We start from the raw sequence: 57,671 nt of genomic DNA, 5'->3' as shown, positions 1-57,671 counted from the left end.
CAGGTATGTACGACCCTAGTCTTCTGGGAAGTTCATCCAGCGCCGCAATTGATGTCGCTTTGTTTGTTCTGGTCATTGGTGGTTTCCTGATGGTTGTCACCAAGACAGGAGCTATCGACGCCGGTATCGGTTGGTTGCTGCACAGGTTGGCTGGGCGGGAAATCCTGATGATCCCAATCCTGATGATCGCCTTTGCCTTTGGCGGGACAAGCTATGGCATGGCGGAAGAATCCCTCGCGTTCTACGCTCTGATTATTCCGGTCTTTATTCGGGCAGGGTATGACTCCTTGACCGGGGTCGCGGTGATCATGCTTGGCGCAGGCATTGGGACCCTGGGCTCAACCTTCAACGCATTTGCGACAGTTGTTGCCTCGCAAGGTGCGGGTATTCCGTTCACGAACGGGATAGTTCTGAGGTTCATTATCCTTGTCCTTTGTCTTGCTGCAGGCATCGCATTCGTCATGCGATACGCATCACGCGTGAAAGCCGACCCGTCATTGTCCGTGGTGGCCGATCAGGCCGAGGAAAACCGGGCGCATTTCCTAAAGGGTTCGGAAGGCGATGATACGTTCCCCGAGATGACCAAGACGCGTTCGATCATTCTGATTCTTTTCGGGATTACCTTCGCCATTATGATCTATGGTGTTGTGGTACTGGGGTGGTGGATGGCCGAAATGTCCGGTCTCTTCCTAGTGATGTCCATCATCGTTTGGTGGGTCGGGAAAACGGATGAAGGGTCCAGAATGGACGAAGGGACCTTTGTGGAAACCTTCGTTGATGGCGCGCGCGATTTGCTGGGCGTTGCCCTGATCATTGGCGTCGCGCGCGGTGTTGTCGTCATTATGGACGCGGGCAAAATTACCGACACGATCCTTGCTGCAGCCGAGGGGTTTGTCTCGGGGCTGAGCGAGTTTGCCTTTATCAACGCGATGTTTGGTATTCAGATCTTGATGTCATTCCTGGTGCCGTCCTCGTCAGGGCTGGCCACGCTTTCGATGCCGATCATGGCGCCACTGGCAGACTTTGCGGGCGTCGGTCGTGACCTTGTGGTTACAGCGTACCAGTCGGCAAACGGATGGGTGAACCTGTTCAACCCGACATTTGCCGTCGTCATGGGTGGGCTAGCCATTGGCCGCGTGTCATACGACAGGTGGCTACGTTTTGTTTTCCCGCTGCTCGTAATTCTGGCCGTGATCATCTGCGCGGCACTCACCGTTGGGGCCATCACTGATCCGGGGATCGACGGGCCCACAACCGAGACTTCAGACACAACATCGAACTGAGCCGTCGCAATGACCGATCGCTCCGCCACAAAGACAACATCGACATCCGGTGCCCTAGGGCTGACGGCTTGTATCGCTCTGGTCGTTGGAAACATGATCGGGTCAGGTGTGTTTTTACTGCCGGCATCGCTTGCACCGTTTGGACCAGTTGCAATTGGCGGCTGGGTTTTAACGTCGGCTGGGGCGTTGGTTCTCGCGATCATTTTCGGACGCTTGTCGCGGGTCGTTTCAAAACCTGGTGGCCCCTACGCCTATTCGCAGGAAGCATTCGGAGACTTTGCAGGCTTCATTATTGCCTGGGGGTACTGGATCGCGCTTTGGACCGGGAACGCCGCCGTCGCTGTCGCGTTGGTGGGATATCTGGGATTCCTGTTCCCGATTATCATCGAAGTGCCAATGTACGGCCTCTCGACTGCGTTGGTTGCAATCTGGACGCTCACCTTGGTTAACATCCGAGGGGTCGAAGGCGCTGGTTTGGTTCAGATCGTGACCACCGTGCTCAAACTCGCGCCGCTTATATTGATTGGCACATTGGGTATCTTCTGGATCAACACCGAGAACTATGTTCCGGTCAACCAAAGCGGCACCACGGCGTTTACGGCGATTTCTGCCGCGGCTGCTCTGACGCTTTGGGCCTACCTGGGCCTTGAATCTGCGACGGTTCCCTCTGGCGATGTTATCGAGCCGGAAAAGACCATCCCGCGCGCCACCGTGATCGGCGTGATTATCGCCGCAAGCGTCTATATCTCGGTAACCGCCGTTTCGATGGGCGTCATTCCTGCCGAGCTGCTTGCTGTTTCCGCCGCACCTCTGGCAGCCGTCGGTGAGGTGATGTTTGGTCCCGTTGGCGGCGTCCTTGTTGCTGTGGGCGCGGTGATTTCGACCTTTGGCACTTTGAACGGCTTTACGCTGCTCAGTGGCCAGGTCCCTTACGGTGCCGCTTTGGATCGCGTCTTCCCCGCAGCCTTGGGCCAAAAATCCAAATTTGGAACGCCTGCTAATGCGTTAATCCTGTCGAACGCGTTGGCCTCGGTTTTGATTATCATGAACTATGCGCAAGGGCTGGTCGCCGCATTCAACTTTGTCATTTTGCTCGCCGTTGTCGCCAGCCTGTTGCCCTATGCCATCTGCTCTGTGGCGGAGATTATGATCCGGCTGAAAGGCGGGCAGGTCCTGCATGGCCCGGAATTGGCCAAGGTCGTCGTTCTGGGCGCGCTTGGGTTCATTTATTCGGTCTGGGCCTTCATCGGCTCCGGCGCTGAAACCGTTTTGGTTGGCTCCGTCCTGTTGCTTATGGGCGTGCCAATCCATGTCTGGGTCCGCTGGAGTCAGGCCAATGATATTGAAGACATTCAGAAAACAGATAGTTCGAAAGGAGAGTTGCAATGAAGCTCGGTGTTCATTCCGAGATCGGAAAGCTCAACAAGGTGATCGTCTCGCGCCCTTCTCTGGCGCATGATCGTCTGACGCCACGAAACTGCGAAGAGCTTTTGTTCGATGACGTGATCTGGGTCGAGCAGGCCCGCAAGGACCACGCAGAATTCTGTTCCCTGATGCGGGAACGCAGGGTCGAGGTCTACGACATTCAGGATCTGCTCGCCCAAGCTATCGCAGACGACCCCGCAGCGCGCGCCTTCCTGTTGGACCGTCTGATCACGCCCAACATGGTCGGCCTGGGCTTTTCCGTGGAAATGCGTGCCTGGTTGGACGAGATGGATGCCAAGCTGCTTGCTCGCCATATGCTCGGCGGCATCATCTTTGCAGACCTGCCCAAGGGTATGATCGACGAACAGTTCGGTGATCTGGTTTCTCTGGGCGACTTCATTCTTCCCGCGATCCCCAATGCGCAGTTCCAGCGCGACCCCTCCTGCTGGATTTTCGATGGCGTGACGACGAACCCGATGTTCTGGCCTGCTCGTAAGCCGGAAACCCTGATCATGCGTACGGTGTATCGCCACCATAAGATGTTCAAGGACGCCGAGTTCGAGTTCTGGTGGGGCGATAGCGACGATGATTTCGGCCTAGCCTCGGTCGAGGGTGGCGACGTTCAACCTGTGGGCAACGGCACAGTCTTCATTGGAATGGGCGAACGCACTACCCGGCAAGCCGTCGCTCAGGTGGCGGAAGCGCTGTTCAGGAAGGGCGGTGCCGAGCGTGTCGTCGCCTGTGCGATGCCCAAAAGCCGCGCAGCCATGCATCTGGATACGGTGTTCACTTGTCTTGACCACGACAAGGTCACTGCATTCTCGGAAGTCGCGGACCAGATCACCTGTATCTCGATCCGCCCGGGTGACCGCGGGGACTTGGATATCCACGTGGAAAAAGGGCACCTTTTCGACGTCTACAAAGAAGCGCTGGGGCTGAACTCGCTGGAGGTCATCTCGACCGGTGGCAACGAGTTCCAGGCCGAGCGCGAACAGTGGGATGACGGGAATAACGTCGTGGCCCTCTCGCCCGGTGTGGTCGTCGGTTATGCGCGCAACACGTTTACGAATGGCAAGATGCGCGCAGCCGGCGTCGAGGTGATCGAAATCTCGGGTCAGGAACTGGGGCGTGGTCGCGGTGGTGGCCACTGCATGACCTGCCCGATCGACCGCGACCCCGCCTATTGAATTTACCATGGGTGCAGTTCCGCCCTGCGCCCTTTGATATTTGTTAGGGAGAGACAAAATGGCATTCAATCTAAAAGGCCGTAGCTATCTGAAAATCGCCGATTTCAGCCAGCGTGAAATGCTGTACCTGCTGGATCTGGCCCGCGATCTGAAACGCGCCAAATACGCCCGCGCCGAACAGCCCTCGCTGACCGGAAAGAACATCTGCCTGATCTTCGAGAAGACCTCGACGCGTACTCGTTGCGCCTTTGAAGTGGCGGCCTACGATCAGGGTGCGAACATTACGTATCTCGATCCATCGGGCTCGCAGATCGGGCACAAGGAGTCGATGAAAGACACGGCGCGCGTTTTGGGCCGCATGTTCGACGGGATTGAATTCCGCGGTGCCGGTCAGGACATGGTTGAAACGTTGTCAGAATATGCCGGTGTTCCGGTCTATAACGGCCTGACCGACGACTGGCATCCGACCCAGATGCTTGCCGATATGCAGACCATGATCGAGCACGCTGACAAGCCTCGCAAGGACATTGTCTATGCCTATTCGGGCGACTGTCGGTCGAACATGGGCAACTCGCTACTGATGTTGGGCGCGATCATGGGCTGCGACGTCCGGATGATTTCTCCGAAAGAAACCCAGCCCCATGACGATGTGCGCGACTTGGCGATGGAGCGGGCTGAAAAGACCGGCGCACGTGTGACCATCACCGACGATACCTCGGCCGTAGAGGGCGCGGACTTCATTCATACCGATGTCTGGGTGTCGATGGGTGAGCCTAAAGAAGTCTGGGCTGAGCGGATCAAGCTGCTGAGCCCTTACCAGGTCAACATGGATCTGATGAAGAAAACCGGTAATCCAGCCGTCAAGTTCATGCACTGCCTGCCCGCCTTCCACAATCTGGAGACTAAGGTCGGTCAGGACATTCACGAACAGTTCGGCATCACCGAGATGGAAGTGACCGAGGAAGTGTTCGAAAGCGACATGAACATAGCGTTCGAGCAAGCCGAAAACCGGATGCACACCATCAAGGCGATCCTCGTCGCCACATTGGGAGCCTGAACCATGGGACGCGTTGTTGTAGCACTCGGCGGCAACGCGCTTCTCAAACGGGGTGAGGCGATGACAGCGGACAATCAGCGCAAGAACGCGAAGATTGCCGCAGAAGCCCTCGCCCCGCTCTGCGAAGCGCACGAAACCGTCATCACTCATGGCAATGGCCCGCAAGTCGGAATGCTGGCTCTGCAAGAGATCATGTATACGGATGTCGAGGAGTACCCGCTGGACGTTTTGGTCGGCGAAACGATGGGCATGATCGGCTATATGATCGAGCAGGAGCTTGGGAATATCCTGCCCTTCGAGCATCACATCGCCACCCTGTTGACCATGATCGAGGTTGACCCAAGCGACCCGGCCTTTGACAACCCGACCAAGTTCATCGGTCAGGTTTATTCCGAAGCGGACGCCAAGAAAGAGGCGGCTGACAAGGGCTGGACGGTGAAACCGGATGGCGAGTACTGGCGACGCGTTGTGCCGTCGCCCCGCCCGAAACGTATCTTTCAGGTCGAACCTATCCGTTGGATTCTGGAAAAGGGCGCGACCGTGATCGCTGCTGGCGGTGGTGGCATCCCGACGATGTACGAGGCAGGTGCTGAACGGAAACTGGTCGGGGTCGAAGCCGTCATCGACAAGGACTTTGCCTCGTGCCTTCTGGCGCAGAACCTTGGAGCAGATTTCTTTGTTATCGCTACAGATGCAGAAGCCGTGTTCCTGAACTGGGGAACGCCTGAACAAACAGGTATTAGATCGATCACTCCGGATTCATTGGATGAGTACGATTTCCCCGCCGGGTCAATGGGCCCCAAGGTCCAGGCTGCACAAGACTTTGTGCGATCCTCGGGCGGTCGCGCCATCATTTGCGCCCTAGCAGATGTTCCTGCAGCCGTTCGCGGTGAAAAAGGGACAACCGTATCGATGGAGGCGGGGAAAACACAGTTTCACTAGGCCCCAAGAATAGGCCCTGTTCATTATGATGTCCTCTATGGGACGCGAGGGACGACGCTGCACGCTGCGCGACACGAGATCGCGCATAGGGGGTGTCAGGCCACTAATTTTTACTGTCTCTGAAGTTCTTGTGAGCGGAATGCTGGCCAGGCAAGATGCTGACCCTCTGCCAAGATATCGTTGCGGCTACAGCGCGGAACTCGGCAGACTTTATGATTTTGGTCCTAAATTTTTGACGCTTCGCAGGCAGTTAGTTTCTCAGTTGCTTATGTTGCGAAACGAATAACAGGCGCTAAGCCTACTATTGAGCAAAAGGGGTTTAATTGTCGCGCAATCTTGAAGCCACCAGAATGGAGCCCTAAGCGCGGAATCGGTGGCCTCTGGGAATAGCCTTCGGCCAAAATTTGAACATATATTTTCTAAAAAGCACCATACGGTAGGAAGCGCAGTTCTGTTGAAATTTCGAAAGTTGGCAAAGTAGTAAATCTAATTTGAAGACCAGCTGCTTTGTCCGCGCTGTAGGCATTCGTTGAATTCTGTCGAACGATCGCGTTGCGCCTAAAGCAGACGTTTTGGCACGCTTTCCTTGCCAAGGCTTATGGCAGTCAACGAAGGGTTGGCGTGGTTCGATAAGAGCCTTCAGCACACTGTCCTTGCCGTTCCAGTTACGGGCTCATCGTTTGGCGGGAAGGGCAAGTTATAACCCGATTTGGAGAAAACGAACTTTGGGAAATACATTAATAAACATTTATGTTTAGGTGAAATTTGCGAGCAAATTGACGTAAGGTAAGTTATTGTAATGCATTAACAAATTGAACTCTTTTTGGTCGTTAAAACAACCACTTCAGAAATGTGCGACAAAGTCTTAGGCCATCTAGAGACGTTTAATTTTGCGCCAAGACCTCCAACTAGCCACCAGCCTTTGAATTTCAACCGTGCCTGCGCGGGCGTGAGCTTCGTCCGTATGGCCCCTACTCAAACAGGATGGTCCCAATGAATTTTATTCTGCGTGGTAGCCTGGTTACCCAAATCACCATCGGCCTAGTCGCGGGTGTTCTGCTTTCCACCTTTTGGCCCGCTGCCGGGTCAGCCGTCGGCTTGCTTGGCGATTTCTTCGTCGACGCATTAAAAGCCGTTGCACCCGTTCTGGTGCTGATCTTGGTTTGCGCTGCGATCACCAACCACAAAAAGGGCAGCGATGCCCTTATGGGCCCCGTGGTACTCTTATACCTAATCGGAACCTTCGCAGCTGCTCTGGTTGCGGTTACAGCGAGCTACATGTTTCCGGTTACTTTGCATCTGACCGGCACGCCCGAGCTTTTGGATGCGCCGGGCGGTCTTGCCGAGGTAGTTAAGAATATCTTGCTTAAAATCGTGGACAATCCAGTAAATGCTCTGGCAACCGCAAACTACATCGGCATTCTAGCTTGGGCCGTTGGTCTAGGACTTGTTTTCCGTCACGCCAGTGACACAACCAAGACCCTGATGTCGGATCTGGACGGCGCGATCACCAAGATCGTCGCAGCAATTATCCGGCTGGCTCCAATCGGTATCTTCGGTATCGTGGCTTCGACGATTGCTGAAACCGGCTTTGAAACACTTGCAAGTTATGGCCAACTTCTGGCGTTGCTGCTTGGCTGCATGATTTTCATGGCGCTGGTTGTCAACCCGCTGATCGTGTTCCTGCGCATCCGCAAAAACCCATATCCGTTGGTTTTCACATGCCTGAAAGAGTCCGGTATTACCGCGTTCTTCATGCGCAGTTCGGCGGCCAATATTCCTGTGAACATGGAGCTTTGCCGCCGTATGGATTTGGATGAAGAGACTTACTCGGTCACGATTCCAATCGGTGCTACGATCAACATGGCTGGCGCTGCGATCACCATAACTGTCATGACGCTGGCAACCGTTCACACAATGGGTATTCAGGTTGATTTCATCTCGGCCGTGTTCCTCAGCATCATTGCCTCGATTGCTGCCACCGGGGCTTCGGGCGTAGCAGGAGGATCACTGTTGCTGATCCCAATGGCCGCCAGCTTGTTCGGCATCGACAATGCAACGGCCATGCAAGTGGTGAGCATCGGCTTCATTATCGGCGTGTTGCAAGACTCTGCGGAGACCGGTTTGAACTCATCGACCGACGTTCTGTTCACCGCGGCGGGATCGTATAAACAAGGAGATCCTTACCCACGAAAGTTGGCCGAGGCTCAACTGCCCGCTTAGGAATTGAGTGAAACACTTCAACCGCTGGCACTGGTCGGCGGTTGAAGAACGGATCGGTACGCAAGACAGGCATCGGGTGCAAGTCACTGAACAATCGCATCGAGCCCAAACCTTAGTTTCGGCTTATTTTAGAATTTTTTGTTCAATTGTCGGTTTAGACGCACGCATACTTTGGTCGAGGAGTTACGCTTGATGATCAGAGACGCTAAGATTGCAGTTAACCAAACAGGCAGGTTAACGTTATGCGCAGTGCTATCTTCCTACATTTATTTACATTCTTCCTGGGCGCTATGGTTGTTTCTGAGTCCGCATCGGCAGCTTCTCTCGGACAATACGAGGTTTTTGGCGTTGAAGACGGAGACATGCTGAAATTGCGTGCAGGACCGGGAATAGGGTTCAACGTGATAGCGGGCTTTCCAAATGGAACCGTTTTACGAGTTCACAGTTGCGAGCAGACCGGCGGCACCCGTTGGTGCCGGGTCTCCTTGAAACGTGCGCGTGGTTTAAAGGGATTTGTATCTTGGGCATATTTGCGAAAACTATGATTTTGGCTTTGCAGGGTGCCACCTTAGATATCCAGGTCTTGTCAAAAGAACCAAAATTGAAGCGGTTAGGATGTTTCCCTAACTTCGGCATATTTTGTACGACAGGTAGCGATTGAACTGGAGTGCAGTGACTGTCATCTATTGGCGCAGTTTCGTTCCGGCGACCCAGAACTCATTCCGCCTCGATTGGACACTTGCAGCCAAGAAATCTACGAATAGTCTGACCCGGGCCGTGTTCTTCAAGTCGCGATGTAGCAGTAACCAGATGCTTCTTTAGGGCATGGGTTTCTGAAACGGTGCTCTGATAAGGTTTGGGTGCCGGTCTCCCAGATTGCACGCAAGGTAAGCCATGCCAAGCCCGGATGCGGCCAGCGTGATCAATGGGACAAGTTCAGATACTCGATGTTTAAGCGTGGCTTTTGGGTAGTAGCTGTTCTTAACCCAGTTCGCCGTGGTCGCCTCTTCTGGCTCGTGCCAGCCAATTAGGTGGAGCCCCTCACCACCGTTATCGGAGATCCGCTGAGCATATTCTCGTGTGCAATAGGCAGCCTGCGACATTTGCACGAGCTTTCGGCCCACGACATCATCCGTCACCTCACTTGCAACTCGGAGCGATACGTCCGCTTCCCGTCGCGTCAAATCACGAACGTCATTTGTGAAGTTCATGTTCAGGGTGATGTTTGGGTAGAGATCGGCGAAAGTGGCGAAATCGTCCATCAGAGAGGTCATTGCCAGACCATGGGGCAATGTGATGTAGACCGTGCCAGAAGGTTGAGCATCGCGGCCGACAATTATTCGAGACGCCGCTGTCATTTCCGCCTCAACGCGTTCGGCGTGAGGCATTAGGTCTTCCCCAAGCTGGGTCAGCGCCAAGCCTTGCTTTGAGCGATCAAAGAGGCGGCTTCCGACCCGTTCCTCCAAAACCGATAACCTCCGGGTCAGGGTCGTATGGTTGACCTGAATGCTATCGGCGGCGCCCCGCAATGTCCCAGTTCTTGCAACAGCAAGAAAATACTTCAGATCATCCCAGTTGAGAGAGTGGCTTTCCTTGATCGACATGGCTCTTGTGTTTCATTTTTGAAGCAACGTGCCCAGAAATACCTATCTACAGATCAATTTTCGGGCGGAATACCTTGGGCTAATCAAACGCAAACTCAAGGACTATGACAGATGAACCATATACAATCTGTGTTGATCACCGGCGCAAATGCCGGATTGGGTCGCGAGGCAGCCCGGCAGCTTGCGCTTCAGAAAGGTATATCCAAAGTCTATCTGGCTTGTCGTAACCCAATCAAAGCGGAAGGCGCAAAATTAGCGCTGGAACGTGAGACCGGGCGCAAGATCTTTGAAGTTGTCCTGATGGAGGTGACAAGCCCGGCTTCGGTTCGCGCCGCTGTAGCCGCACTTTCCGCCCCAATCGACGCGGTAATCCTGAATGCAGGAGGCACGGGCGGGCGGCACCCAAACAGCATTACCAGCGATGGCGTGGCAAATATCTTCGCAACAAATGTTCTGGGCCATGTGGTGTTGGTGGACGCATTGTTAGAGCGCCAGTTGGTGACGTCTACAATTCTATATGCCGGGTCCGAGGCTGCTCGTGGTATTCCCAAAATGGGTATGTACCGCCCAAGCCTGTCCGATGGGACGGTGGACGAGTTCAAGTCAATCGCCGATGGTACCAAATTCGGCCCCGACGGTGATCCGATGCAGACCTATGGCTATGCCAAGCTTACCGCGACCCTCTGGATGGGGGCGATGGCGCGTCAAAACCCTCATATTCGCTTTGTAACCATGAGCCCAGGCGGCACGGCCGGAACGGCTGGCTTTGATGACCTGCCATTTATGAAACGCATTGTCTTCAAACATGTGGGCGGTGTGCTGATGCCTCTGTTAGGCATGATGCACAGCGTTGAAGCCGGAGCAAAACGGTATCTGGACGGGTTGCTCGACCCGGAGTTCAAAACCGGCCATTTCTACGCCAGCCAAGCCGGTTATCCCACTGGGCCGGTCGTGGATCAAGCCGGCATCGATGGGGCTCTGTCGGACATCACCACCCAGGACAACGCGATCAAGGCATTGCGCCAATTCGCCTAGAAAACAGGAGTAATGAAATGGAAACCACACTGAACATCCTCGTTATCCTCGCAACCCTCATGATGTCTGGTCTTGGCATCATGTCGATGTTTGCACCCCGGCGCATGGTTGCTAACTTTGCAATCGAGCCGGTTGGCACAGCCGGGGCTGAGCACAATCCGTTCGGTGATCGGCGGGCTGTTTCTGGCCTCAGTGACTTCTCTAGTGATCGCACTGACCACCGGGCAGACCCTGGGCTATGCGGCTGTCGCGGTCCTGATGGCGGTTGTAGCTGCCGGGCGTATTGTCGGAAGTTTAGCGGACGGGTTTGACAAGGCAGTTGTGCCACCCTCGGTCGCTGAACTGATGATCATCGGAGTGTTGGTCACCGCGTATTACCAGCTTTCCGCGTAGCCGGGTTTGCTTCAATCGGACGGCGGCGAAGTTGGAATAGCCGCCTTCCGATCAACCAAGCACAAACTCTATGAGTTAACACTCTCGCAATATCCGCTTTGTCCGCATAGCGGTCATTCAGACAGATCGCAGCGTACGACCGCACCGAGCCCTAAGCAGCCTTCAGAGCAACCGTCGCCAATGCGTGTTATTCTACTCTGCATTGCCCTTGGTCATTCGAAAAACCTCAACCGGTTCGCGGATGCCCTTGAGCGTGACCTCTCCTGCTGAGACCGACGGGAATTCGTTTTCCACAGCGATCGCTGCGCGGGTGCTGAGTAGTATCTCGCCGTCCTCAGCCATATCGCAGAGACGAGCCGCTAAATTGATCGCAGTGCCCGAGGCGGTGTAGTCTGATCGATCTTCATACCCGACTATGCCTACGGTCGCATATCCGAGTGACACGCCCACGCCAAATCCAAGTCTATGACCAAGCCGCTTCCATTTCTTGGACAACGCAACCATTTTCGCGCGCATCGCAACCGCGAGCCGAACCGCGTCTCTGGCAGGGTCTTCGCAGGGCAACGGATCGTTGAACAGCACCATGATCCCATCGCCCATACGATGGTCTACGCCCGCTTCATGCGCGTTGATCAGCTTCCCCATTTCCTCGTGATAGGTCTGCAACACCTCGATGGTTTCTTCGGGTTCCGCAGTTTCGCAAAATGCCGTGAACCCACGAATGTCACAAAAAATAACACCCAAAAGGGAGCGATGGCTTTTCAACAAGGCCTCAGAGCCTGAGGAGATCACCGTGTCGGCGACAGCGTTGGGAAGAAAGCGTTTAAGGCGGCTCATTCGCTCAATCTCGCCTACCTGTTCCTCGACGCGGTCTCCAAGTTCTGCATTTAGCTTTTCCAAGGCTCTAAACTGTCGCGCGTTTTCGATGGCGATGACGGCTTCGGTGGCAAAGTTATCGACCAAAAGCAGGTCGTCAGGTGCGAATTTGCCGACCTCTCGTCGCAACAGAACCAGATTGCCAAGAGATTTCCCCTGCGAAACAAGCGGGACGAACACACGCGACAGGATACCATCGACGTCCACCAATTTTATCGCATCCGCATGCCTGGATTTGTAGAACTCCGTCTCGCGTATATCAGGTTCTTCGACGATCCGACGCGTTTTGACGCTTTTGTAAGGTGCAAATTCTCGGCCGACTTGAAAGACGTTGCCGACCTTCATCATAGTAGTCGCTTCCCCCGTGGCAGCAGCTATTTTCCATTCGGTATGGTCCTCATTGATCAAAACCACAAAGGTCATCGGAGCACTACACAACCGCGCTGCGTTTTTTACGATTGTATGAAAAACTGGCGTCTCATCGTCGCGGCTTTGGCTTATGACAGTCAGGATTTCCCGCGTCGCGGCCTCACGGTCACGCGCTCGAACAAGTTCGGCTCGAAGGGTTTGTTTATAGGCGTTGTCCTGTGAGTCCGGCACAATTTGCCCTCGGTTCCTGATCACATTTCAACATGGATATCACACAGGGCTTGCGAGACCAGAGAATTGCAGAGCGGACGCCAGGCGGAGGCAGCTTTGTCCGCAGAGTAGCCATTCAAAGAAGTAGCAGCCAACTTTCGCTTTGCGGACAAAGCGGTGGTTCAGACTCAGCCGCGAGAAAACCTCCGCACACATATGGCAAACTGGCTCGATGCCGTGATCAGAACCTGACCCTAAACACCAGCCCAACCAACGGCGCAGTGTCATAGCTTTGCCGACTGATTTCTGCTCCATTCGCATCATCTAAAGTCAGGCGGCCATCAAATTCTGCGCCCGCAAATACGCTCAATGAAACTCCAGGATTCGGATTGTACCGAAGAGAAAGAACTACAGGGATACTCTTATCTTCACCCACCCCATCCGGGGCGAGGCCATCCCCATCCAACCTGAAACGAATTCTCTCTGATCGTGCGGTTAACGAAAGGTCGATAGCCTCATTTAGAGCGTAGCTCAGCGACAACCCGGGACCTTGCGTTGCTCCGACACCAGAGCCAGTGTTCAAATTCCAGCGTTCATTTATGTCCCAGTCGATAAGCAGAGCCGGAAAAAAATCAGTACCGCTTTCGTCTAATTCGGAAAACGCACCAAAGGCTGGGCCTATCGTTAGGCGCTCGTTCAGTTGCCATGCAATACCTGCAAAAACACCGTAGGTTCTACCGTCAGATGAGGAGGCCCCGCTTTGGTAGTCCCACCTGATCTGTGGCGAAACAAAAACCGTTGTTGTATCCCCCACACGAAACCGGACAGGAACAGCTACGCGAAGGTCCCGGATGTTTTCCCAAGGCTGGTTGTTAGATTGGCTGAAATTGTAATCCAGCTTGCCAAAGCTGGTGGAAAGCCCAACGCTGCTTCCGCCTTCTAGTTTGTAAAGTGCGGTAGTACGTAGAAACGCTCGACTTGCAGAGAACTTGCCGCCGCCACTCAAATCCGCATCCCCTTGTAACGCGGCAAGCCCATCAACCTGATACGCCCAGCCTAACTGAGGCTGGGCGGCCGACGGAAGCGAAGTGAACCCAAGAAAAACAAATCCAAAGCAGCACGTTAGAAGAAGGTTTTTCATCTGACATTTTCCACGTGAGACTGGTTTCCTTTTGGGATGCCATTGCTGGACGAGCGGTTCAAGTCCTATACCCGCACAATCATCTGGGTGCTTGCGCTTTATGATGAATGGGCAGTGTGATCCGGCTGGAGCGGTTTTTCATGGCAGGAGTTCCTCGATCTCGTTCGTAACGGACGCCGAAAGCGGATCAACGATCGAGCCTTATGTTTCGACAACTGTACCACCGGGGCCAATCAAGACCTTGTTGAAATTCTACCTTGGCGCGAATCCTTCTTCCTCTTTCAAGGACCGGAAGAAAGGGTGAGCGTCAGGGCCAGTCACGTGTGTTATCACGCTCATTGGAAAATCGGTACGGTATTGCAGTTCGCAGAAATCGCGCACTTCGTCGTTGGTTATCAGTTCTTGCTTGAAGTCATCCGAAGGGACCGCGGCGACAACCAGTCCCCGGTTGCGATACCGATCATAAAGGTCTCGAAGCCCCTGGTATTGACGGTTGAACGCGCATTGGGATGCCGTACTGACGACTAGAACCGGTTGACCATTCCAATCTGACAAAGACAAGGTTCCCCCGTCGATCGAGTCAAACTTCGCGTCAAGTTCAAGGGCGCGAACGTGTTCGCCTGGCAAGAGAAAGCCGCAAAGCACAGTTATCCGAAACATTCCACACCTCCATTTTCATAGTTGGATACGGAAGAACAATGCGGACGGATTTCATTTTGTGGACATAGCGCGCGGGTCGCGTGCAACTGCCGGCGGTCGCAACTCAGAGATAGAAAATTGGGGACGTTCGAAAGCTCAATTCAGGCCCACGATCAAAAATTATCTTGTTCCTCAGTGGCAACGTCAAAATGGCTTTATCCAAATGTATTTAAAATCGGTCGTCGCTAGGAGGCAAATAATCAAATCAGAACTTGGAATGCATTCGGCACTTTGAGAAGCGCAATACTGTAATTTGCACCTCTTCACTTTGAACTTCCGCGCTAAGGCGGGCTTTAGACGCAATAAAGAAAAAGACGTTTTCTGCAGGCTAAACAACGCCTGCATTGCTGACTTGGTCGCTTTCGATACCTGTCAGATAGCTACCCGTGGATCAACGCCGAAGGGTCAATCAAATTGTCTGCAATGGTCGTGAATTTGGCAAACTCAATTTGACTTTTCTGTTGTTAAGTAAACTTCTACTTGCAGATCATTTTGTTGAAACTGATCCTTGGTCCACAACAGTTGAAGGGAACAACAATGTCGCACACGCCTCGATCCTTTTCTCACATAGGTCTTTCTGTGCCGGACGTGGATGAAGCAGTAAAATTTTATTCCGAGGTATTTGGCTTCTACGTCATCATGCCGCCAACGGACGTTCTGGAGGATGATAGCGATATTGGTGTAATGTGCACGGATGTCTTTGGACCAGAATGGAAAAAACTGCGCATAGCTCACATGGCGACTGCGGACCGTGTTGGGATTGAAATTTTCGAGTTCGACGGGAATTATGCGCCAGAAAACAACATAGACTACCGGCGCAATGGGACATTTCACTTTTGCATCCAAGATCCCGACGTGGAAGGCCTGGTGAAAAAAATCGTAGCGGCGGGGGGAAAGCAGCGGATGCCCATTCGTTACTACTATCCGGGCGATAAACCTTACCGGATGGTCTATGTAGAAGATCCATTCGGTATTGTGTTCGAACTGTACAGCCATTCCTACGAATTGACGTATTCGTCCGGTGCTTACAATTGAGAAACGGTTCAATTTGAAGGCTGCTTTGACTCCAAATAACCGTTCTCTGCGTTGCACCGTGTCTTGAGTTTTTGAGCGACTGCTTTGAGGTCTGAGTGGTCGCTAGTTTCAATTCGCTTCAACGACCGCTTTGCGGACGAAGCTGACATTTCGGGCTAATGTACTTAGCTGTCATTCTGCTGCAAAAGACTGCGTGAGCGACCCATCGAACTGTTCTCCGTGCGGCAGGAAACCGTTATTCAACCCGCTTTCTTTTGGCATGCGGCATGCCCGCACACAGCAGAAACGGCTCCCTACATTTATCGGGAGCCGTGTTTGCTGAATAGGTGGGTCTTTCGAAATTCAGGCGTGTCCACCACCGATCAAGCCGATACCCGAAGTCAGGCCGAACCAAGCTTTGACCCGCAGACCAACCGCCTTGATGATACCCATTGCCTGGATCCCATGCGCAACAAGTGTTCCTTCCATGTCACCTTCAAAATTGGTGGTGTAGGATTGAACGATACAGCCGCTGCCGGGCACCAAAAGCTCCCGGTGCTCTGGGTGTACGAGGTCCAGATGAACGACGATTTGACCCCGTTTTGCCTTTTCGCTGGGCTCAATCAGGCGGCCGCTGGGCGCAAGCTGGCCGGAAGAGATCGAGTCTTGAATACGCACGATCCTTGCTGGGAGAACCGTATTGCGCATCGAGATGTTAAAGTTACTTTCACAGGCAACTTCCGCCGCCATGCCTTCGTACAACTCAGTGCGGGATACCTGCGAGAACCCGGCCACGATACGTCCACGCTCGGCGTCTTTGCGGTCAGGGACGATCAGCATGGCGGGGCTCATGGCTGCCTGAGCGGCGCGCGATCCAACGTTGAGCGTGACCTGCTCGACTACACCGTCCACCGAGCTGAGCGTCAACGTCTTGGACAGTTCCACCTGGGCCTGTTTCAGCGATGCACGCGCTGACGCAAGCTGGGCTGGCAAAACGGCGTTCGCCTGAACTTGTGCTACGCCCAATTGTGTCTCAGCTGCTTCAACCTCCGCCTCACGCGTATCCAAAGTCGCCTGGGCGCGTTCCAACTGGCTTACCTGAAACGCAGCAGATCCTTTGGCCTGCAAAGCGCGGTGATCCAACAGAACGAGTTTTGCCTGTTCTCTGGCGGTGAGCGCCGCGTCCAGAACGGCCTGTGCCGTTTCGACTTGCAACTCGGCCGCCAGTTTCGCGCTTTCGATTTCCTCGACTTTGCGCCGCGCGAAATCAACCGCGGCCTGTTCAGACGCGTTCTCGACGGCGAACAGCGGATCACCAGGCTGCACATGGTCTCCGCCCTTTACGAAGACGTCCGTGACGGTCCCGCCATTCTCGGCCACGACAGGTACAGTTCGGAACGGAACAAGGCCGGTGTAAGATTTGGGATAGTAGTAGAACACCGCAAAAAAGACGATCAGGGCCAGTACAAACCACATAAAGACGGCACGGTGAACGTTGTAGAGCGTTACGGGCATCCCGCGCCATTTCAGATAGATCACGCGCAGGACAAACGGAAAAGATGTGACGAGAAGTTCGATCATTTCACCATCTCCTCTTTCGATGGGCGCCACCAGAGCATGAAGTCGCGAGCGATTGCGGTCAGGATCAGAGCGCCCGGCAGCAGGTTGCTAAAGTGGCTGAGTGCAGGCATCAGCTCATACGCCAACGCCACGGTCAGCATCGTCGGAATAGTTGTCCGCAGCGGAGTGCCGATTGATTTGTGTTCGGTATAGCGTTCAAAACGCGCATACAGGTGCACGACCAGCAGGATCGCAAGGGCGAGAACGATCAAGCCTACCCATGCATAGGTATCGGTTTGATTGGGCGCGACCCACCATCTGGGATCGCCGCCAGCGGCAAAGGCAGGAGTTGAGATGAGCCCTAGTATAGGCGCCATCAGGAACGCGGGTGGTTTCATGTTTCAGGTCCTTTTGTTGCGCAGCCAATCTGCGCGTGTGGATTTTCGGTGACTGGAGAACGTCAATTCTCGGATGGTTGTTGTGCGGTTACTGAGGGTTGTTCCGGCGGAGTGTAGGGAGGATCCCAGCGACGCCCATTCGGTGTTTTTTCACCAAGCGCCGAAGTGCGCCGTCCGTGGATGTTCCCACCAGACCACTCCTTTTTGGCGGAGTTTTGGATTGCCTTGAGAACGCGGTAGTATCTTGCGAAGTAGATCATGGTCGTTTCCTTTCTGATGACCCGGACCTAACCGTCATCGCACCAGCGATCCTGAGGGTTCTGGACATTTGTTATTGGCTTCTGGACAATTGCAGTGACTGCAGTGGGTTGCGTACAAGTCAGGGGAGGACGCAAAAGTGCCACGCATCAGTGCTTACAGGTTGCAAAACGTCGGGCTGCGTTATTCGCAAGAACCTGGCGCGAGTATTCCGTTTCTGGAAATTCTGGAAATGGCAGGCGCGCCTTCGGATATCCTCGACAGCCCTGACGCGACCATCGAGCTGCTACATGAGGCAGGCGCAGTCGAAACAGCGTGCCGGGTTTTGGAAGATAAAACCTTTGCCGCGCGGGTGGGTCTTTCGGCGCAAGGTCCTGGGACGCTTTTGGCGTATATCGTACGGGCGGCTGAAACGATTGAAGATGCGCTGGCACTGACCCAGCGCTTCTACGCAATGCAAGACCCTGACCTGCGCCTGGACGTCGTAGGAGCACCTGATGAGCCGAGGATTACGCTGGAAAGCAATGTGATCCCAGCACATCAATACCCGCGCCACCGCGAAATGCTGATCTTCGGTCTTTATAAACGCGTTCAACAGATCACCTCGGGTGGGCTTGCCCCGATCTCGATTGAACTGGAAACGGACGATACCGAGCATTGCAAGAAGCTGGCCGAACTTGCTGGCTGTCCCATCGAAGGGCTCAAAGCAGGATATGCTTTGGCCCTGCCTCCAAATGGCATGAGTTTTCGGATCCCGACTGCGGATCCCAACTTGCTTGGGCATTTGCGTCGGCACGGGGAAGAACAGCTGAAGGCTCAGCCTGATGCAGTCCGCAGCCTGTCCGACCGCATTATGGATATGCTCGGCGAACGTCTTCCCGGACCAATACCAAACGGCGACGATATAGCCGGAGAGCTTGGCCTGACGCGCCGCACCATGACGCGGCACCTGTCTGCCGAGGGTACTAGCTTTAAAGCTCTTCTGGAAGGTGTGCTGTGCGATCTGTCCAAACGCATGCTGCGTAGCGGTGAGGGTGTTGCCCGCGTAGCCTTCATGCTTGGATTTGCGGATCAGGCCGCCTTTTCGGTAGCGTTCAAGCGCTGGACAGGTGAAACGCCTGCCAGATTCCGTAAAGCTGGCCGCTAGAGGGGCTGGCACCGGGAGTCGAAAGATGTCCAAGATCCACAAAACCTTGTCCCGTCTCCAAAAGAAAGCGGGACATCGGGTCACCTAGTTCAATGGCACACAGCAGCCGCGGTGGCTGCTAACCCAGAACAAGGATGAACCCTATGAAGACCTCGAAGAAATTCTTTATCGCCCCGATCTCAGGCGCACTTCTGATCACCATGGCTGCCACGGCTCACGCTGACTACGTCACCGACAAAGCGATCAAAGGCGCAGTTGTCGGTGCCACTATCGCCGGAATCGCTGGCGAAAGCATCGTAGGTGGCGCGGCCGCTGGTGCCGCAGTCGGAGCTGTGGGCGGCGCGATCCAAAAGGACAATTTTGAAGACGCGCAAGACGAAGCCCAAGAGCGTCGCGACGACTTCAAAGAAGAACACAAAGACTGGAACGACTAAGACACGACCCCCAGTGAAGCAAAAAAGGAGAAGCAAAGCCGAACAAACCCGACCGGTTAGCCTGCGCTGTTAGCATCCGGACGCAGTTTGACTGACCATCCCCCACAGAACTCGCATAGTTTCTGAGAGGTTGCCATCCAGCTCGTAATCGAGCCGGGTGGCAACTTTGTTTTGGGCCTTCGAACGTCAGACGTACGAGGCGCTCGCGGTTTCAAATTTCAGTCGCCCATCTCGACCAGGGTTTTGTCCAAAACCCAAAAACAACCGTCCAGAACCCAAGCGAACTGAACCAGACACCACCCCAAATCCGGCTCATCTGAATGACACCGACGAGTTGGCAGCCGAGACTCCCCTGTTCACTGCCGCACTTTGCAACCCAATGCCAAAGGAAACGGCAATGAACCTATTCGCAAACTTCGACGCAGAGACCCTGGCACGCATCCAGTTTGCCTTTACTGTGTCGTTTCACATCATCTTCCCGGCCTTTTCCATTGGCTTGGCAAGCTTCTTGGCCGTTCTCAATGGCCTATGGCTATGGCGCAAGGACAAGGTCTACCTCAACCTTTTCAACTACTGGAAAAAGATCTTCGCCGTAGGCTTTGCCATGGGCGTCGTGTCCGGCATCGTGATGTCTTACCAGTTCGGCACGAACTGGAGCGTATTCTCGGACACCGCAGGTCCCGTAATCGGCCCCTTGATGGCCTACGAGGTCATGACGGCCTTCTTTCTCGAGGCTGGGTTCCTCGGCATCATGCTCTTTGGTCGTGAACGCGTTGGTTCCGGCTTGCACATGATGGCCACGGCGATGGTCGCCCTCGGCACTCTGATTTCGGCTACGTGGATCTTGTCGGTCAATTCCTGGATGCAGACCCCGGCCGGGTTCGACATCAACGAACTGGGGCAGTTCATTCCCGTCGAATGGTGGTCGATTGTCTTCAATCCGTCTTTTCCCTACCGCCTGACACACATGGTTCTTGCCGCCTATCTCACCACTGCTTTTGTGGTAGCCGGGGTTGCGGCCTGGCACTTGCTACGCCGCAATCGCACAGCTGAGGTCACCCGAATGTTTTCGATGGCAATGTGGATGGCCGTTCTGGTCACCCCACTGCAGATCGTTGCCGGCGACCTTCATGGTTTGAACACGCTGGAGCATCAGCCGCAGAAAGTGATGGCGATGGAAGGTCACTTCGACAGCCATCCCGAAGGTGCACCGCTGATCCTGTTCGGCATTCCAAACGAAGATGAAAAGCGCGTGGATTATGCCATCGAAATCCCGAAACTATCATCGCTGATCCTGAAACATGATCCCAACGCGCCGCTTGACGGGCTGGATACTATCCCCGACGACGAAGAACCCCCGGTCGCGATCGTGTTCTACAGCTTCCGCATCATGCTCGTTATCGGTTTTGCCATGCTGAGCGTCGCCTTGTGGTCGCTTGTTCAGCGAGTACGAGGCCGCCTCAACGAAGATCGTTGTTTGCACCGCACATCCGTCCTGTTGGCGCCCAGCGGGTTTGTGGCGGTACTGGCCGGTTGGGTCACCACCGAAGTGGGGCGCCAACCTTACACGGTGTATGGGCTGATGCGGACATCGGACTCACTCTCACAAGTGGATGCACCTTCAGTTGCCACGTCTCTAATAGCCTTCATCATCGTATATTTCGCCGTTTTCGGAGCAGGCACGTTCTACATGCTGCGCCTTATGGGGAAACCACCTGTCGAAGGTATCCAGAAAAGTCACAAACCCATTGAAATCTCTATTTTGGCGGAGGCAGCGTAATGCTTGAACTTTCAACAATCTGGGCAGGTATCATTGCCTTTGCTGTTCTGACTTATGTGATCCTAGACGGGTTCGATCTTGGAATTGGGATCCTCTTTCCCTTCGCGAAAACCGACAAAGATCGGGATGTCATGATGAACTCTGTCACACCGGTATGGGACGGGAACGAGACTTGGCTGGTTATGGGCGGCGGAGGTTTGTTCGCCGTTTTCCCGCTGGCCTATTCTGTGGTGATGCCCGCGATCTATTTGCCCGTTATCGTGATGCTTCTCGCGCTTGTCTTCCGCGGTGTCGCCTTCGAATACCGGTGGCGTACGGTACGCGCGCGTTGGTTTTGGGATGTTGCGTTTCACGGCGGGTCAACCCTAGCCGCCTTCTGCCAAGGCATCGCGCTTGGCGCGCTGGTCCAGGGTATCCCGGTCGAGGATCGGCTGTATGCAGGCGGACAATGGGACTGGCTGACGCCGTTCTCTATCCTGACGGGTGTGGCCTTGGTGATAGGTTACGCTTTGCTAGGAGCAACCTGGCTCAACATGAAAACCAAGGGCGAGTTACAGCGGCAGATGCGCTCTTTTGCCCGCCCGCTAATGCTCATGACGCTTGCGTTGATTGGTCTGGTCAGTCTTTTGACCCCATTCCAAGACCCGATCTATCTGATTAGATGGTTTTCGTGGCCCGGTGTCGTTTTCTCTGTACTAGTGCCAGCTATCGTTGCTGTTGTTGCTTGGATTCTTGATCGCAGCCTGAGGGAAAAACGAGACTATCAACCCTTCTTCTGCGCTATTGCCTTGTTTGTCGTCTGCTTCATTGGCATTGGGATCAGCTTCTATCCCTATATGCTACCCCCAAGCCTCACGATTGCGGAAGCCGCAGCGCCAGATAGCAGTTTGGCATTCGCACTGGTCGGAGCCGTCGTTCTGCTGCCTGCGATCCTAGCCTACACCGCCTACACGTACTGGGTTTTCCGCGGGAAGATCGATCCAGAGGAGAGCTACCATTGAAACTGCTAAAGCAAGTTTTTTGGTTCGGCGCGATCTGGTTCGGCAGCGTCTTGTGCCTAACCACTGTCGCTTACGTAATCAGGATGTTCATCACTTGAAATGGCAAGGATACCAATGTTCGCGCATCGGCATGTTTAGATCACGCAAATATTAGTCCAAGCGCCGAAAGAAACTCCGTTCCGGCCCACCAGATTCCCAAGAACAAGCGGCTGGCTAGGTCGTCTCAAATTCAACAATTCAAGGGGGCTTTTATGCTTTCTCGTGCAAAACCAATGCCTGTGCAGTGGGATCAGATTGACCCGGCTCTGCCCATACCAGCTAAAAACAACCACGGTGGCAGCCTTTCGCCTGGCATGTTGCCAAAGCTATTCACAGGACTCGTTGCTGCAGGGCTTGTAACCTTCGTTCTATTGCCCTTCACCTCGGCCGTCAGCGGGGCGGTCTCGAAAGACCTACCCCCAATTATGGACCTGTTGTTCGTCTTGCTCACTGTACTTGTAGTTTTTACTTCCACAGCTGCGATCGTACTGAAAGGGTCAACACTGCGGGCCGTCTTCGGCCGAGGATTGGCTTCTCTCGGCACAGCGCTTATCATTTCGCCCATAGGGCTCTCGGTCCTATTCGCGCTATACCTTCAAGACTGGGTATCGATCGTAGTAGACACGTCTATCGAACAAGCGGGAAGAACCGCGATATCCTTGTTTGGTGGCATCTTCGTAGCCAATGCTCTCGCTATGGGATTGGCTTTTGGATGTTTGTCTCTGCTACTTGGGATCAGGCTAATACAAAATCGTCCAAAACCACCCATTTCGCCTTAGGCGAGTGAATTTCCACTTCGGGCTCAATGCAGTCATTCGGTGTGCAATGTATTAACGATTGCCCTGCGGACAAAGTTGACGTTCAACAAGTCTAATTGAAGATTTGCTTACTGTACAAATCAGCGCAAGATTAACCTAACAAGTATCAGAGAAAAAACTCTGCCCGCTCCACTACCCAAACCATAGCTACCAGACTTGCACATGCGGCAACTACCGCGCGAGATCCGACCCAGATACGGCCTGGTTGTTTGCGCAACAACAGCACCAATGGCCAGACCAATAGAACGATCATGACTTGTCCTGCCTCTACTCCAACGTTGAAGGCCAACAAGCTGTGCCAAACGTTCGGCGCATCAACACGTAGAATTTGGTGCAACATGAAAGAGAACCCAAACCCGTGTAGCAACCCAATGCCCGACGTGATGGCAAATGCCTTCAGATCGCCATGTCCTTTCTCTGGCGGCCAAACAGCCATTGCAGCGGCGTAGATTATCGAAAGTGCTATTGCCAATTCGACAGTTGGGATGAACCATGCTCCGCTCGGCGCGAAGCCAAAAAATCCCAAAATCAGTGTCACCGTGTGGCCCAAGGTAAAGCCTGTTACGCGGGCGAGAAGGCTGTGCAAGTTCAAGGCACCGATGATCATGCAAAGCACAAAAAGAACATGATCGGGACCTTCCAAAATATGCCGAATTCCCTCAACAAAAAAGGTCGAAGCGGCTGCGGTCGCTGATCCGGAGACATCAACCGGGGAATGCATTAGACCCCGTGCGCGAAACGTCCGAACATCTTGCCCATTGTAGTCGAGGATCAGGTTTGCCGTTTCTTCTTGTCCAGGAAGCCCCGGATCAGAAGTGTAAGACAAACTGTAGGCACCTACCTCTCCCGTAGGAAAGCGCAGGTGTACGTCCACCATCACCTCGCCTACATAAATTTCTTCAGGCGTTGGGAAATTGTCTCTTTGCGCAAGTGCCGAACGCGCCTCATTAAGCGTGGCAAATCCAGGTTCTTGCCCCAACGGGTGTAGTGTTATCGAAACTATTTCTGCTATTTGTCGGCGACCGTCGATAGATAGCGAAAAGCCGTTTTCAGCAATACGAGCCAAACCGGACGGGTCTTTGTGAAATGCGGCCTGATCTAGGTAGTGCATGAGCACACCATCTTCGATCTGATTGTATGTGTACGGAGCGGGATCGGGCAAACCGTCCGAACCTTCGGGACCGACCAGTTCCGCGACCAAATAGGGCATCGGAAGGCGTAAATAGATATCTAGCCCATCTTCTGAGTGAGCCACATGATGAATACGGACATTTTGGTTGAGATTGAAATGGGACTCTGCTCTGCCCGCGCACAAAAGGATCGTGGAAAACAAGAACGTGGCAAAAAACAACCTTACCGCAACCACAGAATTACCCTCCTGTCTTGGCGCTGATAATCGTCAGGTCATCAAGCATCCAATGGTCGCCATGCCGCGAAACGTCGAGCAAGCCACGATAAGAAACCGCTTGCCTATGCAGGTGCCCCCAATGGCCTCCGCTTACGCGGGCTGTCCAACTGGCGAGGGCCTGATGCTGGTTTCTTTCTTCGCCGGGCGTGAAACTTTCGACACTCAGTTCGGAAATTGCTTCGACGCGAGCCATGGCGCCAGAGGGCAAGGTAACCGACAATCCACGACGCATTTCTGCTTGAACCTTGTCGCGATTGATTGCTTCGACATAAGGTTCCATCGCCGCCACGGAATTATCATCTTGCGTCTCAAGCATCGTGGTCCCGATGTTGGTTAACAACCCTTCCACGATTTGACGCGTCGCGATTTCATCCGGCTCGAGCGCCGTCGACGGGTTGCCTAGGAAATACGTGACAATCGCAGCGGCACCGAATGCCCCGGTCAGGCCAAGCAAGACCAGACGCTGACCGTTTGCACGATGCCACGAAAAATATGCGCATATCAAACATATGAACACTAAGGCGAGCGCAAACGATGGAACCTGAGTTACGCCAGCGACGTTGACGATAACCGGGCTGGTCTTTGGGTTGGTCCAAGTTGTCAGGTAATTGTTCCAACTTACAACAGGATCGGATGTATAAATCTGCGAGGGGACCGCCCCTGCCGGATCTGAAAGGGTGATCGGAATAACATCCAGACCAACTGGGAAAAGCTCCCATGCCAGATCAACTCGGTTCGGCAAAGTCGAAACCGGGTAGGCAAGGACGACGCCCAGTAACATCGTCTTTCGGTTTGCCTCGGCTTGATCCGGAAGAACACGCAAACCTTCGGCACCAACTTTGATACGCGAGACCTGCACCGTTTCCGGTTTCATCGGCTTGCCGTCAACGGCGAGAGGGTTTCTCGTCTCAAAAAAGTCCGACACGCTAGACTTGATCCTGACGACATCATCTGTGGTCAGTCGGTCAGCATCGCCAAAGCCCAAGTCCACCCAAGTCTCAAGGTCTTTCAAACGCAATATGACCTCGTGCCGGACGACACGCGGTTCCATGGCAAGAAAAGACATCATCGGGGATTTGTGATGGCGAGTGAGGTTTGTATTCTCAAACTTGCTAAACCAAGGGTCTTCCCAGTCCGGCAGCATTGTTTCAGCCTGCGACAAATAGCGATAATCTGTCACTGGAACGCCCATATGCTCGGCCACAACGCCAAGTGAAGCCAAGGGAATCCCGTCTGGACTTAGTGGGGGAATGAACGTGATCTGTTCCGGCTTGCCATTGAACGGAAACTCCATGTCCACGTAGACGACATTTTCGCTACGCGGTCGCGGTCGATACAGAGTGCTCGCTGCTGTTTGCCGGGAAATTCTGGGGCGCACATCAATCGTGTTCGTTGTGCTGATCAGTTTCTCTTCGTCTGCCCAGATCTGAAGGTTTTGCCCCGTACGCCCAGCCAGTGACGTTCCCGAACCATCATCTGGAATGACGAATATGGGATAGTCGTTCAAATCGACCTCAAGGAGAACCCGCACATGATCAGGCTGCACCGAAAGCTCAACAAAGTTCGGCGCGGTTTCTCCGCCGTAGGGGGACACGAGATCCGCAATCGATTGGCTTGCCCCAAACGCAAGACTCGCAAGTACTGAGCCCAACCGAATCCATGTTTTGCTGTATTCGCCAATCTTAGAAATGAAACGCGACGGCAGCATAGATACCATTCTGGTCCACATCATAGGCAAACTCCCCATCCGAACGGTCGGTGGAAAAGTCGATTCCATAGAACTGATAACCAAACCGCAGGGACGTGTTTTCCCAGCCTTTCCAGTCAAACCCAGCCACAACCAGGTATTGTAGGTCATCGCCATTCACACCGAAACCACTCAGTTCAGCCCGGCTGGCGAAATTCCATTTGTCGTTGATTTCCGAGATATATCGAATTGCGATCATTGGTTCGAGCCATTCTTCTGTCCCACCCAACGTCATACCTGGGCCGGGGCCCGCTAAGTCGATTTCCTGTTTGATCCGGTTCCACTGAACCCCAATTGCGGCATCCGCTGCATAGCGTTGGCCCGAGGCATTTACTCCGTTCGCAAACCGGTAAGCGCCCTGCACGTTGGCGAAGGTCTGCCGGACATCAACATCAACGTCCACCCTGCCACCGGGTAGAGTTCCATCTCCGCCAAGCTTTACATAGTAAACTTCGGAAATAATCCCGAAGTCGCCGTTCCAGCCCTCGTAACGTACTGAAGCAGCGCCTTGCAGCACATCCAGCACCTCGCTCAGGTTCAAGTCCAAATCGACGCTTGTTCCATCTATAGTTGATGTGCCCGTCGTGCTGAGCGGAAGGAACAAATAGGGCGTGATTGAGTGTCGCCAACCGCCGTCATCATCTTCAGAACGTGCAAGTGATTGGGCGTTTGCTGCGTGGGATACAGCGACAAGCAACCATCCAACGCAGAACAAATAGCGAGTAATCAATGAGGTATGTTGCATAAAGAATTCCGATCAGAATTGAAAGAACCGGCGCGTTATGAAGACGCGCCGGTCAAATTTGACTTTATTCATCGCCCGGATACGGGAACTCTTGGCCTAACGCTTCCGAAGCTTCTTCGTAGATGGGTCGCAAAACGTCGTCTACGTCGTCAAAACCACCCTTTGTGAACTCTGAGAACTCCATTACTTCTGGAGAAAGTCCAACCTTTTCCGCATAAGCGGTCTTGTCAGCAGGGTTTGGCGGCTCAGCTGGTGCAGCGAGAGGCGGCGCCCAAGTGTGCTCTTCCGTTGCTGCCATCCGAACCGTAATCGCGTCTTTCGTGACATTCCAAACCATGAAGTCATCTGCCAGACTTAGCGGACCATCATAAGTGCTGCGTATGCGCTCGAATACATTGTTAGAAGTGTCGAAGTCATTGAAGAAATGATAGGCGACCGCCATTCGTGGTTCGATATCGCTCATGACTTTTCCGAAGGCTTCGGGCGCCGTATGTACTTGAGTTCCAACCAATAAAGCGGACTCGGGTGTGAAACCCATCTTTGCTACAAGGTCGGGAACCGCTACGAAGCATTCATGGATGGCGAGGTCTGCGTTCTTAGCGTATTCCTTGAACCACTTGTTCGGATAAGTGTCTGAGCTAAAAACAAATTTTAAACCATTCCATTCTAGTGCGTAGCTGATTGCACCATCAATTGAATGGATGGCTGGAAAAGTACGAATTTGGACGCCATTTTCTTCGTAAATTACCTCGTTCTCTAACCTGTAATCGAACTCATTAACCTCCATTGAATAACCGCGGAAATCAGTGACTCCTGCTCGGCCTGCTAGGTCCCATGTGAGCATCTTTTGCATATGATCTAGTGCATATGCAGTGCCAAGTTCTTCTGATGGTCCACTTGGGCCCCAAACCCGTAGCGGAATATTCCGCCCCATCAATGCGCCACCGATGAACAGGTCATGCAACGCGCCGAAATGGTCAGTATGAAGATGGCCGATGAAGACCTTGTCCAAATAATTATACGGGATTTGCAGGGAAGAAATTCGCTCGGCCGATCCCGAGCCAATATCGAACAAGAACTTGTCTCCGTTGCCAAGTTCCACAAGGAAACACGCAGCAGCCTGAGCAGCTCGCGTTGTAGGCATTCCGGTTCCACACGCGATGACCCGCATTTCATCTTCAGCGAGATCTTCAGTATTGGGGTAGTACACATCGCGAGGGCGATCACGCACCATCGTAGGCGAAACTTCTTCTGTTTCCTGCGCGTATGCCGCCGAATGTTTCCTGCGCGTATGCCGCCGAAGGGGCAATTAAGTCGATGACTGCTTCAGTGACCGATTGTGGAGAAATAGCCCAAGCGCCAAATAGCATGCCGATTGCGAAGTGCTTGCTAAGCCTCTCGTAATTCATACGTTGTGTCATGTGTAATCCTCCCGTCGCTTAGTAGATTGGCATGCTGGGAATGCGGATTTTCGCGCTCCGGCTCGCTGTTTTGGTTACAAGTCTGAGGCTTAGGAAACATTCACGTAAGTGACTCACGGTGAATATCGGCGTGACTCACGCGTCATTAATTGCAAAAATAAGAATGTGATGAGGTATTCCAAAGAAATTTCGGACCGTGAGAAGCGCGCCGCCCTTGGCAGGTTGCTTGTTGACGCTCATCTGGATGGATCCGATAGACTTCAGGCGTTCCTGACATACATCGTCGAAGAAGAACTTGCTGGTCGAGGAGACCAAATTCGCAGCAAGACTATCGCTCAAGATGTCTATGACCGCGATACCTCGGAGGGGACCGATCCGGAAAACATCGTTCGAGTCGATGCGCGGCGACTTCGCCAGTTCTTGGAACTGCATTACGAGGGCATCGGAAAAGATGATCCGGTACGGCTGTGTATCGATAGCGGTGGATATCGGCCGCGGTTCGAAAGTGTTTCAGAAACAACCGCTGTATCAATCTCAAAAAAGGCCCTACGCTTTGGACTGCCCGTAGGGGCGTTCACCATTGGGGCCGTCGTCGGTGCGTTGGTTGCAGTTGGTCTTGCCCAAGATGGACAAGAAACTGTTGCTGCCGAAGTGATTGGTTTATCTGCAACTGATCCCAACACGCACTTGCAGCGCGCAGCAATTTACGAAAAATCCCCTGCTGCATTACAAGCATTCAATTTGGCGCAACAAGCACGGACAATGATATTTCCGGTCTTCGACCGACAGCGCCAGTTGCTGGTTCTGTCCGTTTTCGAAGGCGTGATCGAGATCGATCCAGAATATTTCGGCGGATATGCCGGTGCAGCGCAGGCTCTCGCGTCACTTGCGGTGATAACTCCGCCGTCAGACACCAAGAACGACTATGCGGATGCCGCCATGAAGATGGCGAACCAAGCGGTTAGCCTTGCCCCAGACCAAGCCTGGAGCCAGTCTGCAAAAAGCTGGGCCAGTTTCGCCAATCGCGATTATGACGCCGCGCTGCAACTCGGTAGGCGGGCCTCAAAACTTGATCCTAACGATGGCGCCGTTCTCGACTTTCTCGGTGCCGTGGCGATGTTTACTGGCGAGTTTGGCGAAGCTATTGAAACGGCCGACAGGCTTTCTCTGCTAGATTCCAGAAACCAAAGGTTTGCAAATCGAAACATTTCCGGCGCGACGCATTTTCATCTGGGTGAATATCAAACAACGGTAGAACGCTTTGAAGAGGCAAAGCAACTTGGCGATCCACTCAGCGCACCTTCACTTGCATATGTAACGGCGGCGCTGTCAGCTATGGGGCAAGACCATGCGGCTAAAGCCAAACTAGCTGAACTTGAGCGTGCTTGGCCGGACGCACCAATCGGCGCGATGCTCAAAAGTATCCACAAAGATGTCGAGCATGCAGAAGCCGTACTGCGCGAGTTACGTAAACAAGGCTGGGTAAGCCCTGTCCAATAGGAATTGTGTACAACAAAGAGGTACAAGGCGAAGGTCGAAACAATCTTCACCGGCGCCGGTACTCCAGTCAAAAATAGTCTCACCAGCGCGGTGTCGAGATCGATATCGGAAAGCCAGAAAAGGGGCCTTTGCTTGGGAACCTGACTTTCGCCGCAGAACAGCGTTTGAAAGGCGTTCTTGTCGAAGCGGACATTTGAGATCGCAAAATGCAATAAGTCGCCGAAGTTTTTTGAGCTGCACCAACAAAGACAAGATGGCCAGCCCTGTCACCAGCTCGAATTTCGAACAGATAAGGCTTCACCTAGTTCCCAAGCTGCCAGTCAGTAAATCGCCTCATCATCAAATTCTTCGAAATGCTCATCTTCATCACCGACATCCCTATCGTCGATAGCCGGTGGGTCGCCGAACTCCGCAAATTCTGCGCGAAGTCTCATCGCATGGAGACTGTCCACGCGCCGTCGCGACATTGCGCTGTCGATAGCTTCGATACTCGCATCCAATGAGAAAAATCTGATATTGCGCTGGTGAAGAATTGAGAAATACGGATGGTTCTCGATATGATCAAGCGTAGCCCCTGGGATGATGCCCAGTCGCAGACCTTCATAGGCATAGGGCCACGCCGTACTTTCTAAACCGGCGCCGCTTATTGATTGGTTCCAAACGGCTTGATCGATGGGACCACGTACCAAACCTCGATCGGCGGCCTGACTTATGAGGAGGGCACACATCGGATCTTCAACATGAAAGAGAGGGGTGAGCACCCCTCCGGTGATACGAATGTTGAGCGCAAGCGCCATGAACAAAAACCAGATAAGTTCGCCGCTTCGATCTTCCATTGCGAGGGTGGGAATACGATGATCAATGAAACCTCGCACGCTCTCGACGTCCTTGCTTTTTGCCAAGTCACATCCAAGCAGTTTGCTGTCGATCGCTAAGTTGAGCAGAGCGAGATCGCGATGGTTCTCAGCCAGCTCAAGTCGGCCCAGACGTGCTTTGGTATCAGCGGTCGTTTTTGACCGACGATGCGGCCCTTGCTCCATGCAGGGCGCAGAGCGCGAATGGCTGGTAGGTTTGGTGTTTCCATGACTGATCCTCCGATCCGCCATGCCCTCCCACAACGACAACACGACGTTGACCGGTCCAGCCTATCACGTCATGCTGCGCTGCCTCCGAGGTCAGCTCCGAGCCCAAAGTGGACAAAGCTCGGTTCTCTGTCTGTTGTTTGGACCTAAACTCTTGAAAAACTGTCTGTCGATGGGTCAATCTCAACTATAAGGCAAATCCAACTTGCCATTTGTGGAACCCTGAATGCGGCTGATCAGAACATGTTTGATTTTGGTAGCGGTGATCGCAGTGATCATTATGGGGTTACGACTGACATTTCCGCTTCCTGAGGAAAACTTTTCTGGGCCAACGTTTAAGCAAGATGCCGATTGGGACGGACCGTTAGGTGCAACAATAAAAAATGCACTTGAACGCAATCCCGGGCTCGACGGTGTAAGGCCGTTGGGAAATGGACGCGCAGCCTTTGCGGCCCGGGCGATCCTTGCAAGAGAAGCGACATCCTCAATCGATGCTCAGTACTATATCTGGCAAGATGACGTGACCGGCCTGATGCTTCTGGAAGAGCTTAGGGCAGCAGCAGAGCGCGGTGTCCGTGTCAGATTATTGGTCGATGACAACGGCATTTCCGGATTGGATGAATTGCTCGCCGAACTGAACGCTCTGCCACATGCAAATGTTCGCATTTTCAATCCTTTCACTTTGAGAAACCCAAAACTTCTGTCCTATGCATTTGACTTTGGGCGCCTGAACCGGCGGATGCACAATAAATCAATGACTGTGGACGGAGTCGCCACGATTGTTGGCGGACGCAACATAGGAGACATCTATTTCGACTACGGGGCGGGAACGCACTACCTGGATGTAGACGCGATAGCTATTGGCCCGATTGTAGATGAGGTATCGCAATCCTTCGACGCATATTGGAACAGTGCTTCCGCGTACGACGCGGAGTTATTTTTGGAGCCTCCGTCGGAAAAAACTCTGAAAACGAAGGCGGACGTCGCGCGCCAGACTGCGGTTGGCGCAGGTTATCAAAGGGCTATTCAGGAAAATGAACTGGCCGACCGGATATCGGCGCGCGATCTGAAATTCGAATGGAGCGAAGTCACTCTTTTCGTCGACGATCCGTCAAAAGGGCTGGGCGAAGTCGAGAGTGAAGATCTGATTGTCGAGCAACTTATCGAATTCGCCAAAAACTCTGAGACCTCGCTAGACCTTGTCTCAGCGTATTTCATTCCGGGCGAAAGAGGCGCGGAGGTTTTGGAGGGTTTGGCAGAGTCCGGAGTGAAGGTCCGCATTCTGACCAACTCATTGGATGCCACGGATGTTATGCCCGTTCACGCGGCCTATATGCGTTACAGGGAAGACTTGTTGAACAGCGGTGTAGAGTTGCTAGAGCTTCGAGCTTTGCGGCGTGAACATCGTGAGCGCAGCCTGCCCGAGATGCTGGCCGGGTCGGCCTCCGGTCTACACGCAAAAGTCTTTGGATCGGATGGAGAACGGATCTTCATAGGCTCTTACAACCTCGACCCCAGATCCGCGCGGCTGAATACAGAAATGGGCCTTATGATCGAAAGCCCAAAGATTGCTGCATCGCTCGCGGAGCAATTGAACCGGCCTGAGTTTTCTTATCGAGTCGAACTTAACGACAGCGGCGAGATGACCTGGCTGCAAGAAGAGCAGGATGGGACAGTCACCATTCATACCGCAGACCCGGAAACCACCGGTTTACAGCGTGCGCTGACGGCCGTTGTCAGGTTGCTGCCGGTCGAATGGATGCTCTAGTCACCAAACGACCAACAATCCATTGACCTGCGGCCGTACACGCCAGTGCGTTATCTGACCTACAGGGAAGTCACAATGGCTCTGGCGTAAGCTTCCATGTCGATACTCGCACCTCCGGTTGCGTACCAAACGACCACTGCGTCTTTTCCTGGCGAGACATAGATGCCTTGGCCATTCATCCCACTTTTGTAGAAATCGCCATCGGCAAAAACGGCATCCCATTGGTATGCGTTTGCCATCGGTTGTTCACGGAATGCTTCGGAAAGGTGTGGGCCGAGTGTTCCCTTCATGTAGTTTTCGGCGATACCCGCTTTTTGGATCGTGTCGATCATCTTTTCAGATACAACGCGGTCCGCCGCTGTCTTGTACCAGCTTGGCGTGTAGAGCAGACCAATCTTTGCCATGTCGATCAAGCGGCTGCTGATCAGACCGTGTATGATACCGTTTCCTTGAGGTGACAGCGCAAGGGTGGCGTCGCCAGTCATTCCAGCTTTGCTCCAAACCCGTTCCGTGATCGCTTCGCCAAGTCGCTGGTTCGTAACGGCTTCAATGACAAGACCAAGCATTTGAGTGTTTGCAGAAGAGTATTCGAAGGCTTCAGCCGGTTCCCGCAGCTTGGGTATAGCAAACAGGGCTTCGTTATGCGTTTGCAGGACGCCTGCTTCGTTCGGAACACCAACCTCAGCCCTGACAAAACGCCCATACGGTGTGTCGCCCTTGCGTGAAAGGGGGTTCTCTTCCAGATCCAAACCAGACTGCATGTTCAGGACGTCGATGACTTTTATGCTCTCCCAAGCTGTTCCCTTGGTGCCCTCGACATAGTCGCCAACCGTTTTCTGAACGTCGATCTTACCCTCATCTTCCAATTGACCGATCAGCAAGCTCGAAAGGATCTTTGCATTGGACATCCAGACGTGGTTGTCCGTCCGACGCATTCCCGGGTAAACCTCGTAAGCGATTTCGCCGTTGTGAAGAACCATAACACCCTGCACCGTGGAATTATCGGCATTAATCATCTCGTCGAGCGAGACAGCATTGCCATCAGCGCCCGGGACGCTCGTGGCGCCTATGGCATCTTTAAGGTTTGTCGCAAGCATCGCGACGGCCCCGTCGCGGCGAATAACCGAACTTGGCAGGAACTCGGCGAGGTTCATGTACGAAAACGCCCCGGCTTCGGTAATGTCGAGGAACTTCTGCAAATTCCATTCAGAGCTCAGGTCGTAGGCTTGCTTGGCTGTGTAACCATTCCTCAAGTCGCGGATGGAAAAGTCTTCTCGCGGCGTCGCGTATGGGTCGTCTTCAGCATGTACAGGAGAAGTTCCAAGGTTTTGCATAATCAAACCTCCAATAAGCGCAAAAACTGGAAAATTGGACTTTGAAAGTAACGAAGTGTTTGGCATCGCAGTATCGCTCCAAATGAATTGCAACTGAAGTACGGCCGCGGAGGGCTTGCTAAAATCTGGTTTTCAAAGAACTGAACAAAGTAATTCTACCCGGCAGGACATAGTCCGTTTTCTCGGGAATTCGAGAGTTACTGCCGTTCTATGCTGCCTGGTGAAATTCCAACGTTGTTTCCAATGCAGTCATTCTGCGAATTTGGGCGAATTACTGCTGTGAGCCCACAGCGGGCAACAAAAGTGGCTTTCAAGTTTGGGTTGCTCAGTCAGTATTGAGTGACTGAGGGCTTAGGTTGACACATGGCAGATCAGCCTGCTCTGATCGAAGCAATTTATTTACGTCCGTAATCCCATTCGGAGGCATCAATGAAGTTCTTTAAGTCTCTCACAGTATTCGCTTTCGCTTTCCTGCCGCTTCATAGCGCTGCACAGTCCCCCTCATTGCAAGACGCCTTCGAGCGTTTCCCTGAGTTTCCCGGCACAACGGTCTACGTCGGTGGAAAAGTTCTCACCATGAATCCGGACGCCCCGGTGGCTGAAGCGGTGGCGGTCAGGAACGGTCGAATTACTGACGTTGGCACCCTGGAGGAAATCGAGGGTCGCCTACCCGAAGGTAGCTATGCAATTGACCGCAGCTTTGAAGACAAGGTCATGGTGCCCGGGTTTATTGAACAGCATTTGCACCCGCTTCTGGGCGCACTTGCGATGATGTCGGATGCCATCATTTCCATCGAGGACTGGCAATCGCCGGCCGGATTTGCGCCTCTTGCCAATAGCGAGGAGGAGTTTCGCGCACGCCTGTCCGAGGTCATCAACACATATGATCCAAGCAGCGGGCGGCCGTTGATGGTCTGGGGGTATCACGCGTCGTGGCACGGGGACATGAGCCGTACGATTTTAGACGAACTGGCCCCCGACATTTCGCTGGCTGTATGGCAGCGCTCTACCCACGAGATGTACTTCAACTCGGTGGCCCTAGAACAACTGGATATCACCGAAGAATACATTGCCAGCTGGTCAAGCGAGTTGGCCCGGTCTCAAGCCAACCTTGAAAAAGGCCTCTTCCTTGAAGCTGCATTCTGGGAGCATGTGTTCTTTGAGAAGTTTGCTCCGGCCTATGCGTCTATCGACAGGGTCATGGAGGCGCTGGAGTTCACAGAGGACTATTATCACCGCAGCGGGATCACGACCCTTGCAGAGCCTGCTGGCCCTGTGGATCAAAACGCCCAAGCTCTGGTGGCGGAAGCGTTCGGTCCAGACGACACACCATTCAACTTTTATTTTATTCCCGACGGTCGAACGCTTGGGAGTATGTTTCTGAACACAGAGGGCCCCGAAAAAGTACTGGCCGAGACCGAAGCTATGCTGGCGTGGAGCGAAGGCCGAACCCAGTTCCTACCTAAGCAAGTCAAGCTGCTTTTGGATGGTGCGATCTTCAGTGAACTAATGATAATGCGCGACGGCTATCTGGACGGGCATGAAGGTCAGTGGATCATGACGCCCGATTTCTTCAAGCAGGTTTTCGACCTTTATTGGGACGCAGGTTTTCAGGTCCATGTTCACAATCTAGGAGACGGCGGTCTGGACATCCTTCTTGATGCCCTTGAAGCCGCCATGCAGCGCAACCCGCGATATGACCATCGCACTGTCGTTGTACACTTTGGCTACGCCCAACCAGATCAGATCGCACGTATTAAACGTCTTGGCGCGATCGTCAGCGGCAATTCCGTTTATACGCCGACGCTCGCAGATCGGTACGCCGCAGGCAGCGTTGGTAGTGATCGCACAGAGCGCATGGTGCCTTTAGGCGATGCCGTTCGGGCAGGTATCCCTTTTTCGATGCACTCGGACATGCCGATGGCTCCTGCGGAGCCGCTGAAGTACATGTGGGCTGCTGTCAATCGGATATCCACGAGTGGTCGCGTCGTTGGTCCGGACCAGCGCATCAGTGCTGAAGATGCTTTGGAAGGTATCACCATTGGCGCAGCCTATTCACTGCAATTGGAGGATGAGATCGGTTCCATCGAGCCCGGCAAACTGGCCAACTTCACAATCCTTGAAGAAAATCCGCTAACTGTGGATCCTTTGACGCTGGCCGATATCAATGTGTGGGGAACTGTACTTGAAGGCCGTCTACAGCCCGCTCCTCCTGCAGCGGGAGAAGACAATGACGAAGCCGATGCAGGCCAGTTCATCGATAATCCGGAACGAGTGTTGATGGCGTCACTACGCCACGCACGCAGTAAGGCCCACTATCACGATCACTCGCAATCAAAGCCGTCCAACGTCTATGATCCGCTCGGGATTTCGACCTTTGATTCTCGCTGATATTGGCTTGAACAAGTCGGCTGATTGTCCCAGCTCGCTCCGATAGGCGCGGTACCTATTCTGGCAATTTACGCAGACGCAGAACCGTCGCTCCCGCTGCATTCCTGAGCGCCATGTTTGTTCCGTTTGTCACGTAGGCCACTGCCTCGGACAAGGCTTTGATCGTATCTTGTTCAAGCTTTTCTTGATCCTCAGGGCACGCCATCTTCGTTCCTGCGAAGTTGCCCGGCATGCTGAACTCACCGTTGGCTGCGTCAAGGGTTCCCGTAAACCGGTTACACCCACCGTAAAGGCCAAACTGGCCGTCTTGTTCAACTTTCAAGGAAGGAGGGTTCTCAACCATCAGCATACGCCCTGCGATCTCGTAGACTTCCCAATTGATATCGTTGATCGATTGGTCTGGGTCGTTGCCGCCCGCTCTCTTCGGCATCATTTCTAAAACGAGTTCAGCAGAATTTGGTGCGCCACGGGTGAGCACAGGTGTCGCCGTCGTAGAACGATACTTCACGTGACCGTCTGAAATGATCCTGGCAGCCACTGTGTAAGTATGGCGCTCATCGATGAGATCTTTGTCGTAGGCAATTTCAACTGTTCTGGGGACACCCGCAAGTTTGAACCTCTGGGAAGACAGGCTAACCGAAGGGGCATCAGCACGCGAAGTGTCGAGAAGTTCGACTTCTAAAACGGCGTCAGGCGGCAGCGCGATGCGTTCCTGGTAGGTCACTGTGGTTTTAACATGCATTGTCTCGGCGCCTCCAGACGAAGCGATTGAGAATAGGACAGCTGAAAATATCGCAGTCAGAATGTGTTTAAGCATTGAGAAAGGTTCTCCGAAAAATGTTCAGAAACCAACAGACTACGCGGATCTAAGAAACGCAAGAACAGACTCTTGGACATGTCTCTTTGTGCCCGCTTTGTCCGCTTGCCGTGAGATCACTAAACCCCGGAATTCACTTGCGCGGTGAACGGCAGGAATGCGGGCAGCAGCCGCAGCATTCGAGGGATGCACTGGATGTCTCCTTTGGGCCGCCAATGAAGGCGACCCAAATACGCTAGATTTAAATGGCTTCCGCGATGGCCAAAGCATCCTCCAGTTCAACACCCAAGTACCGGACGGTGCTGTCCCCCTTGGGGTGACCGAGAAGAAGCTGAACTGCTCGAAGGTTGCCAGTCTTCTTGTATATCTGGGTGACCTTGGTTCGGCGCATCGAATGGGTGCCATGGGCACTCGCCTTGAGCCTGATTGACGTAACCCAGTCACGAACAATCCGTGCATACTGTCGGGTCGAGATGTACAGGCACTCATGGAACCTACCCGGTCACAGGTATTCCGAGCCGACCATGAGTTTATCTTCCATCCATTTCTCAACCGACATACGTGTGCCTTCAGAAATCTCGAAGTGCACCGGTTTCTGCGTTTTGCTTTGCAAAACCGAAGCCCGTTCTTTGATCTGACCAGACGCCATGACGTCCACGACTTTCATCTTCACCAGGTCACTTCCGCCCAGTTTGCCGTCGATGGCCATATTGAAAAGTGCGAGATCACGGTGATTCTCGGCCAATTCAAATCGAACACGGATCGCCCAAAGATGCTTTGGTTTCAACGGTCGTTTCTGACCCACGATGCGGCCTTTGTTCCATGCAGGGCGAAAGGGTGCGAATGGCTGGTAAGTTTGGCGTTTGCATGAATGATTCTCCGATCCGCCATGCCTTCCCACAACGACAACCCGACGTTGACCACGCCAACATATCACATGATGCTGCGCTGCCTCCGAAGTCTGGAATAAGCCCATAGCAGAAATACAGCTATCCACTGAATACGGAACCGCACTAAATATTTATGTTACGATACCATCACGTTGTACCGGCCCGATGCCGAAGGACTCGTCCCAACCAGAGCGACGAAGTCCTTGACCAAATCCGATACGGTGATTTTCAATGCGAAAAAAGAGTTCAAGTGCGCGGAAATTGCGACTCAGTAAACCGCAACGACCAACCGGAGAAAGGGATGCATGCTGGTGCATCGCAGGTGATAGTTCTGCAGCCGCCGCACGCGAAAGGATCAAATGTCTGAAATCTCGCGTTGGCTAGAGAAACATGGCTTGTCCAAGTATGCTGGGTCGTTTGCAGAGCATGAAATCGAACTAGGTGATCTAACCGAATTAACTGACAAAGATCTCACTAAAATCGGGCTTCCCCTAGGTCCGAGGCGCCGTTTCATGAAAGCTGTTCGAGCTGAAGCAAAGGGAGAGACTTACCCGCACAACACTGCGTTAGGTCCCGCGATTGTCGCTGAGCGCCGGCAGCTTACCGTCATGTTCATAGATTTGGTTGGATCAACGGAAATATCCCAGCGCGTCGATCCGGAAGATTTGGCGGAAGTACTCCGACTGTTCAAAGAAACCTGCGCTGCGTCGGTGGCAGCTTTTGATGGCCACATCGCAAGTTACTATGGTGATGGGATAATGGTCTTTTTCGGGTTTCCTTATGCGCACGAAGATGACCCTGAGCGAGCCATTCGCGCAGGTCTTCGTATTATCGAGGAAATTCCAGCTATCCGCACTCATGCGAAACTGAATGTCCGAATTGGGATCGCAACTGGGTTGGTTGTTGTCGGTGACTTACGTGGTGAAAAAATGTTTGAGGACGGAACGGCGATGGGGGAGACGCCGAACCTGGCCGCACGTCTACAAGCAATGGCTGAACCTGGGACATTGATCGTCGCTCCCAATACTCATCATTTGGCGGGTGATGCTTTCGAATACGTTCTGCGTGGCGCATTCAAGCTTAAAGGTTTTGCCAGAGAGGTCGAAGCCTGGCAGGTGACAGCAGCACGGGAAACAGTCAGCCGTTTCATGGCAGAGGAAGACGAGTTACTGAATCCTTTGATCGGACGCGCCGCAGAATATGAAACTCTCAATGAAAAGTGGAAGTTGGCAAGTGATGGTCAAGGACAAGTTGTGCTGGTGTCCGGTGAGCCAGGAATTGGCAAGTCTAGATTAGTCGAAGAATTAAGGCAGAGCATTCCGACGATGTCGCATACTCAAACGCGATATCAATGTTCTCCCTACCATTACGCGAGTGCGTTTTATCCGGCCATTCGCCAAATTGAGAATGCTGCAGGCCTTCGTTCAGACGACAAAAACGAATTGAAACTCAGAAAGATATCCTCTGTTCTAAGTGACCAGTCGGATCACACACTGAAACTGGCCGCGTCCCTACTTTCGGTTCCTTTTGAAGACCAATTGGGTGAACTGAATCTGACGCCACAGCAACTCATGAATCAGACCTTAGAAATGCTGTTGGGCAATCTGACTTCGCAGGCTGAGGAAAAGCCAGTGTTGCTCTTGTTTGAGGACGCGCATTGGATTGATCCGACAACTAAACTGTTGCTTGACCGAGTTGCTGATCGGATTCGTGACCTTCCAGTATTGGTCGTGATGACGTTCAGACCTGAATTTGACCCAGGTTGGGCATTGCAATCCAACCTTTCTAAATTGGTCTTGAAGCAATTGGACTTTCACCAGGTCAAAAGCATTGTGGACGAAGTTGCAAAAGGGCATTCAATTTCTGACGAAATGTACAATGTCGTCGCTGCCAGATCCGATGGCGTCCCGCTATATGTCGAAGAAGTGACAAAAGATCTATTGGAATCAGGGGTTTTGACAAAAGGAAGGGACGCATACTCGAAGGGTGGGGCGTCCCCGGCAAGCTCGGTCCCAAGCACGTTGCATGATGCACTTATGGCGCGGCTTGACCGACTGAGTTCCGTCAAGGAGGTCGCCCAGATTGGGGCGGTTATCGGACCTCAATTTTCTTTTCCGTTGATCGCCAAGGTCGCTCGGATCAGCGACAAGGCGTTGCGCACGGGATTGGAACTTTTAGTCGACGCAGGCATAGTGACAGTTTCTGAAGAAGAAAACCTTGAAACTTTCAGCTATCGCCACGCCCTAATTCGCGACACAGCTTACAACAGTCTCTTGAAGAGCGAGCGCAGGGTCTTGCACGCACGTGTTGCGCGAGCGTTAAGTGGGAAATCGACCCATATTGGCGATGCCAGTCCGGAAATACTTGCGCACCACTACACGATGGCAGGTATGAGCAAGGAGGCAATCGACTATCGCTATCTCGCAGGCCAACGCGCAGTCCAACGTTCTGCCAATATCGAGGCGAACACACAGCTTTCCTTGGCGATCGAGCAGTTGAGTCAACTGTCCCATGGTGTTGAGCGGGATCAGAAAGAAATTGAGGTTCAGGTTCTCAGAGCAGCTGTTCTACGATCGACGGCAGGAATAGCCGCCGATGAAACAGGGACCGTTTATGCAAGAATACGCGACTTGTGTGAACGGGTGGACGAAACAGAACATCTGTTCCCTGTTTTGAATGGCTTGTATTCCTTCCATTTGGTGCGTGCTGAGTATGATTTAGCCAGAAGTGTTGCAGCGCAGTTGCTGAATTTGGCAGATAAAACGGGCGAGACACACCATCAAATGGTAGGGCATCGAGCCATGGGCGCAGTGCTGTTTCATATTGGAGAACTAAACCCTGCATACGAGCATTTGAGTAAAGCGTTACAGCTTTACAGTCGGAAACGCGATGGGCACCTGGCCTACATATACGGTTCGGACCACGCAGCGATAACGTCGTGCTTTTTAAGCATGGCCGCATGGATGCGCGGTGCGCCAGACAAAGCACTTGAGATTCAAAAACAAGCGGTTGCTGCAGCTCAAAAGCTGGAGCATGCGCACAGCATAGCACAGTCGCTAACTTACCTGTGCATGCTCTACCTTCTGCGCCGCGAACCGGGAAAAGTCATTGAAGCCGCAAATCAGTTGGAGGAACTGTCTTCAAAACATTCGTTCACCTTCATGTCGCTGACTGCAACGCTCTGGCGAAGCTGGGTGGATGCCTACCTTTCCCCTGAGCCCGAAAACATCCACGCATTGCGACAAGCATCGGAAGCGTGGTGGGCCAGCGGAGCTGGGAATTACAAACCTTTCTTTTTGACGATGATTGCAGAACTCACGTTGAAAACGGGTGATCGGGAAAGTGCCTTGCAGTTGTTAGCCGAGGCCCGCAGGTACCAAAGCCTTACAAACGAAGGATGGGCGCAAGCTGAGACCGACCGCGTTTATGCGCTCGCAATTTCTGAAAGTCGGTTCGCCGAAGTCGAGTTTTGTGAGGCTTTGAACACGGCAAAACGACAGCAGGCAAGGATGTACGAACTTCGGATTGTTGTAGACTACATAAAGAGTTGCCAAAAATTTAGACAGACCCCCACTCCCAACTTTGGCTTAAATGCTGTCTTAGAAACTATCATAGGAGGAGAGCTAACAGTCGACGTGAACAACGCCCACAATCTGCTTGATCAGACTACTTTTGACTAACTTCAATAATTCAGAGCGGTGCAGTTGAGTAGATTGGAACTCATACTCGTTAACTAGGTGTTCGTCTCTTTGAGCGTTCTACAGAAACTGCATCCAGGAATATCAGACCCGCGTTTCTTCATAAGTTGTTCCCTAACGAACAGTACTCAATTTCGCTCAATTTATTCGCTGCCAAAAAAGTGGACACTCATACCCAGAGCAGCGAATGACCAAATCGTCCGCGGTCCAGACGTCTGCGATAACTAAAACCGAGCAAGTGCAGCGAATGGCAGCAGTGCGGGTTGCGACTGCGGCATCCAGCCAATGGGTTTAATGTCGGCAATGGGTCGTGAGTGGGGGGTCCGAAGATCGCCTCCCACACATTATCCTGACCTTCGTGCTGTTACTTATCCCGTCCGCTTCAGCTAACCACCTGTCGGCGGCATCTCCCACGGTATTCCCCTGCTTGGGTTTACTAGGGCCAACAACTTGAGACGGTGTTTGTCCTTCGGTGATCGCTTCAATTATTTCCTCAAGGACTCTTGGACGGCGCTTCAATGCTTCGGCTAGATCCTGAGTTCCTAATCCTCTGACAATCTCTCGTTTGCCAACAATGTCTTGGTACTCAGTCGGTACAGCTACCCTTACAGCGTACCCCTTGCCTCTGAGTAACAATCCTCTGGATAGTCCAACGCTGTTTTGAGGTATTGATTCCCGTACATTCATCCTCAATTAGTATCCCAGTTCTCGTTTCAAGACCCTGATTAAACCATTGAAAATGAAGGGAATGGTGGGTGATGAGAGACTCGAACTCCCGACATCTTCGGTGTAAACGAAGCGCTCTACCAACTGAGCTAATCACCCGTGACGGTGCATTTAGCCAAGCCAGCGCCCGGGTGCAAGAGGGTCTGGAAGAATTTATTTGATCAAGCTGTCATCTCGTTCACTGCGGCTAGCAATTGGGCGACTTCTTGTTCGGTGTTATAGTGACAAAGCGATATGCGGATGCAGTCGTTCAGCCCCAACGGGGTCAGAACGTTGCCGCTGTAGTGATCGGCTTTGCGAATGTGGGTACGGATGCCCTGGTTATTCAGGCGTGTCACAACATCGGCAGAGGGGATATCCCGCACGACAATTGAAACCAACCCTTCGCGGGCAGGGTTGTTTGCGCCGCCAAGAATTGAAACATGCTCCATATCGCGCAGGCCCGGCAGATTGCCGGTGCCGTTGATCATTGCACCTGTCAGATGCGATTCGTAGGCATGGATGGCGCGGCCAGCAGCCTCGATCCGGGCGCGGCGGTCCGTGTGCTCCGAGACTTGGTCGCCCAGCCACTCGAAATAAGCCACCACGTCGGAGATGGTCGCGTAAGCACCGGTGTCGCGGGTTCCGAATTCCCACCCTTCAGACGGGGCGTCGATCAATTGGTCGTGGGGAAGGGCGGTCAGCCGGTCCGATATCCATGCAATGCCATACCCGTGGCGCGAGAACACTTTGTAGGGTGAGATTGCATAACCATCGACATTGTAGCTGTTGATATCCAACTGCCCGTGAGCCGCGTGCTGAATACCGTCCACAATGATGAAACACTCGGGCGAGACCTCACGAATGGCCCGCGCGATGGCTGCCACATCCATCCCCATACCTGTGACCGGCGAGGCGTGAACGATTGTGGCGACACAGACGTCCGGAGTCATTGCAGCCCGGAATGCTTCAGCGGTGACGAGACCTGTATCGTTGTCGTGCTGGACGTTGACATAGTCCAGCCCAGCAATGTCAGCCCAGCGGCGGGCGGCGCTGCGACTGGCGGGATGTTCGATGGAACTGCCGATGACCTTGCCGCCTTTGGGCGCGTTCACGCAGGCGGTGCGGATCATACGAAACAGCAGTTCGGTCCCGCTTTCACCGACAAAAAACTGACCTGAAGGCGCATTCATGAACACAGCTAAGTCAGCCTTGGCGGTGTTGATGGTGTCGACAAGCGCATGGCTAGCGACGTTGTCGCGCCCCTGATTGTCGGGGATAGCGGCGAACTTGGCCGACGTCTCGACCACGGAATTCAACGTCAGGGCCCCACCTGCGTTTTCAAAGAAAATCCGGGGCCCTTGAAAGGGACAGCTTTCGACATGGGCAAAACGCGCGCGTACGGCGTCCATCAAACCTGGGATAGTGTGCAACATGTCGGCTTTCCTGTTCCTGACTCGCGCGCAGCATCCCCGTGACACGTATCAGGATCAAGATCGTTTGCGACATTGTCGCTGGGTCTGTTGACGAAAATGGCTTGGGACAAGGATTTTCCAGCAATATCTGCCCTTTGGGTGAACCTGCGGCGCATCGGCGCTTGCACGCCCCCCGGTGCCTCAGATATCCCCAAGAGGACCTTAACCCCGAGGGGCGGGAATGAGATGATCCTGTCACGTCTGCTTCGTGTATTTCTTGCGGCCATCACTCTGGCTATGTTTACACTGGCTCCGCTGCGCGCGGGGGCAGACGGCGTATTGGTTTTTGCAGCAGCCAGTCTGAAGAATGCTCTGGACGAGATCGCTCCGGCGTTTGAGGCACAGACCGGACAAGAGATCACGGTTTCCTATGCGGCTTCCTCGGTTCTGGCGCGTCAGATTCAGCTGGGCGCACCGGCGGATGTGTTCATTTCGGCGAATGTCGAATGGATGGATGTCCTGCAGGGCAAGGGCCTGATCGAAGCAAATAAGCGGGTCGATCTGCTGGGCAATGGGCTGGTTCTCATTGGCGGTACCTCGGCCCCCGACATGCACGAGGTGACCCCCGAAACCGATCTGGCGGGGGCTTTGGCCGGTGGGCATCTGGCCATGGCATTGGTCGATGCTGTACCCGCTGGGATCTATGGCAAGGCGGCGCTGCGCAGTCTGGACCTGTGGGATAGTGTTCAGGGGCAAGTGGCGCAAACCGACAATGTGCGTGCAGCGCTTGCTCTGGTTGCGGCAGGAGCAGCCCCCTTGGGCATTGTATACCGATCGGACGCCGTGGTCGAAGACCGCGTTCGCGTACTCGCTGAGTTTTCGTCTGATTTGCACCCTGCGATCATCTATCCGGCTGGTGTGACAACGTCTGCCCGACCAGAGGCACTTGCTTTTTTGGAGCATCTGCAATCGCCCGAAGCGCAAGAAATCTTTGAAAGGCAGGGCTTTTCCCTGCCGGAGCAATAAGCGATGGGATGGTTGGGTCCCGAAGAGCTTGAGGCCCTGAGGCTGTCATTGCGCGTATCCTTTTGGGCCACGCTGGTAACTTTGCCCTTTGGAGTTTTCACTGCTTATGCATTGGCCCGCTGGCGATTTCCGGGACGACAGGTCTTGAACGGGCTCGTGCACTTACCCTTGATCCTGCCGCCGGTAGTCACTGGCTACCTCCTCTTGCTGACCTTTGGCATTCAGGGGCCGTTGGGTCGCGCCCTGTCCGAAGTCGGAATTGTGTTCGCATTCCGTTGGACCGGTGCAGCGCTAGCGGCGGGGATCATGGCATTCCCTTTAATGGTGCGCGCGATCCGGCTGTCGATCGAAGCGGTGGACCCCAAGCTAGAGCAGGCTGGGGCTACATTGGGGGCTTCGCGCATTATGGTGTTTGCGACCGTCACTCTGCCGATGATCCTGCCGGGCGTTATCGCCGGGGCTATTCTGGCCTTTGCCAAGGCGATGGGCGAATTCGGCGCCACCATTACCTTCGTGTCCAATATCCCTGGGCAGACCCAAACGCTGCCGTCAGCGGTCTACGCCTTTCTTCAGGTTCCCGGCGGTGAAGCGGCCGCCACGCGGCTGGTTGTTATATCGGTCGTTATCGCCCTAAGCGCGCTTTTACTGTCAGAGTTCATAGCCCGCCGTGTCGCAGCAAGAGTGGCCGGGTCATGAGCCTTTCTGTCCGATTGCAGCATGATCTGCCCAACATCAAACTCGATCTCAATTTTGACGCACCGTCCGGCGTGACTGTTCTGTTCGGACGCTCGGGCTCGGGTAAGACGACGGTTGTCAATGCCGTCGCTGGATTGCTCAAACCGACTTCGGGCCGTGTTGCGGTTGATGGATGGGAGCTGTTCGACACCGAGAAACATCTGTGGCTTCCGCCGCACAAGCGGCGTTTGGGCTATGTCTTTCAAGAGGGACGGCTGTTCCCCCACCTGACGGTGCGCCAAAACCTGTCATACGGCCGTTGGTTCGCGCCCAAGGGCGCGCCGCGCGAGAACCCCGACAAGGTGATCGAGATGTTGGGGATCGGCCATCTGCTGGACCGCCGTCCTGCTGGCCTTTCCGGGGGCGAGAAACAGCGCGTGGCGATTGGCCGGGCCTTGCTGGCCAGCCCGCGCCTGATTTTGGCCGATGAGCCGCTGGCGGCGCTGGACGATGCGCGCAAGGCCGAGATCCTGCCCTATTTCGAACGCCTCAGGGATGAGGTTTCGGTGCCCATTCTGTACGTCACACACTCTGCCGCCGAGGTGGCGCGCCTGGCGACGTCGGTTGTGGCGTTGCAAGACGGAAAGGCAGTGCGCCACGGGCCAGCCTCAGAAGTTCTGGCCGACCCATCGGTTGCGCCTGCGGGTATTCGCGCGGTCGGTGCGGTACTGCAAGTGCGGGTCGCCAAGCACCATTCCGATGGTCTGACCGAGTTGAGCGCGGGCGGGACAAGCCTGTTCCTGCCGCGTATTCCGCATCAGATTGGCGATGAACTTCGAATCCGTATCCCCGCCCAAGAGGTCATCTTGTCCAACAAACGGCCCGAGGGTTTGTCGGCGCTGAATATGCTGGAAGGTACGGTTGACACCATTCGCGCGGGCGAAGGTCCGGGGGCGATCGTTTCAGTGAAAACTCCGGCGGGATCTGTTCTTGCTCGCATCACTCGCCGTTCGGTCGACGCGCTGGGCCTGCAACCGGGCCAGCTTTGCTATGCTGTGATCAAGACGGTTGCGCTGGCTCCACAGAATGTGGGCGGGCGTGTGCTTAGCGAATAGCGCGTTGTGGTGCAGGAACTTTACTAGACTGTGATGTTGTCTATGCTTTGTTCTGCGGTGTTTATTGTGAAAGGGTAAGGGATTATGTGGTTTCGGAAAATGCCTGCCATTGCGGCGATTGTATTGTTGCCAGGGGTCGCTCAGGCGATCGGTTTCGGAGTGAATCTTAATCCTGCGGTCCGGGTTGACGTGGCGGACAAAGGCAATGGGATCTACGAGGTATCAACCCGAGGGACCACGGCGCCGGTCGCGTATTGGTGCGGTATTGGGGATTATGCGATCCGAACACTCAGAACCAAGGCGACCCAGCGGATTTACATCACGCGTGCCTATGAAAAACAAACCCGGACGGTTCAGTTTTCCCTGACCGCACCAGAAGGCGTCGATACCACTCCGGGATATTCGGTCACGGTCAAACGTGTGGGCGAGAACCTGTCGGCGGGGTCCGCGCAGACCTATTGCTATGACAATTTCCTCGATTTCGGATTCTGAGGGCCTGAACGCTCTGCTGGGATTCATCACGACTGAATGACGCTTTTGTGTTTTGCCAGCGCTTTGCGGTTCAACAACGCTGCGTAGTCAAGGGATGCGGCCAATGAGGGCTGCTGTGACTTGCGCAGAGGTAATCGACCGTGAAACTCTTTAAATGTATGCCTTTAGCTTTGGCGCTGCTTCTCGGTGCGGAAGCTCAGGCGGATCAGCCGGGTATTGGTATATTCCCCACCTTTCAAGTTCACGTGACGCCATTACAAACGGGCAATTTTGAAGTTAACGTGGTCGGGTCATCAGTTGCGTTGGCGTATTGGTGCGGGATTGGGGACTATGCGATTAGGACACTGGGAACTGAGTCGACCCGGCGTATCTATCTTTCAAAACCATATGAGCCGGGTATTCGAACCGTAGAGTTTTCCCTGGACCCGCAAGTTGAGCCCGACACGACATCCAAACATTCAATCACCGTGAAGTATGTGGGCGAAAATTACTCGGCATCCAAGGCTGAAAGCTATTGTTACGACGCTGTTCTGGATATCAGGATGAAGAAGTAATCACACCCATTTCGCCATGGGCGGCAGGCTCATCAGCACGGCATCCGGGTCGTGGCCGGTTTCCAGCCCGAACTTGGTGCCGCGGTCATAGACAAGGTTGTATTCCGCATAAAGGCCGCGATGCACCAGCTGCGTGGTCTTGTCCGCATCGCCAAAGCCCTGCACCCGGCGCTTTTCGACCAAGGGCAGGAAGGCGGGCAAAAAGGCGCGGCCGATATCCTGCGTCAGTGCGAAATCGGCGCTCCAGTCGCCGGTACAGTAGTCATCCATGAAGATGCCGCCCACACCGCGCGCGCGTTTGCGGTGCGGGATGTAGAAATACTCATCCGCCCAATCCTTGAGGCGCGGGTAATGCGCCGGCCCATGCGGGTCTAGATGCGCCTTTTGCGTGGCGTGGAAATGGGCGGTGTCGTCGTCATATTCGATACACGGGTTCAGGTCAGACCCGCCGCCGAACCACCACGCATGAGGGGTCCAGAACATACGGGTATTCATATGCACCGCTGGCACGTGCGGGTTCTGCATATGCGCCACCAGTGAAATGCCCGAGGCCCAGAAGCGCGGGTCTTCGGTCATGCCCGGAATGCCTTTGCGCGCAGCCATAGCATGCTGCGCGCGATCGCCCAGCGTGCCGTAAACGGTCGAGATATTGACGCCCACTTTCTCAAACACGCGCCCGCCGCGCATCACCGACATCAAACCGCCGCCCGCATCTGATCCGTCGTCTGATTGGCGGGTGGTTTCCTTCACTTCGAAGCGGCCGGGGGTGGCGTCGGAAAACGGCCCAGTGTCGTGGCTGTCTTCCAGGGCTTCGAACGCAGTTACGATCTGGTCGCGCAGGGTGCGGAACCACGCGGAGGCGGTGGATTTTTCGGTGTCAAACATGGGGTCAGTGCGCCGGTGCTGCGACGGGGTCCAGCAGGGTGCGACCTCCGTCAATGGTCAGGATTTGCCCGGTGATGAAACCTGCCGCGTCCGAGGCCAGAAACTGCGCCGTCTCGGTCAGTTCGGTGGGGGCGGCAATGCGGGCCAACGGGGTGTGCTTTTCGATATCGTCTCGGAAATCGCGGTTTTCCTTGAGCGTTGACTGCAACGAGGCGCTCATGACCGAACCTAGCGCGATCGAGTTCACGCGGATGCGGTGCGGGGCGAAAGCCACGGCCAGTGACCGCGTCATCTGATCCAGCGCAGCGGTCGAGACGGAATAGGCCATCAGATCCGGATGTGTTCGACGTGCGGCTATCGAAGACAGGTTGATAATCGATCCGGCAGGGCCGTCTCCTCCTCCGGATTGTTTGATCATGCGTTTGGCGACAGCCTGGCTGAGACGCAGGGCTGGCATCAAATTCTGATTCAGCAGGGTCTTGACCGAGTCGTCATCTGTATCCAACGGATCGGACGGGATAACCTGCCGCGACCCGTTGATCAGGATATCCACCTGATCAAAGGCGTCTATCGTGGCGGAAAGCAGGTTTGCGATGGTTAGCTTTTCCCGTAAATCGCCCGCGAAAAAGCGGATATTGCTGTCGTCGGCTTGCTCGCCCAACTCGTCGGTCAGCCGCTTTTCATCCATGTCGGCAAACATCACATTGGCACCCGCATCCGCGAAGTGCCGCCCAATGGCCAACCCGACGCCATTGGCGCCACCGGTGACGATGGCGGTCTTGCCTGCTATGGAAAAGGACATGCGTTGTCTCCCTGAGTTGCGCGCAGATTAACCGGGATCACCGCCGAGGGCGAGAGGCATGGAACACCTTGAACCGGTTGTCGCCAGTGACTTCGTCGACGCGCGAGAAAGCTTCGTTCAGCGTGGTTTCGTAAGGCAGGTGGCGGTTGGCCACCATCCACAGCTCACCATGTTTTGCCAGATTACGTGCGGCGGATCGAATAAAGCCCTGACCCAGCGCGGGGTCTGCGCTGCGCGAAGTGTGAAAGGGCGGGTTCATAACGACCGCGTCCAGACCCTCGGGTGCGCGCCACGTTACCGCGTCGGCCCAGTGAAAAGTCGCCCGGTCATCGGTGATATTGGTCTTGGCACAAGTCAGGGCGATGTGGTCGGCCTCAACCAAGTATAGGGCGCGTAACCCCTGTTTTTGCAACACGTTGGCAGACAGATACCCCCAGCCCGCACCCAGATCCGCCACCCGTGCGCCCAATTTTGCGGGCAGGACGCCCAGCAACAGGGCCGAGGCCGGGTCCACTCCGTCCGCCGAAAACACACCGGGCGCGGTCGTAAACCCGTCCACCATTTGCCCATGGGGCGCGGCCCAGTCGGCGAAAGCCTCTGGATCAGAGGCAAACCAGAAGATTTTGCCATGCGCTTTGGAAATTGGCCCTTCGACCGGCACACGCTTTCGGATGTCCTTCAGCAGGCTGTCCACCCCATCGGTTTTGGCCCCGTCCACCACAACCGTACCCTTGGCGCGCAGGCAGGCTTGTTGAACAAGGCTGCGGGCCAAAGCTCTTGCGCGGGGCAGGAATATCACCGCATCCTGGCATGGATCACGGGTCTCGGGGATAACGTCAAAACCTTGTGCCGCGAAATGATCATGGAACGGTTTGAAGGGCTGTACCACCTGCGTATCGCGAGGCAGTTGGGACAGGTCATGGGCTGGTGTCGGCCCGATCACCGTCAGCGGCTGTGATAGCGAAAGGCCGCTGTTCAGGGCAAGATCAAGGCGAGGGGACATACGCGTTCGTTGGAAGAGCAGACGCTACTCTTCGCGTTCCATTGTGCATTGCAGGGGGTGCTGGTGTCGGCGAGCAAAGTCCATCACCTGACCCACTTTGGTCTCGGCGATCTCGTGGCTGAATACGCCAACCACGGCGACGCCTTTCTTGTGCACGGTCAGCATGATCTCGAACGCTTCGGCGTGGGTCATGCCGAAAAAGCGCTCCAGCACGTGCACAACGAACTCCATCGGGGTGTAGTCGTCATTCAGCAGCAGCACCTTGTAGAGCGGCGGGCGCTTGGTTTTAGGGCGCGTTTGAATTAGGACGGACGAGTCGCCGTCGTCGTCCGAATTGTCAGACATCATCCAAGGGTTTTCAAACATTGCGCGCAAAAGTCCGATTCAGGCTTCGGTTTATCTGAGCGGTTATATAACGTCCTAGGGGCCAGAGAAAAGAGCCAGCAGGACGTAATCGCAATGGAAGACAAGCTGACCATCGTTGGGTTCGATGCTGATGACACGTTGTGGCACAACGAACGGTTCTTTCAACTGACGCAGGCGTATTTCGCCGATCTGCTGGCGGACCATGCCGATCGGGATCATCTGATGGATCGTCTGCTTGCTGCAGAAAGACGCAACATTCGGCACTATGGGTATGGAATCAAAGGCTTCATTCTGTCGATGATTGAAACCGCGATCGAGGTCACCAAAGATCGTGTCCCGGCTTCGGTCATTCGTCAGTTGATCGACGCGGGGCAAGAGATGTTGGCCCATCCGATCGAACTACTGCCCCATGCCCGCGAAGCGGTCGAAGCAGTCGGAGCGACCCACAAGGTTGTGCTGATCACCAAAGGCGACCTGATTGATCAAGAAAGGAAGCTGGCGCAATCTGGTTTGGGCGAGCTTTTTGACGAGGTCGAGATCGTTTCGGAAAAAACGGCTGGAACCTATCATGAAATATTTGCGCGCCATGGAACCGGCCCTACCCAAGCGATGATGGTTGGCAATTCGATGCGATCCGACGTAGTGGCTCCGATCGAGGCTGGCTGCTGGGGGGTCTATGTCCCCCATGGGCTGGTCTGGGAGATCGAAAAAGCCGAAGTCCCCACGCGTTCGAACCGGTATAAGGAATTGCGGGATCTGGGTGAGTTAGCGAGCCTTGTTCGCACGCTTGCATGATGTTGCCGAATGGTCCCAGTTACAAAAAATTGAATAGGCTCTGTGCAGCGGCACCAAATCAGAGGACGATTTAGTGGTTGAGGTGTGCAAGTCGACCATATGTTGCGGGTGACTGCGCGCCGAAAGAAAGATCGAATTTACCAGCTTTCGGTTTATTTCGGACGTCCTCTGTGTTAGCCTTACGGGTAATATAATAAATTAATTGCTGACCGGGAAAACCCGGCGGCCCGAGGTAGACAGAGGCAAAGATCGTGCAGGTTCGGCGGACAGTTCCGGCCCGAATGGGCTTATTTCTTATAGCATTCGTATGGCTGCTTTCTTTTGCGCCGTTGCAATCGGTTGCCGCGCCCTATGCGGCGATGGTGATTGACGCGCGCACGGGTGAGGTTTTGCACTCGCGCAACGCAGATACCCGACTTCACCCGGCTTCTCTGACCAAGATGATGACGCTCTATATTGCGTTCGAGGCCGTCCGGAATGGTGAGATCGAGTTGGATACGCAAGTACGTATCACCAAAGCAGCTGCGGCAGAGCCTCCGTCCAAGCTGGGGTTGCGCTCGGGTCAGCGGATTGCGTTCCGGTACCTGATCCGCGCGGCCGCCGTGAAATCCGCCAATGACGCGGCGACCGCCATCGGGATTGCCATCAGTGGATCCGAGGCCGCGTTTGCCCGCCGTATGACGCGCACCGCTAAAGCCATGGGTATGAGCCGCACAACCTTCAAGAATGCGCATGGATTGACCGAGTCCGGCCACTTGTCGACTGCACGGGACATGACGACGCTGGGGCGGCATCTCCTGTATGACTATCCGCAGTATTACAACCTGTTTTCACGTCAATCGACTCATGCAGGGATCAAAACGGTTCCGAACACCAACCGCCGCCTTTTGGCCGCCTATAAGGGTGCCGATGGGATCAAGACAGGATACACACGAGCGGCGGGCTTCAATCTGGTAGCCTCGGCCAAGCGTAAGGATGAGCGGATCATCGCGACCGTCTTCGGCGGAAAATCCGGCGCATCGCGCAATGCCAAAGTGGCTGAGTTGCTGGATATGGGCTTCCGTCGCGCTCCATCCCGTGCGCCTATCCGTAAACCTGCCCGTCCGGCTTACGCTGGAAATGTGGGCCTGAATGCGCAGGTCGCGCGCCTAACCACTGCGCCAACGGCCAGCCTGCGGCCCGTTTTGCGCCGCGCAGCTGCAGTTCAAGTCGCCGGAACAGTTGCCGCAGCAGCGGCAAAAGACGAGAGCAGAATTCAGGATGGAATCGCTGCGGCAATCGCAGCGGCTGATATCCAGACCCCGGATGACGGAACGGTACGCCCGGCGCCTCGTCCAAGTGATCTGGTTCTGGCGTCGACCAACCCAGCTGCTCAGCCAGAGCCGGAAAGGGAAATTGTCACCCGTCTTTCTACCTCGGGCGGGCATCTTTGGGGCGTAAATGTAGGTCGCTATACTACGCGATACGAGGCCGAGAAGGTGCTGCTGAAAACCGCTTTGGCCGAAATGACCACTTTGGAAGGAACCTTGCGCAAGGTGAATCAAAGTTCACGAGGTTTCGATGCGACGTTCCAGGGCATGACCCGCGAACAGGCCGACCTGGCTTGCCGCAGGTTGCAGGCCCGAAATGTCACCTGTTTCATGATCGGGCCGTCATAAGACCCGACATTCTCTCTCCTGATTGGATGGGGCTGCGAGGGAACTCGCAGCCTTTTTTTCGGCGTTGGGCTAACGTGAGAACATCCCGCGACGCGTTTGCCATTTTCGGGACATTCGTGTCCCAGAGCGTTTCGGAGATGCTTGCAGGCTTTAGTCGAACACGTGACCGTGCTGGTACTGCTCGTCCTGACCGGCGGCGGCGGTTAACGCGGCGACATTGTCCTTGGTGAAGAAGCCATCATATTTGTGGCAGCGTTCAATGTATTCCGTGATCAGCAGCGTGTTTTTTGAGTGTTTTGAGAATATCTGCTTGAGGTTCGGATCGTCTTTGCACTCGCCTACTACATGGGCCAGAAACGGCACGCCTTTGTCTTTGAGGGTGTTTACCACGAAATCCACATTCTTTTCACCCGCGCCATGATCGCCATCCTGAATCTCGACCGCCATGTGATGCAGGCGACGGCCGAAATTCCGGACAAAATCCTCGGTCGGCATTGGCAGTTTGGCAAAGGAATTCACGAAGGACGGCGTGTTGTTGGCGGTGAACACTTTGGCAGGTGATTTCTTGTCGTCATCTACGTTTGGGTTTCGGTTCACATTGGTGGACGAATTCATGTCGAAGATGTTGTACGCGCCCCAGAAATAGTAGGGCACCATCGTCAGGAACTCGAGGATCGCGTCCTCGCGTTCTCCGGCAAGAACACGCGTGGCGAGGTGATCAATACCTAGCATGAGCGGTGCGATATTGCTGTCAGCCCCAAACGCGGCAGCCTGATTCAGACGAGCTTGCTCACTGTCGCTCAATAGAACACGGTCGCCCAGACCGAGGCTATCCGTGTCGTTGAAGTCCAGATTGGAATAGCCAACCCGATTACAGGTGAAATCCGAAGGTGTAGTGAACTGAAAACCCTGCAGCGTGTAGAACGTATTTTCTGTGTCGCCTGAATACTCGAACCGAATATTCTGATCCTCCAGCGTTTGCGTCAGCGCGGTTAGGTCCGACGCGCCGAAGACCTCTCCGACATATCGGGTTTGCGGAGTCTTTCGAGCCAGCGGATACATGCGGTTGATGCGGGGAATAAAGTCTTCGAAAGCGGGGCTGAGCGGTGCCATCACGATCAGGGCAGGGTAGTCGGAATGTGAATGCAGGACCGAAAATTTATGCGTGCGCCCCAGATAGCTGGCTGTGTGGCGATAGGGCGTCATTACGTAAAGCTCGACCAGTGTGTCAAACAGCGCATCGGATTCGACCTGTATCACGATGGCCTTCATCGCCCCGACCAGATCGGCAACGCCCGAGCTGGCGCGGCGTTCGTAGATTTTTGGCAAATACTCGTTGAAAAAGTCCGAGTTTTTCTTGTCGCCGCGGGGTTCGTAGGACATCAGATCAAAAGACATAAAGCTATCTCCTTGCTCCTGCGCTTTGCAGGTGGTGCAGGGTGTTGCCGGGATTGTGGCACTCAGAACATGAACTTGTGGTCATGCTAGGGGCTGAACCTGACCCCGGCAACACCAACGGTATACGCGTGCTGTCTTAAGCCAATCTGATCAGCGGATGAATTTCGTCACATCGACCCCGCCAGTGATCAGGTTTTCCCGCACCGAAGCTGCGATTTGTACCGCCGTTGGGCCGTCCCCGTGCAGACATATTGTGTCGATCGAGGTTTCCAGTCGTTTGCCGGATTCAGTGATGATGGCCCTTTCGCGCACCATTTTCAGGATGCGTGGCCCGGCAAGTTCAGGGTCGTGAATGACTGCTCCGGGCAGGCTTCGATCCACCAGCGTTCCGTCGTCATTGTAAGCGCGGTCGGCAAAGATCTCTCCGACCCATTTGCAGCCAAGGTCGCGTACAGCTTCTTCCTGTTTGGTGACGGCCAGCACCATGATGATGATATCGGGATCCACGTCCAGCGCGCCCTGATAACACGCTCGTGCCATATCCACGTCGACCGAGCACATGTTGGCCAACGCGCCGTGTAGTTTAAGGTGCCGGACCTGCGTTCCAACCGCCTTGGCCATACCCAAAGCTGCCCCCAATTGATACCGCACCAGATTGCGCAGGGACGCATGAGGGATTTTCATATTTCTGCGGCCAAAGCCCTGCAGATCGGGAAAGCCGGGATGTGCGCCGATACCGACGCCGTTTTCAGCGGCCATCTTCATCGTCTGCGCCATCACATCCCAATCACCCGCGTGAAAGCCACAAGCGATATTGGCCGAGGTGATGATCCTCAGCAGACTATCGTCATCGCCCATCTTCCAGGGGCCAAAGCTTTCCCCCATATCGGCATTCAGATCGACGCTGGGCATCGGCAAAACTCCTTTAGTCGGTGGCAGAGATCATTCCGTCGATCAATTGGTAGGACAACAGGTCCGGGATGTCATGGGGATTGCGCACCAGCGGTTCGATCTGACCGTTTAGCCGGATCAGGTCAGCCGAGTGGCGGGCCTGTCGCGTCGCAGCCTCCTCAAGCGTCACGAATTCGAACCGAATTTCAGCTCCCGCTGGCGTTTGTGCCGCCCGAGGGATGTCGCAAGGCAAGACCGTGGCGATACGTGGGTAACCCCCAGTGGTCTGGCATTCCGGCAGCAGGATAAAGGGGTTTCCAGTGCCGGTCATTTGGATGTCGCCGGGTGTGATGATCTCGGACAGGATATTAAGCTGCCCTTTTGCCGCAAATCCGGGTCCGTCGCTTTCCAATTGCATCCCCATGCGGTTGGCCCTTGCACCGCGCGTAAAGCTGGTGGCGGCAAACCGGTCCAGAGTACTTTGATCGAACAGGGATGTCTGAAAACTGGCGACTACATGCAAAAGTCCGCCCGAGAACCTGTCCTCTGGTCTTAACTTCCAACCAGCACGCCCCGCGCCTTTGGGGCTATTCAGTATGTCATCTTGCTGAACAACTCGCCCAATCTTTGCGGTCAGATGCGTTGAGCGGGACCCCAAAAATTCTGGCACGTCTATACCGCCACCAAGATGAAGGAAGCCATAGCTGCCACGTAGCGCAGCTCCGATCACCAATCGTTGCCCGGCCTCGATCTGATGAGAGGCATTCCACGGCACGGGACTTCCATCAATACTGGCCTGCATCGGTGCGCCAGTGAGGGCAAAACATGTGCTTTGGGTCGCTTCGAACTCTCCACCCATGCCCGCCATTTCCAACGCTGCAAGTTCCGGACTCTGGTCCAACAGCGCAGCCCCTTCGTGCAGGGCAAGGATGTCAGCAGCCCCGGATCTGGACAAACCTTGATCCAGATATCCAATACGTCCCTGGTCCTGAATTGTGCAGGCTGGGCCGATGCGCAGAACGGTCAGAGTCACTGCTTGATCTCCTGACAAGTTGCGCCGCCCGTGCCGTCGGCGTTGTTTGCGCGGATATCCTCCAGCGCGTCTCGGGAAATCGGCACGAACTGCATTTCGTCGCCGGGGCGCAGGGCAAAGCTGTGATCTGCTTCGGGGCGAAAGCATCGGAACGCGGTTTGGCCGACATGCCTCCATCCCGTCGGAGTTGGTCCTGAAAAAAGTACAAACTGCGATATTGCCAGAACCAGCGCGCCCTCGGGCACCATCGGGGTTAAATCCTGAAGTCGGGGTATGTTAAACTCGGGTCCAAGCGGGCCCAGATATGGCTGCCCCGGCGCGAACCCAATCGTCAGGACGCGGACGCGAGTTTCCGACAGGCGACGGATAGCTTCCTCGACGCTTAACCCTGCGGCGTTTGCCGCGTCGCCAAGCTGGGGTGCAAGCTCACCACCGTATACTGTTGGAACGCGCCAGAACCTGCGTCCCATGGGCATGGGCGCAGAGTACCAGTCTTGGTGGCCCAAAGCCCCGCGTACCCTGGCATCGAGGTCGGCATGTGACAAACGTTTGGTATCGAACCGTATATAAGCGGATGCCAAAGTGGCCGAGGTTTCAAGTACGCCTTCCCAGTTTTCGCTGTCGATGAGATCGCGAAACGCCAAGGCTGCCCGGTTCGAGGATTCTTCCATTGTGTCACCAAAGGAAACCAGCAAACCGTCGTATCCGACGGTGCGCACGCGCGGGAATTTATGATCGGGCACTTGGGTCATGGAATTTCGTCAATTCAGCTTGGTTGCCGTGACCTGACCGCATCCGCAGTTGATACGCAAGCATTTGAGCGCGTAGATCCACTTTTGACACGCTGTGGCTTCCGGAATCCTGCTTTTGCGCCGCAGGTTTCGACTCGCAAAGAGACGCACGAGTCGAGAGCTTCTAGTATCTGTCTGCTTACTGCTCACTATATATAGGGCTTTGTTCGCCCCGCCTTGTTGTCATCCAATACCTTGGGCTGTTGTTCGACGCTGAATTGGAGGGAAATGACGTCGATGGCTGGTGATTAGATCTTTGTTTTCAAATGACAAAACAAAATAATGCAAAAAAAATGGAATTTTTCAAATTTTCTGCTTGCGGCTTTGTGGGGTAGACCTTAGAACCCCCTTCACCGGCGCTGCTGAGGCGGTG

Annotated in this window: 49 protein-coding genes, 1 tRNA gene and 2 pseudogenes (1 of these 52 running past the window's edge); 26 read left to right on the top strand and 26 right to left on the bottom strand. The window is 54.4% G+C overall.

The window, feature by feature from the left end:
- From AC2FF7_RS19345 to AC2FF7_RS19315, 7 genes are all read left to right on the top strand, one after another.
- A protein-coding gene (locus tag AC2FF7_RS19345; protein WP_496849816.1) for a YfcC family protein crosses the window boundary here: on the top strand, window positions 1-1,283 show its 3' portion. 205 nt of this gene lie to the left of the window's left edge; the window shows 1,283 of its 1,488 coding nt (coding positions 206-1,488); the start codon falls outside the window, past its left edge; the stop codon is at window positions 1,281-1,283.
- Between the two features lie 9 nt (window positions 1,284-1,292).
- Entirely contained in the window at window positions 1,293-2,672 is a 1,380-nt protein-coding gene (locus tag AC2FF7_RS19340; protein WP_496906180.1) for an amino acid permease, read from the top strand.
- Complete coding sequence (locus AC2FF7_RS19335) at window positions 2,669-3,895, top strand: arginine deiminase (protein ID WP_496906179.1); 1,227 nt, start codon at window positions 2,669-2,671, stop codon at window positions 3,893-3,895. The genes AC2FF7_RS19340 and AC2FF7_RS19335 overlap by 4 nt, the downstream gene beginning before the upstream one ends.
- A 58-nt stretch (window positions 3,896-3,953) precedes the next feature.
- Window positions 3,954-4,952: an ornithine carbamoyltransferase gene (argF, locus tag AC2FF7_RS19330; protein ID WP_170756246.1), complete on the top strand. Its 999-nt coding sequence runs from the start codon at window positions 3,954-3,956 to the stop codon at window positions 4,950-4,952.
- A 3-nt stretch (window positions 4,953-4,955) separates the two neighbouring features.
- Window positions 4,956-5,894, top strand: coding sequence for a carbamate kinase (arcC, locus tag AC2FF7_RS19325; protein WP_353394467.1), 939 nt, complete (start codon window positions 4,956-4,958; stop codon window positions 5,892-5,894).
- Window positions 5,895-6,887: 993 nt separating this feature from the next.
- Window positions 6,888-8,117: a serine/threonine transporter SstT gene (gene sstT, locus AC2FF7_RS19320; RefSeq protein WP_480869525.1), complete on the top strand. Its 1,230-nt coding sequence runs from the start codon at window positions 6,888-6,890 to the stop codon at window positions 8,115-8,117.
- Window positions 8,118-8,407: 290 nt separating this feature from the next.
- Window positions 8,408-8,662 carry an SH3 domain-containing protein gene (locus AC2FF7_RS19315; RefSeq protein WP_234899584.1) on the top strand — a complete coding sequence of 85 codons (255 nt, stop codon included), beginning with the start codon at window positions 8,408-8,410 and terminating at the stop codon, window positions 8,660-8,662.
- A 273-nt stretch (window positions 8,663-8,935) separates the two neighbouring features.
- Here the strand turns inward: AC2FF7_RS19315 and AC2FF7_RS19310 are convergent, their stop codons facing one another.
- Window positions 8,936-9,721 carry a LysR family transcriptional regulator gene (locus tag AC2FF7_RS19310; protein ID WP_480869522.1) on the bottom strand — a complete coding sequence of 262 codons (786 nt, stop codon included), beginning with the start codon at window positions 9,719-9,721 and terminating at the stop codon, window positions 8,936-8,938.
- A 111-nt stretch (window positions 9,722-9,832) separates the two neighbouring features.
- Between AC2FF7_RS19310 and AC2FF7_RS19305 the strand changes: the two genes are divergently transcribed.
- Both AC2FF7_RS19305 and AC2FF7_RS19300 read left to right on the top strand, forming a co-directional pair.
- A complete protein-coding gene (locus AC2FF7_RS19305; RefSeq protein WP_496906178.1) occupies window positions 9,833-10,756 on the top strand; it encodes an SDR family NAD(P)-dependent oxidoreductase in 924 nt (307 codons plus the stop codon).
- 72 nt (window positions 10,757-10,828) lie between these two features.
- A complete protein-coding gene (locus AC2FF7_RS19300; protein ID WP_496906177.1) occupies window positions 10,829-11,149 on the top strand; it encodes a hypothetical protein in 321 nt (106 codons plus the stop codon).
- 192 nt (window positions 11,150-11,341) lie between these two features.
- Here AC2FF7_RS19300 and AC2FF7_RS19295 read toward each other — a convergent pair whose 3' ends face one another.
- From AC2FF7_RS19295 to AC2FF7_RS19285, 3 genes are all read right to left on the bottom strand, one after another.
- Window positions 11,342-12,625 carry an adenylate/guanylate cyclase domain-containing protein gene (locus AC2FF7_RS19295; RefSeq protein WP_496906176.1) on the bottom strand — a complete coding sequence of 428 codons (1,284 nt, stop codon included), beginning with the start codon at window positions 12,623-12,625 and terminating at the stop codon, window positions 11,342-11,344.
- Between the two features lie 220 nt (window positions 12,626-12,845).
- Window positions 12,846-13,745 carry a hypothetical protein gene (locus AC2FF7_RS19290; protein ID WP_480869454.1) on the bottom strand — a complete coding sequence of 300 codons (900 nt, stop codon included), beginning with the start codon at window positions 13,743-13,745 and terminating at the stop codon, window positions 12,846-12,848.
- Between the two features lie 252 nt (window positions 13,746-13,997).
- Window positions 13,998-14,405 carry a glutathione peroxidase gene (locus tag AC2FF7_RS19285; protein WP_496906175.1) on the bottom strand — a complete coding sequence of 136 codons (408 nt, stop codon included), beginning with the start codon at window positions 14,403-14,405 and terminating at the stop codon, window positions 13,998-14,000.
- Between the two features lie 576 nt (window positions 14,406-14,981).
- Between AC2FF7_RS19285 and AC2FF7_RS19280 the strand changes: the two genes are divergently transcribed.
- The gene (locus AC2FF7_RS19280) at window positions 14,982-15,479 is read left to right on the top strand and encodes a lactoylglutathione lyase family protein (protein ID WP_170356644.1); all 498 of its coding nucleotides are present in this window, start codon (window positions 14,982-14,984) and stop codon (window positions 15,477-15,479) included.
- Window positions 15,480-15,821: 342 nt separating this feature from the next.
- Here AC2FF7_RS19280 and AC2FF7_RS19275 read toward each other — a convergent pair whose 3' ends face one another.
- A complete protein-coding gene (locus tag AC2FF7_RS19275) occupies window positions 15,822-17,039 on the bottom strand; it encodes an HlyD family secretion protein (RefSeq protein ID WP_480869449.1) in 1,218 nt (405 codons plus the stop codon).
- A complete protein-coding gene (locus AC2FF7_RS19270; RefSeq protein ID WP_480869447.1) occupies window positions 17,036-17,416 on the bottom strand; it encodes a hypothetical protein in 381 nt (126 codons plus the stop codon). The genes AC2FF7_RS19275 and AC2FF7_RS19270 overlap by 4 nt, the downstream gene beginning before the upstream one ends.
- A 397-nt stretch (window positions 17,417-17,813) precedes the next feature.
- Here AC2FF7_RS19270 and AC2FF7_RS19265 point away from each other — a divergent pair, with 397 nt between their 5' ends.
- From AC2FF7_RS19265 to AC2FF7_RS19245, 5 genes are all read left to right on the top strand, one after another.
- Window positions 17,814-18,821 carry a helix-turn-helix domain-containing protein gene (locus tag AC2FF7_RS19265; protein ID WP_496906174.1) on the top strand — a complete coding sequence of 336 codons (1,008 nt, stop codon included), beginning with the start codon at window positions 17,814-17,816 and terminating at the stop codon, window positions 18,819-18,821.
- A 143-nt stretch (window positions 18,822-18,964) separates the two neighbouring features.
- Window positions 18,965-19,255 carry a hypothetical protein gene (locus tag AC2FF7_RS19260; protein WP_480869442.1) on the top strand — a complete coding sequence of 97 codons (291 nt, stop codon included), beginning with the start codon at window positions 18,965-18,967 and terminating at the stop codon, window positions 19,253-19,255.
- Between the two features lie 397 nt (window positions 19,256-19,652).
- A complete protein-coding gene (locus tag AC2FF7_RS19255; RefSeq protein WP_496906173.1) occupies window positions 19,653-21,035 on the top strand; it encodes a cytochrome ubiquinol oxidase subunit I in 1,383 nt (460 codons plus the stop codon).
- Entirely contained in the window at window positions 21,035-22,036 is a 1,002-nt protein-coding gene (gene cydB / locus AC2FF7_RS19250; RefSeq protein WP_170754826.1) for a cytochrome d ubiquinol oxidase subunit II, read from the top strand. Before AC2FF7_RS19255 ends, cydB begins: the two co-directional genes overlap by 1 nt.
- Complete coding sequence (locus tag AC2FF7_RS19245) at window positions 22,033-22,134, top strand: DUF2474 family protein (RefSeq protein WP_170754828.1); 102 nt, start codon at window positions 22,033-22,035, stop codon at window positions 22,132-22,134. The genes cydB and AC2FF7_RS19245 overlap by 4 nt, the downstream gene beginning before the upstream one ends.
- An 865-nt stretch (window positions 22,135-22,999) precedes the next feature.
- Here the strand turns inward: AC2FF7_RS19245 and AC2FF7_RS19240 are convergent.
- The 5 genes from AC2FF7_RS19240 to AC2FF7_RS19220 form a co-directional block, all read right to left on the bottom strand.
- Complete coding sequence (locus tag AC2FF7_RS19240; RefSeq protein WP_496906172.1) at window positions 23,000-24,259, bottom strand: HupE/UreJ family protein; 1,260 nt, start codon at window positions 24,257-24,259, stop codon at window positions 23,000-23,002.
- 4 nt (window positions 24,260-24,263) lie between these two features.
- Complete coding sequence (locus AC2FF7_RS19235; RefSeq protein ID WP_496906171.1) at window positions 24,264-26,033, bottom strand: hypothetical protein; 1,770 nt, start codon at window positions 26,031-26,033, stop codon at window positions 24,264-24,266.
- On the bottom strand, window positions 25,984-26,793 hold the full coding sequence (locus AC2FF7_RS19230) for a hypothetical protein (protein WP_480869430.1): 810 nt from the start codon (window positions 26,791-26,793) through the stop codon (window positions 25,984-25,986). Before AC2FF7_RS19230 ends, AC2FF7_RS19235 begins: the two co-directional genes overlap by 50 nt.
- Window positions 26,794-26,857: 64 nt before the next feature.
- Window positions 26,858-28,027, bottom strand: coding sequence for a guanitoxin biosynthesis MBL fold metallo-hydrolase GntH (gntH, locus tag AC2FF7_RS19225; RefSeq protein ID WP_496906170.1), 1,170 nt, complete (start codon window positions 28,025-28,027; stop codon window positions 26,858-26,860).
- A complete protein-coding gene (locus AC2FF7_RS19220; RefSeq protein ID WP_496906169.1) occupies window positions 28,017-28,214 on the bottom strand; it encodes a hypothetical protein in 198 nt (65 codons plus the stop codon). The genes gntH and AC2FF7_RS19220 overlap by 11 nt, the downstream gene beginning before the upstream one ends.
- A gap of 168 nt (window positions 28,215-28,382) precedes the next feature.
- Between AC2FF7_RS19220 and AC2FF7_RS19215 the strand changes: the two genes are divergently transcribed.
- Entirely contained in the window at window positions 28,383-29,714 is a 1,332-nt protein-coding gene (locus AC2FF7_RS19215) for a tetratricopeptide repeat protein (protein WP_496906168.1), read from the top strand.
- Window positions 29,715-30,601: 887 nt separating this feature from the next.
- On the opposite strand, the pseudogene AC2FF7_RS19210 reads toward AC2FF7_RS19215, so the two are convergent.
- Window positions 30,602-30,798 (bottom strand): annotated as a pseudogene (locus AC2FF7_RS19210) (integrase); the annotation flags it as partial.
- Between the two features lie 422 nt (window positions 30,799-31,220).
- On the opposite strand from AC2FF7_RS19210, the gene AC2FF7_RS19205 reads away from it, so the two are divergent.
- A complete protein-coding gene (locus AC2FF7_RS19205; protein WP_480869421.1) occupies window positions 31,221-32,564 on the top strand; it encodes a phospholipase D family protein in 1,344 nt (447 codons plus the stop codon).
- Between the two features lie 59 nt (window positions 32,565-32,623).
- Here the strand turns inward: AC2FF7_RS19205 and AC2FF7_RS19200 are convergent, their stop codons facing one another.
- Window positions 32,624-33,898: a serine hydrolase domain-containing protein gene (locus tag AC2FF7_RS19200; RefSeq protein ID WP_496906167.1), complete on the bottom strand. Its 1,275-nt coding sequence runs from the start codon at window positions 33,896-33,898 to the stop codon at window positions 32,624-32,626.
- 429 nt (window positions 33,899-34,327) lie between these two features.
- On the opposite strand from AC2FF7_RS19200, the gene AC2FF7_RS19195 reads away from it, so the two are divergent.
- Window positions 34,328-36,289, top strand: coding sequence for an amidohydrolase (locus AC2FF7_RS19195; RefSeq protein ID WP_496906166.1), 1,962 nt, complete (start codon window positions 34,328-34,330; stop codon window positions 36,287-36,289).
- Between the two features lie 55 nt (window positions 36,290-36,344).
- Here AC2FF7_RS19195 and AC2FF7_RS19190 read toward each other — a convergent pair whose 3' ends face one another.
- Window positions 36,345-37,106, bottom strand: coding sequence for a YbaY family lipoprotein (locus AC2FF7_RS19190; protein ID WP_496906165.1), 762 nt, complete (start codon window positions 37,104-37,106; stop codon window positions 36,345-36,347).
- A 241-nt stretch (window positions 37,107-37,347) separates the two neighbouring features.
- Window positions 37,348-37,975: pseudogene (locus tag AC2FF7_RS19185) on the bottom strand (tyrosine-type recombinase/integrase).
- Between the two features lie 380 nt (window positions 37,976-38,355).
- Between AC2FF7_RS19185 and AC2FF7_RS19180 the strand changes: the two are divergent.
- Window positions 38,356-41,676, top strand: a complete 3,321-nt coding sequence (locus AC2FF7_RS19180; RefSeq protein ID WP_496906164.1) for an AAA family ATPase — start codon at window positions 38,356-38,358, stop codon at window positions 41,674-41,676.
- 309 nt (window positions 41,677-41,985) lie between these two features.
- Here the strand turns inward: AC2FF7_RS19180 and AC2FF7_RS19175 are convergent, their stop codons facing one another.
- From AC2FF7_RS19175 to AC2FF7_RS19165, 3 genes are all read right to left on the bottom strand, one after another.
- Window positions 41,986-42,381 carry a DUF6538 domain-containing protein gene (locus AC2FF7_RS19175; protein WP_480869573.1) on the bottom strand — a complete coding sequence of 132 codons (396 nt, stop codon included), beginning with the start codon at window positions 42,379-42,381 and terminating at the stop codon, window positions 41,986-41,988.
- A 62-nt stretch (window positions 42,382-42,443) separates the two neighbouring features.
- Window positions 42,444-42,519, bottom strand: a tRNA-Val gene (locus AC2FF7_RS19170).
- 62 nt (window positions 42,520-42,581) lie between these two features.
- Window positions 42,582-43,835 (bottom strand): aminotransferase class V-fold PLP-dependent enzyme, encoded by a 1,254-nt coding sequence (locus AC2FF7_RS19165; protein WP_496906163.1) that lies wholly within the window; start codon window positions 43,833-43,835, stop codon window positions 42,582-42,584.
- Between the two features lie 225 nt (window positions 43,836-44,060).
- Here AC2FF7_RS19165 and modA point away from each other — a divergent pair, with 225 nt between their 5' ends.
- From modA to AC2FF7_RS19140, 5 genes are all read left to right on the top strand, one after another.
- Window positions 44,061-44,840, top strand: a complete 780-nt coding sequence (modA, locus tag AC2FF7_RS19160) for a molybdate ABC transporter substrate-binding protein (RefSeq protein ID WP_496906162.1) — start codon at window positions 44,061-44,063, stop codon at window positions 44,838-44,840.
- Between the two features lie 3 nt (window positions 44,841-44,843).
- On the top strand, window positions 44,844-45,536 hold the full coding sequence (gene modB, locus AC2FF7_RS19155) for a molybdate ABC transporter permease subunit (RefSeq protein WP_480483500.1): 693 nt from the start codon (window positions 44,844-44,846) through the stop codon (window positions 45,534-45,536).
- Window positions 45,533-46,630, top strand: a complete 1,098-nt coding sequence (gene modC, locus AC2FF7_RS19150; RefSeq protein ID WP_480869389.1) for a molybdenum ABC transporter ATP-binding protein — start codon at window positions 45,533-45,535, stop codon at window positions 46,628-46,630. Before modB ends, modC begins: the two co-directional genes overlap by 4 nt.
- An 84-nt stretch (window positions 46,631-46,714) precedes the next feature.
- Entirely contained in the window at window positions 46,715-47,122 is a 408-nt protein-coding gene (locus AC2FF7_RS19145; RefSeq protein WP_496849693.1) for a hypothetical protein, read from the top strand.
- 140 nt (window positions 47,123-47,262) lie between these two features.
- The gene (locus AC2FF7_RS19140; protein WP_480869385.1) at window positions 47,263-47,676 is read left to right on the top strand and encodes a hypothetical protein; all 414 of its coding nucleotides are present in this window, start codon (window positions 47,263-47,265) and stop codon (window positions 47,674-47,676) included.
- On the opposite strand, the gene hemF is transcribed toward AC2FF7_RS19140, so the two are convergent.
- Genes hemF through clpS form a run of 4 tightly spaced genes read right to left on the bottom strand, consistent with a single transcriptional unit; the run spans window position 47,677 to window position 50,732 of the window.
- The gene (gene hemF / locus AC2FF7_RS19135) at window positions 47,677-48,561 is read right to left on the bottom strand and encodes an oxygen-dependent coproporphyrinogen oxidase (RefSeq protein WP_496906161.1); all 885 of its coding nucleotides are present in this window, start codon (window positions 48,559-48,561) and stop codon (window positions 47,677-47,679) included. It abuts the gene before it with no gap.
- 4 nt (window positions 48,562-48,565) lie between these two features.
- Window positions 48,566-49,363 carry an SDR family NAD(P)-dependent oxidoreductase gene (locus tag AC2FF7_RS19130; RefSeq protein ID WP_496906160.1) on the bottom strand — a complete coding sequence of 266 codons (798 nt, stop codon included), beginning with the start codon at window positions 49,361-49,363 and terminating at the stop codon, window positions 48,566-48,568.
- A gap of 37 nt (window positions 49,364-49,400) precedes the next feature.
- Window positions 49,401-50,366: a class I SAM-dependent methyltransferase gene (locus tag AC2FF7_RS19125; protein WP_496906159.1), complete on the bottom strand. Its 966-nt coding sequence runs from the start codon at window positions 50,364-50,366 to the stop codon at window positions 49,401-49,403.
- A gap of 24 nt (window positions 50,367-50,390) precedes the next feature.
- Window positions 50,391-50,732 (bottom strand): ATP-dependent Clp protease adapter ClpS, encoded by a 342-nt coding sequence (clpS, locus tag AC2FF7_RS19120; protein WP_170356801.1) that lies wholly within the window; start codon window positions 50,730-50,732, stop codon window positions 50,391-50,393.
- A gap of 93 nt (window positions 50,733-50,825) precedes the next feature.
- On the opposite strand from clpS, the gene AC2FF7_RS19115 reads away from it, so the two are divergent.
- Complete coding sequence (locus AC2FF7_RS19115) at window positions 50,826-51,527, top strand: HAD family hydrolase (RefSeq protein ID WP_480869380.1); 702 nt, start codon at window positions 50,826-50,828, stop codon at window positions 51,525-51,527.
- A 281-nt stretch (window positions 51,528-51,808) separates the two neighbouring features.
- Complete coding sequence (locus AC2FF7_RS19110; RefSeq protein ID WP_480869378.1) at window positions 51,809-53,185, top strand: D-alanyl-D-alanine carboxypeptidase family protein; 1,377 nt, start codon at window positions 51,809-51,811, stop codon at window positions 53,183-53,185.
- A 150-nt stretch (window positions 53,186-53,335) separates the two neighbouring features.
- Here the strand turns inward: AC2FF7_RS19110 and AC2FF7_RS19105 are convergent, their stop codons facing one another.
- The 4 genes from AC2FF7_RS19105 to AC2FF7_RS19090 all read right to left on the bottom strand — a co-directional run bounded on the left by AC2FF7_RS19105 (window position 53,336) and on the right by AC2FF7_RS19090 (window position 57,259).
- Window positions 53,336-54,583 carry a hypothetical protein gene (locus AC2FF7_RS19105; protein WP_480869376.1) on the bottom strand — a complete coding sequence of 416 codons (1,248 nt, stop codon included), beginning with the start codon at window positions 54,581-54,583 and terminating at the stop codon, window positions 53,336-53,338.
- A 150-nt stretch (window positions 54,584-54,733) separates the two neighbouring features.
- Complete coding sequence (locus AC2FF7_RS19100; RefSeq protein ID WP_480869374.1) at window positions 54,734-55,495, bottom strand: LamB/YcsF family protein; 762 nt, start codon at window positions 55,493-55,495, stop codon at window positions 54,734-54,736.
- A 13-nt stretch (window positions 55,496-55,508) separates the two neighbouring features.
- Complete coding sequence (locus AC2FF7_RS19095) at window positions 55,509-56,507, bottom strand: 5-oxoprolinase subunit C family protein (protein WP_496906158.1); 999 nt, start codon at window positions 56,505-56,507, stop codon at window positions 55,509-55,511.
- Window positions 56,504-57,259 carry a 5-oxoprolinase subunit B family protein gene (locus AC2FF7_RS19090; RefSeq protein WP_480869370.1) on the bottom strand — a complete coding sequence of 252 codons (756 nt, stop codon included), beginning with the start codon at window positions 57,257-57,259 and terminating at the stop codon, window positions 56,504-56,506. The genes AC2FF7_RS19095 and AC2FF7_RS19090 overlap by 4 nt, the downstream gene beginning before the upstream one ends.
- Window positions 57,260-57,671: the final 412 nt, after the last annotated feature.

The organism is Ruegeria sp. YTSC325 (assembly GCF_059609525.1).
The sequence above is the reverse complement of the archived record's forward strand: the minus strand, read 5'-3'. Positions and strand labels throughout refer to the sequence as shown.

Bases quoted from the DNA above. Each gene is read 5' to 3' on its own strand.
- AC2FF7_RS19340 (WP_496906180.1), top strand. From the start codon at position 1,293: ATGACCGATCGCTCCGCCACAAAGACAACATCGACATCCGGTGCCCTA.
- AC2FF7_RS19335 (WP_496906179.1), top strand. From the start codon at position 2,669: ATGAAGCTCGGTGTTCATTCCGAGATCGGAAAGCTCAACAAGGTGATC.
- argF (WP_170756246.1), top strand. From the start codon at position 3,954: ATGGCATTCAATCTAAAAGGCCGTAGCTATCTGAAAATCGCCGATTTC.
- arcC (WP_353394467.1), top strand. From the start codon at position 4,956: ATGGGACGCGTTGTTGTAGCACTCGGCGGCAACGCGCTTCTCAAACGG.
- sstT (WP_480869525.1), top strand. From the start codon at position 6,888: ATGAATTTTATTCTGCGTGGTAGCCTGGTTACCCAAATCACCATCGGC.
- AC2FF7_RS19315 (WP_234899584.1), top strand. From the start codon at position 8,408: ATGGTTGTTTCTGAGTCCGCATCGGCAGCTTCTCTCGGACAATACGAG.
- AC2FF7_RS19310 (WP_480869522.1), bottom strand. From the start codon at position 9,721: ATGTCGATCAAGGAAAGCCACTCTCTCAACTGGGATGATCTGAAGTAT.
- AC2FF7_RS19305 (WP_496906178.1), top strand. From the start codon at position 9,833: ATGAACCATATACAATCTGTGTTGATCACCGGCGCAAATGCCGGATTG.
- AC2FF7_RS19290 (WP_480869454.1), bottom strand. From the start codon at position 13,745: ATGAAAAACCTTCTTCTAACGTGCTGCTTTGGATTTGTTTTTCTTGGG.
- AC2FF7_RS19285 (WP_496906175.1), bottom strand. From the start codon at position 14,405: ATGTTTCGGATAACTGTGCTTTGCGGCTTTCTCTTGCCAGGCGAACAC.
- AC2FF7_RS19280 (WP_170356644.1), top strand. From the start codon at position 14,982: ATGTCGCACACGCCTCGATCCTTTTCTCACATAGGTCTTTCTGTGCCG.
- AC2FF7_RS19275 (WP_480869449.1), bottom strand. From the start codon at position 17,039: ATGATCGAACTTCTCGTCACATCTTTTCCGTTTGTCCTGCGCGTGATC.
- AC2FF7_RS19270 (WP_480869447.1), bottom strand. From the start codon at position 17,416: ATGAAACCACCCGCGTTCCTGATGGCGCCTATACTAGGGCTCATCTCA.
- AC2FF7_RS19260 (WP_480869442.1), top strand. From the start codon at position 18,965: ATGAAGACCTCGAAGAAATTCTTTATCGCCCCGATCTCAGGCGCACTT.
- AC2FF7_RS19255 (WP_496906173.1), top strand. From the start codon at position 19,653: ATGAACCTATTCGCAAACTTCGACGCAGAGACCCTGGCACGCATCCAG.
- cydB (WP_170754826.1), top strand. From the start codon at position 21,035: ATGCTTGAACTTTCAACAATCTGGGCAGGTATCATTGCCTTTGCTGTT.
- AC2FF7_RS19235 (WP_496906171.1), bottom strand. From the start codon at position 26,033: ATGATGTGGACCAGAATGGTATCTATGCTGCCGTCGCGTTTCATTTCT.
- AC2FF7_RS19230 (WP_480869430.1), bottom strand. From the start codon at position 26,793: ATGCAACATACCTCATTGATTACTCGCTATTTGTTCTGCGTTGGATGG.
- gntH (WP_496906170.1), bottom strand. From the start codon at position 28,027: ATGGTGCGTGATCGCCCTCGCGATGTGTACTACCCCAATACTGAAGAT.
- AC2FF7_RS19220 (WP_496906169.1), bottom strand. From the start codon at position 28,214: ATGACACAACGTATGAATTACGAGAGGCTTAGCAAGCACTTCGCAATC.
- AC2FF7_RS19215 (WP_496906168.1), top strand. From the start codon at position 28,383: ATGAGGTATTCCAAAGAAATTTCGGACCGTGAGAAGCGCGCCGCCCTT.
- AC2FF7_RS19200 (WP_496906167.1), bottom strand. From the start codon at position 33,898: ATGCAAAACCTTGGAACTTCTCCTGTACATGCTGAAGACGACCCATAC.
- AC2FF7_RS19195 (WP_496906166.1), top strand. From the start codon at position 34,328: ATGAAGTTCTTTAAGTCTCTCACAGTATTCGCTTTCGCTTTCCTGCCG.
- AC2FF7_RS19190 (WP_496906165.1), bottom strand. From the start codon at position 37,106: ATGCTTAAACACATTCTGACTGCGATATTTTCAGCTGTCCTATTCTCA.
- AC2FF7_RS19180 (WP_496906164.1), top strand. From the start codon at position 38,356: ATGTCTGAAATCTCGCGTTGGCTAGAGAAACATGGCTTGTCCAAGTAT.
- AC2FF7_RS19175 (WP_480869573.1), bottom strand. From the start codon at position 42,381: ATGAATGTACGGGAATCAATACCTCAAAACAGCGTTGGACTATCCAGA.
- AC2FF7_RS19165 (WP_496906163.1), bottom strand. From the start codon at position 43,835: ATGTTGCACACTATCCCAGGTTTGATGGACGCCGTACGCGCGCGTTTT.
- modA (WP_496906162.1), top strand. From the start codon at position 44,061: ATGATCCTGTCACGTCTGCTTCGTGTATTTCTTGCGGCCATCACTCTG.
- modB (WP_480483500.1), top strand. From the start codon at position 44,844: ATGGGATGGTTGGGTCCCGAAGAGCTTGAGGCCCTGAGGCTGTCATTG.
- modC (WP_480869389.1), top strand. From the start codon at position 45,533: ATGAGCCTTTCTGTCCGATTGCAGCATGATCTGCCCAACATCAAACTC.
- AC2FF7_RS19145 (WP_496849693.1), top strand. From the start codon at position 46,715: ATGTGGTTTCGGAAAATGCCTGCCATTGCGGCGATTGTATTGTTGCCA.
- hemF (WP_496906161.1), bottom strand. From the start codon at position 48,561: ATGTTTGACACCGAAAAATCCACCGCCTCCGCGTGGTTCCGCACCCTG.
- AC2FF7_RS19130 (WP_496906160.1), bottom strand. From the start codon at position 49,363: ATGTCCTTTTCCATAGCAGGCAAGACCGCCATCGTCACCGGTGGCGCC.
- AC2FF7_RS19125 (WP_496906159.1), bottom strand. From the start codon at position 50,366: ATGTCCCCTCGCCTTGATCTTGCCCTGAACAGCGGCCTTTCGCTATCA.
- clpS (WP_170356801.1), bottom strand. From the start codon at position 50,732: ATGTTTGAAAACCCTTGGATGATGTCTGACAATTCGGACGACGACGGC.
- AC2FF7_RS19115 (WP_480869380.1), top strand. From the start codon at position 50,826: ATGGAAGACAAGCTGACCATCGTTGGGTTCGATGCTGATGACACGTTG.
- AC2FF7_RS19110 (WP_480869378.1), top strand. From the start codon at position 51,809: ATGGGCTTATTTCTTATAGCATTCGTATGGCTGCTTTCTTTTGCGCCG.
- AC2FF7_RS19105 (WP_480869376.1), bottom strand. From the start codon at position 54,583: ATGTCTTTTGATCTGATGTCCTACGAACCCCGCGGCGACAAGAAAAAC.
- AC2FF7_RS19100 (WP_480869374.1), bottom strand. From the start codon at position 55,495: ATGCCCAGCGTCGATCTGAATGCCGATATGGGGGAAAGCTTTGGCCCC.
- AC2FF7_RS19090 (WP_480869370.1), bottom strand. From the start codon at position 57,259: ATGACCCAAGTGCCCGATCATAAATTCCCGCGCGTGCGCACCGTCGGA.